This window comes from Francisella sp. SYW-9, assembly GCF_008711465.1.
In the GTDB taxonomy this organism is placed as follows: domain Bacteria; phylum Pseudomonadota; class Gammaproteobacteria; order Francisellales; family Francisellaceae; genus Francisella.
The window spans coordinates 1-57,671 of the sequence record NZ_VXKQ01000012.1 but is presented as its reverse complement, the minus strand read 5'-3'; the positions used below and the strand labels follow the sequence as shown (position 1 = coordinate 57,671).

Genomic DNA, 57,671 nt, shown 5'->3' with positions numbered 1-57,671 from the left:
GCTCTAGATGATATAGATATAGTTGTAAGCTTTACTCCATTTGCAGATAAGTTTACTAAAGATACTGCTGATATTATTATCCCAATAGCTACTCACTATGAAACAAGCGGTAGCTTTGTTGATATGTTTGGTGATACAAAAGAGTTTAAGCAAGTTGTTAAACCGTATGCTGAAAATAAAGAGTTATGGAGAATACTAAGAGTTCTTGGTAATCTTTTAGGCTTAGAAGGATTTGAATATAACGCTATAAGTGAAGTTACTGAAGATACTTATGCAAATAGAGCTAGAGTGTCTATAAATCATGTTACTCAGATATTAAACGCGAGTCTTGATTATCAAAAGAATATAGCATTTTTAGCATCAAATCCTATTTATGGGTCTAGTAGTTTATTAAGAAGAGCTGAGCCTCTTCAACAGACAAAAGATGCTAAGAGATTCTCTGGAGTGAGAGTGTCTCAAGAGTTAGCAGATGATATTGGTCTTGAGGCTAAATCAGGTACTGTTAAGATTTATGATATAGATAATGAGATAAATCCAGAGGTTGTCGTTGATCCAAGCTTACAAGCTAAGAATATTATGATCCCTAGAAGTCTATTTAAAGACTTTATGCAAGGCGATAGCGTTAATATTAAGCTAGTAGAAGGGGAGAAATAATATGATAGAGTATATTTTATGGACAGTTCTGTATTCGTTGCTAATAATAATCCCTCTAATACTAGTAGTAGCTTATTATACATATGCAGAGAGAAAAGTAATTGGATATATGCAGGATAGACTTGGCCCAAATAGGGTTGGTGCATTTGGTTTATTACAACCGATCTTTGATGCGCTAAAGCTTTTCTTAAAAGAGATAATTGTTCCAAATAAATCAAATAGATACTTGTTCTTTATAGCTCCGATATTAGCATTTGCACCAGCTTATGCGGCTTGGGCTGTTATACCTTTCTCAAGAGGAGTTGTGTTATCGGATATGAACTTGGGTTTGTTGTATATATTTGCAATGACTTCATTTTCAATATACGGAGTTCTTATAGCTGGTTGGGCATCGAATAACAAGTATTCACTATTTGGAGCTTTAAGAGCAGGCGCACAAGTTATATCCTATGAGTTAGCTATGAGCTTTTCTATAGTGGGTGTTGTAATTGCAGCAGGTTCAATGGGGATTACAGGAATTATAGATGCTCAAGCTGGTGGTATCTGGCACTGGTATTTTATACCTCTATTCCCGCTGTTTATTGTGTATTTTATCAGTGGCATTGGTGAGACAAACAGAGCTCCTTTTGATGTTGTCGAAGGTGAGTCTGAGATTGTTGCTGGTATCCATATTGAGTATACAGGCTCGAGGTTTGCTTTATTTTTCTTAGCTGAATATGCAAATATGATTTTGATCAGTATATTAACAGCAATTATGTTTTTAGGTGGTTGGAATTCACCGTTCCAAGCGACTCCTTTAGAGCATGTGTTTAGTTTTGTACCTGGTGTTATTTGGTTGTTTGGTAAAACTGGTATCTTTATGTTTATGTTTTTATGGGTAAGAGCTACATTACCTAGATATAGATATGACCAGATTATGCGTTTAGGATGGAAGATATTTATACCTTTAACATTTGTATGGGTAGTAGTTGTTGCTTGTATGGTTAGATTTGGTCTAGGACCTTGGTGGTAAAGGGATAGTGATATGAGAAATATAACGAATTTTTTAAAAACCTTTTTACTGTGGGAACTTCTAAAAGGTCTTAAAGTAACAGGAAAACATTTTTTTACTCGCAAGGTTACAGTGCAGTATCCAGATGAGAAAACTCCAATATCTAACAGATTTAGAGGGTTGCATGCTCTTAGACGCTATGAAAATGGTGAAGAAAGATGTATTGCATGTAAACTATGTGAAGTAGTTTGTCCTGCTTTAGCTATTACTATTAACTCAACAGAAAGAGAGGATGGTTCACGTAGAACTTCAAGTTATGAAATAGACTTATTTAAGTGTATTTTCTGTGGCTACTGTGAAGAGTCTTGTCCAGTTGATTCAATTGTTGAGACAAATATTTTAGAATACCACTTTGAAGAACGTGGCGAGAATATTATGACAAAAGCTAAACTTCTTGCTGTAGGTGATAAATATGAGTCGCAAATAGCTGCTGATAGGCTGCAAGATAAGGATTTTAGGTAAAAAGATGATTGTAGATATTTTATTTTATATTTTTGCATCGCTAGCTATTATTTCAGCTTTAGTATTGGTGTTGGGAAATAATCCAGTTAACTCAGTAATCGCGATGATATTTACATTTGTGTTTACAGCAATAGTTTGGATTATTTTACAACAAGTATATTTGGCATTATTACTTATAGTTGTCTATGTCGGTGCTGTGCTAGTGATGTTCTTGTTTGTAGTCTTTATGCTAGATTTACATGTTGAAAAAGAAGGAAGAGTTGGCCGATTCTTTTATGCTTTAGCTGCTGTAATCGTTTGTGCTATATTTGCAACGATTATTAGTTATGCAGTTACTCATGTGTTTGCAGGTGCAAGTATGCAAGGTGGAGTTGGTGGATTAAAAACAATAGGTTCAACTATGTTTAATAATAACAACTTGTATGTGTTTGAGCTTATTGACTTTATATTATTAGCAGCAATGACTGCCGCAGTAACGCTTACATTAAGACCTAAGCGTAAAGATAATAAGTCAGTTAACCCGACTAAGCAGGTTAAAGTTAGGGCGAAAGATCGTCTGACTATGGTGAAGATGCCAAGTAATAAAGAGGGTGCGAAAGATGGGCAGTAGTATCTCAGTTTCAGTCACAAGTGGACTAATTTTTAGTACAATTTTATTTGTTATTAGTGTTGCTGGAATCATTATTAATAGAAGAAGTATCTTGATACTTTTAATGTCTATAGAGCTAATGCTTTTAGCGGTTAATACAAATTTTTTGATATTTGCTAATATGCATCATCAAGCAATGGGTGGAGTTTTTGTATTCTTTATAATGGCAGTAGCAGCTGCTGAAACAGCAATTGGTTTAGCTATTGTTGTTGCGATATCGAGAAAACGTAAAACTATTGATTTAAGTAAACTTAATACACTGAGAGGTTAATCAAGCTATGATAATAAGTAATCAAGTAGCAGCTGTATTAATCGCAGTTATAGTTTTAGCACCTTTACTTGGAGCAATAATTGCTGGTTTTGGTGGTAAATCTGTTAAAAATGCAGGTGTTAATTTTTTCACAATTTCACTATGTGGACTTTCCTTTGTCCTTAGTGTGATTTTAGCTTGCGGTGTATTTGGAGGTTCTGAAGTTTATAGTGTTAGCTATTATCAATGGGCTCCAGTTTCAAAGCTATTTTCTTTTGATGTTGGTTTTACTGTAAATAGAATCACAGTATATATGATGCTAATTGTGACATTTGTATCAACATTAGTACATATTTACTCTATTGGATATATGAAAGGTGAAGAAGGCTATGCAAGATTCTTCTCATATATTTCAGGTTTTACATTTGCGATGCTATGCCTAGTTATGGGTAATAATTTCCTACTTTTATTCTTTGGTTGGGAAGGCGTTGGTTTATTCTCATACTTACTAATTGGTTTTTATTTTAATAGAGATAATGCTAACGTAGCAAGCTTAAGAGCTTTCATTGTAAATAGAATCGGAGATTTAGGTTTCTTACTAGGTATCGGAGCTGTTATCTTATATACAGGATCCGTTGATTATACAACTGTATTTGCAGCTTTACCAAATATTGATAATACTCAAGTTGTACACTTCTTAGGTATGAGCTTTAGCCCTGTTACTTTAATGTGTGTACTTTTATTTATTGGTGCAATGGGTAAATCAGCTCAGTTCCCGCTACATTCTTGGTTAGAAGGCTCAATGGAAGGTCCTACGCCAATTTCAGCCTTGATACACGCTGCAACAATGGTTACAGCTGGTGTATTTATGGTAGCTAGACTTTCTCCAATGTTTGTAATGTCTGAAGCAGCCTTAAGCTTTGTACTAATTATAGGTGCGATTACTTGTTTATTTATGGGTTTGATTGCTATTATACAGACAGATATTAAAAGAGTTATTGCTTATTGTACGCTATCACAGCTTGGTTATATGATGGTTGCACAAGGCGCAGGAGCATTCTCAATAGGTATGTTCCATCTTATGACACACGCAATGTTTAAAGCATTACTATTTTTAGCAGCAGGTTCTGTTATTGTAGCTATGCATCACGAGCAAGATATTCGTAGAATGGGTGGCTTAAGAAAATATATGCCAGTTACATATCTATGTATGTTTATTGGTGCATGGGCGCTTGCAGCACTTCCACCGTTCTCTGGCTTCTTCTCTAAAGATTTGATTATTGAGGCTGCCCACACAACTACAGTATTTGGACATCAGTTTGCATACTATATGGTATTAGCATGTGCTTTTGTGACATCTTTTTATATATTTAGAATGTTCTTCTTGGTTTTTCATGGCAAAGAAAGAATGTCTGAAGAAGAAAAATCACATCTTAAAGAGTCACCTTTAAGTATATTGATACCGCTAATATTATTAGCAATACCTTCTGCTTTTATAGGTGAGTACTTCTTTACAAGTATACTATCGCAAAGTCACGGATTATTTGGAAATACTATAAGCTCATATGTTCAAGCAGGGCTGCATGGTATGTCTGTAACAGCTGATTTGGCTAGTGAGCCTGATACATTTAATTCATTTGCCTTTATCAAGCACTCAGTTTCAACAGTACCTTTCTGGTTAGCAAGTAGTGCTTTAGTACTATCATATGTACTATATATATGGCTACCAAGCATTCCTAAGGCTTTAGCGAGTACAAAATCTGGTGTAGGAATTGTTTATCATGTTTTAGTTAAAAAATACTTCATCGATGCATTGTATGATGTAGTTTTTGTTGCAATTTTCTTAGCTATTAGTAACTTCTTGTGGAAAGTTATAGACATATTTATCATAGATAAGGCGGTTGTCCAAGGTACATCTAACTTGATTTATCATACTGGTGATAGTTTTAGAAAAATCCAACGCGGATATCTGTTTGACTATGCATTTGTATTGATGATAGGTGTATTGTTATTTATGATTTTGCTGATTTTAGTTTAGGCAGGTTAGGGGTAAATTTGTATTATGAATTTAGGTAATTATTTATTAAGTCTGATAATTTGGCTACCAATAATTGGTGGCTTTGTTGTCTTAGCAACAAAAACTGAAGAGTTACATGGTGATGCTGCTCGTTGGGTCGCATTAGTATTTAGTGGTTTGACTCTAGCGCTATGTGTGCCATTAGTAGCATCTTTTGATTATAGTAGCTCAGCCATGCAATTCCAAGAGTCATTTACATGGTTCAAAGTTTTTGGTATGTACAATGTTTACTATAACCTTGGAGTTGATGGCTTTTCAGTACTATTTATTGTCTTGACATGTTTTGCAACTTTAGTAATTGTATTAGCAGCTTGGACATCAATTAAGACTAAAGTTAGACAATATATGGCGATCTTTTTGATCACATGTGGTTTAACAAATGGTGTTTTCTGTGCGACAGACTCTATATTGTTCTATATTTTCTGGGAAGCATTGCTTATTCCAACATGTTTAGGTATAGGTATTTGGGGTGGTAAAAATAAAGCATATGCTGCTGTTAAGTACTTTATGTATACATTCTTTGGTTCGGTATTTTTATTAGCTGCTATCTTATATATACAGACAAAAGTAGCTGCATCTCCTTCAGATGTTTTAGTAAGTGCTGATACTTATTCTATTCAAAACTTTATTGCTTGGGCAGCACATTCTCAAGCATTAGCAAATGGAGTTAACTTCACTCTTACTGCTCAATGGTTAGTTTTTGGAGCATTTTTCTTAGCATTTGCCGTTAAGATTCCAATGTGGCCATTCCACTCTTGGTTACCCGATGCTCACTCAGAGGCTCCTGCTGGTGGTTCTGTTATATTAGCAGCGTTAATGCTTAAGTTAGGGGCGTATGGTTTCTTAAGATTTGCTATTCCAATGTTACCTGAAGTAACAGCATCTCTAGAATATGTACTAATAATTATGTCGCTAATAGCAATTGTTTATGTTGGTATAGTGGCTGTAGCACAGACTGATGTTAAAAGACTAATCGCATATTCATCTATCTCACATATGGGCCTTGTTACTCTTGGTTTGTTTTCGATCTTTATTTTAAAAGATGGTACAGCTTTAGGAAATACTCATGCTCAGCTTGCTATCCAAGGCGCAGTGTTCCAAATGATAGCTCACGCGTTTTCATCTGGTGGTATGTTTATTGGTGTTGGTTATTTGTATTTAAGAATGCATACAAGACAAATCTCTGATTTTTCTGGTGTAGCTAAAACTATGCCGATATTTGCAACATTCTTCTTACTTTTCTGTATGGCTAATGTAGGTTTACCTGGCACAAGTGGTTTTGTGGGTGAGTTTATGATTTTATTAGCAGTATTCCAGTACTCTCCATTAATAGCTTTGATAGCTGGTCTAACTTTGATAATTGCTCCTATATATACACTATGGATGTATAAGAGAGTTTTCTTTGGCGAGGTTGTATCTACTCAAGTTGCTAATCTTAAAGATTTGGGTAAGATGGAATTCTTTGTATTTATATTGTTAGCGGTGCCGACTTTATTGTTTGGTTTTTATCCAGAGCCGATATTGCATCTTTCAGCTGCAGCATCGGCAAATATTGTTGGTTTATCTCTATAAGGTGGTGTTTTGATTATGAGTTTATCAATACTTTACATATTACCGGAAATATTACTAGCCGTTGGTATTATAGTTGTAATGTTTTCAGGATTATTCCTACATGGAAAAATAAGAAATATAAATTATATATTTTTCCAAGTGTTTGCGGCACTAGCTCTTATAGCAACATTTGCTAAAGACTACCTACTTCAGTCAAGTGGTTCAGTTTTTGAGGGACAGGTTGTATTTAGTGGCTTTGCTTATACTTTACAGATCACGATATTAATTTTATCCCTATTTGTTGCTTTATACTCAAGAGAATATGTGAGAGATAGAAAAATATCTGATGGTGATTTCTATACTCTTTTAATGCTATGTGTGCTAGGCGCGATGGTTCTAACAGCAGCTCATAGTTTGATTACTATATATGTAGGTTTAGAGCTTTTATCATTACCTATGTATGCTTTGATTGCTATCTACAGAAATTCAGGTGAAGGCTTAGAGGCTGCTATTAAATATTTTGTATTAGGTGCAATTGCTTCTGCTCTTTTACTATTTGGGATGTCTTTTGTCTATGGTATGACTGGTCAGCTAGATATTTCTGGCATTGCTCATGCTTTAGCACATAATAACTTTACAGGCTTAGAGCAGAAATTCTTATTAGCTTGTCTAGTGATGATGATTGCAACATTCTTGTTTAAGCTTGGGGCATTTCCATTCCATATGTGGTTGCCAGATGTTTATCAAGGTGCCCCAAATGCGGTAGCTAATATTGTTGCAACTATCCCTAAAGTCGCTGCTTTTGCGATGCTTGTGAATATCCTTTTTGTAGGCTTCCCGTCACTTAAAGATTCTTGGGTGTACTTATTCAAAGTAATTGGTATCTTATCAATATTTTTTGGTAGTTTAGTTGCACTATCTCAGACTAATATAAAAAGACTACTTGGTTACTCTACAGTTTCTCAAATAGGTTTTGTACTTTTAGCTACAACATTAAATCCTCAAGGTTATGCGCTAACTGCGGCGAGTTTTTATGTAATTGTTTATGTATTTACAGCTTTAGCGGCTTTTGGAGTTCTAACTGCTATTAGTGTGGGTGGTTATGAAGTTCAGACTTTGAAAGATTTAAAAGGATTTAACACAAAGAACTCATGGTTGTCATTTATCTTACTTATAGTTTTATTCTCAATGGCAGGTATTCCTCCATTTGGTGGATTTATAGCTAAGCTATTTGTTGTGATGGGTCTAATCAACGATGGGAACTATGTGCTAGCATGTTTTGTATTAATGATGGCTGTAATCGCTTCGTTCTACTATGTACGAGTTATTAAAACTATGTACTTTGATGATCCAGAAAATGATCATAAAGTTAAGGCTCCATTATCTACTCTTGTTGCTTTAAGTGTAAATGGTCTGGTGCTACTGTTCTTAGGTATCATGCCGATGCTTCTTTTAGGTGTACTTACACAAGTAACAAACGTTATATAAAATCTAATCTTTATTGCCTATTTATTCTGTAACTTTTATACTTCTAGTTAAAAATAATTAAAACTGTACTATTATGAAAGAAATTTTAGGCCCAATAAATGACGTTATAAAAAACTCTAAAGAGAATATTGTCAACAAAAGTCTTAAGAGGCTTGATGTTGTTAGTAGAGAAGAGTTTGAGACTCAAAAGAAAATACTACTTAAAACTAGACAAAAACTTGATCAGATAGAAGCAAAGTTAGATAAACTTCTTAATGAGAAAGGATAAAATGTCGTTAGCGATATTAAAAAGTAGAGCTCAACTTGGTATCGAGGCACCTTCAGTATCTATAGAAGTGCATTTATCTAATGGTTTACCTGGACTTTCAATTGTAGGTTTACCTGAGGCTGCAGTTAAAGAGAGTAAGGATCGTGTTCGTAGTGCAATAATAAATTCAGGGTTTAATTTTCCAAATAAGAGAATAACTATAAATTTAGCTCCAGCAGACTTGCCTAAAAGTAGTGGGCGTTTTGACTTACCAATTGCTTTAGGGATACTATATGCTTCTGGGCAAATTAATCCAGCTATAAATATAGATAAATATGAATTTGCAGGAGAGTTATCTCTAAGTGGTGAGCTTAGAAAAATATCTAGTGCTATTTCAATGGTAATAAAATGTGTTCACGATGGGAAGAAGCTAATTATTCCGACTCAAAATCAAAAAGAAATAGCTTTAGTAGAGGATGTGCAAGCTTATGCATTGTCTAATTTAAAAGAGACCGTTGATTTTTTGGCTGGAGATGTTGATAAACAAGAGATCAAGTTTGAAACAGATATTGATTTTGACGGTTTGTATAGGGATCTAGAGGATGTTAAGGGTCAATATCAGGCTAAGCGAGCTCTTGAGATAGCAGCAGCAGGCGGTCACAATATCCTTTTAGTAGGCCCTCCAGGTACTGGTAAAACAATGTTGGCAAGTAGATTAAATTCAATTTTGCCACCACTGGATAAAAAAGAAGCTTTATCATCTGCGATGATTGCTTCTATTAAAGGTGAGTCTGGTATTGCAGAAAGCTTCTACAAAAGACCATTTAGGCATCCTCATCATACTTCATCAGGAGTGTCGCTAGTTGGTGGAGGTAGCAATCCAATGCCGGGTGAAATTTCTTTAGCACATAATGGTGTTTTGTTTTTAGATGAGTTACCAGAATTTGATCGTAAAGTTTTAGAGGTTTTACGTGAGCCTTTAGAAACAGGTGTTGTAAATATCTCTCGAGCAAGATGTCAGGTTGAATACCCTGCTAATTTTCAATTAATAGCAGCGATGAATCCATGTCCTTGTGGTTATTTAGGGTCGCAGTTTAAAGAATGCACAGACTCTATACAAGCGATTCGTCGTTATCAGAGTAAGCTTTCAGGACCTCTTTTAGATAGGATAGACTTACATGTTGAAGTTTTAGAGCTTTCTAAGGATGATTTGACAAATCAAGACCTGCGTGGTGAAAAGAGCAGTGATGTAAGACAAAGAGTTGAAAAAGCTCGGCAGATACAAATCACAAGACAAGGTAAGATCAATGCTATGTTAAGTAGTAAAGAATTAGACCAAGTTTGTAGTTTAAACGATGAAAATAAAGAAATGCTATCACAAGCAATAGAAAAGCTTGGATTATCAGCTAGAGGATATTATAAAATATTAAAAGTAGCTAGAACTATAGCAGATATTAATAGTAGTAAAGATGTTGATAAGATTGCTATACAAGAAGCAATAAGTTATAGGAAAATGGATAAATTTATTAAGTGACTTTAAGAGGGATTTAAACTATAAGATAACTAAAGTACTCTAAACTAAAAATCACCCTATGTTTAGCCCATTTAATTTTCTATAATAATCATCAGAAATATAATTAAGCGTAAGTAAGAGTCTTTAAGACTAAAGAGGTATTGTTTTATGAGAAAACTTTTTTTGGATGCATTTAATCACGAGAAATTAGAGAAGCCTCCTGTATGGATAATGCGTCAAGCAGGTAGGTATTTACCTGAGTACAGGGCTGTTAGATCAAAGTTTGAGAACTTTATGGATATGTGTCGTAATGCAGAAGCTTGTTGTGAGGTAGCTTTGCATCCGTTAGATCGTTATGATCTTGATGCGGCGATTGTTTTTTCAGATATTCTGACAATTCCTGAAGCTATGGGCATGGATCTTAAATTCATCAAAGGTGTTGGACCAGTATTTTCAGATCCTATAGCGTCAGAAAAAGACTTGGCTAGGTTAAAATCTGTAGAGGATAGCGTTGGAGATTTAGGATATGTCTACAATGCTGTTAAAACTACGAAATCAGCAATAAATGTACCGTTGATAGGTTTTACAGGTAGTCCATGGACACTAGCTGCTTATATGATCGAGGGTTCTGGATCAAAGCAGTTTAATAAATTGCGAAAAATGATGTATTCAAATCCTCAGCTAATGCATGCTTTATTACAAAGGCTAGCAGATATTACAGTTATATATTTGCTTGAGCAAGTTAAGTCAGGGGCTAACTCTTTAATGATATTTGATACATGGGGAGGAATTTTACCATTAGAACAGTACAAAGAGTTTTCTTTAAAATATATGGAATATATCGCTAGTAATGTTAAGAAGAAAGTGAATGTTTCAGTAGTGTTTTTCACTAAAGGAGGAGCTAATTTCTTTGACGAATTTAAAGATAAGTCATGTGATGGTGTTGGAGTTGATTGGAGTGTTACTATAAAACAGGCTCGTCATAGAGTTGGTGTTGGTAAAGTCCTTCAAGGTAACTTTGATCCAGCATTTTTATATGGTACAGCTGATAGTATTAGGCGGACTGTTAAAAAACATATGGAGTTTATTCAGTCAGATAAGCTAAATAATTATATTGTAAATTTAGGTCATGGTATTTACCCGGATATAGACCCTAATAATGTTAAGGTAATGATAGATGCAATTAGAGAATTTAGTGTTTAATTGGCTTAATTGCGATAAGATTCATTAAAATGCTTGACATAGAAAAAAACACTGCTATTATATAGGGTTATAGACGCGGGGTGGAGCAGCTTGGTAGCTCGTCGGGCTCATAACCCGAAGGTCGTTGGTTCAAATCCAGCCCCCGCTACCAATCAGGAATTCTTTTACAAAGGCCCTTTAAAGGGCCTTTTTGCTATCTGGGGATATGCAAAATCTAAGGGGTAAAAATGTTACTAGATGATTTATATGATATAGTAGAACCCATCACAGCTGATTTAGGCTATATTTTATGGGGAATCGAAGTTGTAGGAAGTGGTAAAGTTACTATACGTATCTTTATTGATCATGAAGAAGGTGTTTCGGTTGATGATTGTCAGACTGTCAGCAGAGAGGTAAGTGCAATATTTGATGTTGAGGATCCTGTATCTGAGAAGTATGTCTTAGAAGTATCTTCACCGGGTATGAATCGCCAGATTTTTAATATAACTCAAGCACAAGCATTGGTTGGCTTCAATGTGAAAGCTGTTACTTTAGCACCTGTTGAGTCACAAACAAAATTCAAGGGATTGCTAAAAGCGGTTGATGGTAATAGTATTATTCTAGAATTAGAGAATAACAAAGAGGTGAGCTTTGATTTCGATGAGCTTAAAAGGCTAAGAGTATCACCAGATTTTAGTTAGATAGAAGGAATTAGATATGAGCAAAGAATTATTGTTAGTATTAGAAACTGTAGCTAATGAAAAAGATATTTCAAAAGATCTTTTATTTGAAGCTATGGAAGAGGCTTTAGCTATTGTAACTAAAAAAGAGCTTGATGAGCAAATGAATATCGAAGTTACTATCGATAGAGTAACAGGAGAGTTTACAGCTGATAGAGTTTGGCATATTGTTTCTGAGAATGAAGATTTAATAGATTATTCAAAAGAGCTATATGAAGATGTTGCTCAAGAAAAAGGCTATGATGTTAAAGCAGGTGATGTAATTCGTGAGCCTGTAGAGGTTGATGGATATGGTCGTATAGCTGCTACTATGGCTAAGCAGATCTTAATGAAAAAGATCAAAAACTTCGAGAAAGAAAAGACAGCAAAGATATACCAAGAGAAGATTGGTGATATTGTTTATGGTGAAGTTAAAAGAGCAACTTATGAAATATTAGTTATTGATCTAGGTAGTAACGCTGAAGGTATATTGCCGAAAAAGGATCTTATCGCTAGAGAAAGATTCCGTGTTGGTGATAAAATCAGAGCATGTGTTGAAAATGTTGAGCAAGATGAGTTTGGTAATCCAAGTACAGTCATGCTAAGTAGAGCTAGTGATACAATGCTTAAAGCATTGTTTAAGCTAGAAGTTCCAGAGGTTGAAGAAGAACTTATCAATGTGGTAAACGTTGTGCGTGAGCCAGGCTTTAGATCAAAAGTAACAGTTAAAAGTAATGACCAAAGAATTGATCCTTGTGGAGCATGTGTAGGTGTGAGAGGGTCAAGGATTCATTCAATTATGAGTGAATTAAATGGTGAAAAAGTTGATGTTATTCTTTGGGATGAAGATACTGTTCAATATGCAATCAACTCTTTATCCCCAGTAGATTCTGAAGATATATTAGAAGTAAATGTTGATGAAGAATCAAGCACAATGGATATCGTTGTTAAGCAAGAAAGCTTATCTAAAGCTATTGGTAAAAATGGTGTTAATGTTCGATTAGCTAGTGCTCTTATTGGGTGGAGAATAAATGTTCTATCTGATACTGAACAAGAAGAAAAGCAAATGTCTATAGTTGAAAAGTTCGTTGAAGTTTTAGATATAGATCATGATTTTGCTTTAGTATTAATAGAAGAAGGTATTGAGACGCTGGAAGATTTAGCTTATCTTGATAAAGAAGAGCTTTTAGAGATCGAAGGCTTTGATGAAGAGGTTGTTAATGAGCTTCAAGAGAGAGCAAAAGCAGCTGTCTTATCAAAAGCTTTAGGTGATAAGGAGCCTGCTGAAGATTTATTAAATATGCAGGGGATGAGTCAAGATTTAGCAAATCAATTAGCTCAGAATAATATAGTCACTATGGAAGATTTAGCGGAATTGTCAGTGGATGAGCTGCTAGATATTGTGACTATGGATGAAGAACAAGCAACAGATTTAATTATGCAGGCAAGAGCTCCTTGGTTTGAATAGGAAAGTACGCGTATAATATAGAGTACAAGGGAGAGGGAAATGGCAGATATTACAGTTGGGCAATTGGCACAACAAACTAACAAAGATGTAGATACACTACTTAAGCAACTTGAGTCTTTTGGTATATCTAAATCTAATGAGAAAGATACACTTACATCTGATGAGATGAAAACACTTTTAGCGAAGATTAACAGTGCAAAAAGTTCATCAGCTAGAAAAAAAGTAACTACTATGAAGCTGGATGGCAAACATAAAATAAATGTTTCAGTTAAGCGTAAAAGACGTGTTGCTAAAAGAACAGAAGATATTGCGCCGAGTACTACACAGAGTAATGCTCAAGTAGAAGAGCAACTTGTTAAAGAGGCTAAGCCTGTAGCAATAGATACTAAAAAAGAGCAAGCTCCAGTAGCTGCTATAGAGGAGGCTTCTGAGAAAAAAGTAGAAGCAGTAGCTACGCAAGAGCCTAAAAAGGCAACAGTGAAAAGCAGCGGTTTCAAAATTACATCAATGCCAGAAGTTGCTCCTGTGACAAACGATCAAAATGAAGACTCTTCAAAAGCAGATACTGCTAATAAGCAACCAAAGAAAAAAACTGTTAAAAAATCTTTTTCTGATTCAAGTGCTAGTAATACTAAATACAAAAGAGAAGAAGAAGAGAAAAAATCTAAAGCTAAGAAAGCAAGCGGTAAAGGGTTTAAAAAAGCTAACCCTAGGCAGTTATCTCAACTTACAGGTGATTTAGAATCATTTGATGAATTTGGCTCTAGAAAGGGTAAAGTAAAACATTCAAAGGTTAAAAGACAAGAGTTTACTAAGCCTGTTGAAAATACAGTAAAAACTGTAGAAATATATGAAGGTGTTACTGTTAGTGACTTAGCTCAAAAGATGGCTGTTAAAGGTGCAGAAGTTGTTAAAATATTATTTAACATGGGTGTGATGGCAACTATCAACCAATCACTAGACCAAGATACTGCAATCTTAATAGTTGAAGAGATGGGTCATAAGTATACATTACATAATGAAAATGCTTTAGAAGAAGCTGTTACTACAGTTGATAGAAGTGGTTACAAGCAAATATCAAGAGCACCTGTGGTTACAATTATGGGTCATGTTGACCATGGTAAAACATCTTTACTTGATTATATTCGTAATGCTAGGGTAGTTGATGGCGAAGCAGGTGGTATAACACAGCACATTGGTGCATACTCTGTTAAGACTAAGAAAGGTGCTTTGACATTCTTAGATACTCCGGGACATGAGGCGTTTACATCTATGCGTGCTAGAGGTGCTAAGAGTACAGATATCGTAATTTTAGTGGTAGCTGCAGATGATGGTGTGATGCCACAAACTGAAGAGGCTATTCAGCATGCAAAAGCTGCTGGAGTACCAATTGTTGTGGCTGTAAACAAGATTGATAAACCTGAAGCTGATCCTGATAAAGTAATTGGCGAGTTAGCTCAAAGAAATGTAATCCCAGAATCTTGGGGTGGTGATGTAATGTTTGCTAATGTTTCTGCAAAAACAGGTGAAGGCGTACCAGAACTACTTGATGCTGTATTGTTACAATCTGAAGTTCTTGAATTAGAAGCTTTTGCTGATGGTAATGCTGAAGGTGTTGTAGTTGAGTCGCGTCTAGAGAAAGGTCGTGGTCCTGTTGCAACAGCTCTAGTTCAAAATGGTGAACTTAAGCAAGGTGATATAATTCTTTGCGGTAAAGAGTATGGTCGTGTAAGAGCGATGTATAATGATCTTGGTAGTCAAATCAAGATAGCAGGTCCTTCTACTCCTGTTGAAATACTTGGTTTATCAGGTGTTCCAGCTGCTGGTGATGAAATGATCGTTGTTGAAAGCGACAAGAAAGCAAAAGAGGTTGCAACTCAAAGAGCACAAAAGCAAAAAGAAGCTAAGATTGCTCAAGAGCAAGCTCTTAAATTATCTAATATGTTCAATAATATGGGCAAAGAAGGCGAGCAGCAAATTCTTAAAATCATTCTTAAAGGAGATGTTCAAGGTTCTGTAGAAGCTATTAGAGAGTCACTAAATAAACTTTCAACTGAAGAAGTTAAAGTTGATATTATTGCTAGTGGTATCGGTGCAATTACATCATCTGATGTTACTTTGGCTGTAGCATCAACAGCTGTTATAGTTGGTTTTAATGTTCGTGCTGATGGTGCCGCTAAGAAACTAGCTGAAACTGATGGTGTTGAGCTTCGTTACTATAATATTATCTATGACTTAATAGATGATGTTAAAAAGGCGATGACAGGTCTATTATCTCCAGAGATGAAAGAGCAAATTATTGGTATTGCTGAGGTTAGAGAAGTCTATAGATCATCTAAGTTTGGTTCAATTGCTGGCTGTATGGTTACTGAAGGAACTGTTAAGAGAACTAACCCTATACGAGTGCTAAGAGATAATGTCGTTATCTACGAAGGAAGTCTTGAGTCACTGAAAAGATTTAAAGATGATGCTGCGGAAGTCAAAAAAGGTATGGAATGTGGTATCGGTGTGAAAAACTATAATGATGTTCGCGCAGGTGATCAAATAGAAGTATTTGAGGTTATCGAAGTAGCTAAGGAGTTATAGTATTATGGCTGCAGAAGGTAGAGTACAAAGAGTGGCAAGTGAATTACAGAAGGTAATATCTTTATTGCTACGTACTAAAATAAAAGATCCTAAACTTGCTACGGCAACTATTACAGAGATAGATCTATCTAGGGATTTATCTTACGCAAAAGTTTACTATACATGTCTTGTAGCAGAAGATGGAGCATATATCGCAAAAGCTTTTGAGAAATCAAAAGGTTTCTTTAGATCATCAATTGCAAAATCTCTAAATCTAAGAATAGTACCAAATCTTAAGTTTATCTATGATAGTTCATTAGATTATGGTATGGAAATGGAAGATAAAATACAAAAAGCTTTAGATGCAGATTCTAAAATAATCAAGCAAGATGATAAATCTCTTGAGGATAATTATAAGGATAGCAATAAAGAAGATAAAGCTGAAAAATTGAGGTAGATTTTCTATGAGCAAGATTACTGCCATTAGAGGGTTTAATGATATATTGCCCGAGCAAAGCCATAAATGGCAATTCCTAGAGTCTAAAATAAAGTCCATTCTTAATCGTTATAACTATGATGAAATTAGATTACCAATCTTAGAAAAGAGTGAGCTATTTCATAGAAGTGTTGGTGAAACATCTGATATTGTTTCAAAAGAGACTTATGATTTTAGTGATAGAAGTGGTGATAGCTTAACCTTACGACCAGAAGGAACAGCTGGTTGTGTGAGGATGGTTATAGAGAATAGTCTAGCTAATAGAGGCCAAACTCAGAAGTTGTGGTATTGCGGACCAATGTTTCGCTATGAGCGTCCACAAAAAGGGCGTTATCGCCAATTTAATCAGCTTGGTGTAGAGGCTTATGGATTTGATTCTATTGCTATTGATTTAGAAATTCTTTCTGTAGCATGGAGTTTATTTAAAGAATTAGGAATTTCAGAGCATGTTACATTGGAGCTAAATAGTTTAGGTTCAAGTGTTAATAGACAAAACTATGTTAAAGCATTGTTAGAATATTTAGAGCCTTATCATAATGAGCTAGATGAAGATTCTATTAAGAGATTAGATAAAAATCCTTTAAGAATATTAGATTCGAAAATAATAAAAACACAAGAAATTCTTGAAAATGCGCCAAAGCTGATAGATTTTACTGATGATGAATTTAAGCAAAGATTACAACAAACTTGTGAATATCTTGATGCTATTGGTGTTAGATATGTTGTTAATCATAATCTCGTAAGAGGACTGGATTACTACAGCGGTTTAGTTTTTGAATGGACAACTGATAAGCTTGGTACTCAAAGTGCTATTTGTGCTGGTGGCAGATATGATAGTTTGATAGAAAATCTTGGTGGACAAAAAACAGGATCTATAGGCTTTGGTATTGGTATGGAGCGTTTGTTACTGCTTATGGAAGACCTTGGTAAATTGTCTAACAAAAATTCTGATTGTGATGTTTTTTTTGTTTTAGAAAAAGATCAGCTACATAAAGCTTTTGCAATAGTTGAGAGTATTAGAGTGGCACTTCCTGATTTGAGAATGGATATGGATCTTAAAGCTGGAGGCTTTAAGTCACAGTTTAAAAAGGCTGATAAGTCAGGAGCAAAGATTGCTGTAATAATTGGTCATGATGAGCTACAAAATAAAGTTGCAAGCATTAAATACCTTCAGCAAGACCGCGCCCAAGAGCAAGTTTCGTTGAGTGAGTTAGCAAACTTTTTAGAAAGATAAAAATATGAAACTACATAATATAAAAGGCTATGCTTGGATTGTTGTAGGTCTAAGCTCTTTCTTATTGATCGATAAATATATAATGAATGTTTCTCCTAGCCTTATTGCTAATGATTTGATGAGTAGCTTTTCGATAAATGCTACTGAGATGAGTGCTATGGTTTCATTATTTTTGTGGTCTGTAGTTTTTTGTCAGTTTTTTGTTGCAGGACCAGTTGTTGATAGGCTAGGTTTTAGAAAAGTTAGTTTTTTCTCTTTGATTTTATCAGCTGTTGGTCTTTTACTATTTGTTTTATCAGCCGATCTACATAGTTTTGCTTTAGGATGTGTTTCAAGACTAATGATAGGAATTGGTGCCTCTTTTGCAACTGTAGGTTATATAAAAGCAGCTGCAGTATGGTTTAGCCCGAGAAAGTTTGCATTTGTATGTAGTTTTCTCATGACAGCTGCAATGACTGGGGCATTGTTAGGACAAGTACCTTTAGCATATTTGATAGAGCTAACAGGGTCTTGGCACTCAGCTTTAGTAAGCTATGCTTGTTTTAGTGTTGTAATGGCTCTACTTTATTTGGCTTTAGTTAGGGATTATAACCCTCATGCATTACATGCTAATGAAAAAACAGCTGATTCAGGAACTCTTGCAGGGATAAAAAAGGTTCTTTTAAATAAAAATAATTGGTATCTTACTTTATATACTGGTCTGACCTTTACAACAATCGATGTTTTTGGTGGGATCTGGGGAAATAATTATTTTAGAGAGTTATATGGTATAACTTCAAAAGATGCATCATTTATTGTATCTATGATGTTTTTAGGTCTTGCGATAGGATCACCAGTTATAGGAAAACTTTCTGAGAAGTTTGATAATAGAATTGGGATAATGGTGGTGTTTCACATTATTGCAACTATTTCATTGGCGGCTGTTTTACAGTTAAAGCTGACTCCAGCATTTTCTGGAGTGTTACTATTTACATTTGGCTTTTGTTTGGGTGTTTATATGCTTGCATTTGCTATAGGTAATAGGATTAATCCTATAGTTGTCGCAGCAACAGTTGCAGCTTTAATTAATACAGGAGAGCCGCTACTTGGAGCTTTATTTGATCCGCTTATCGGGCATATGTTAGATATGACCTGGACAGGTCAGTATATTGATATACATAATAACATCACGACTGTAGTATCAGAAGGTGCTCATAGATATTTTGGTGTTGAGGCTTACCATAATGCTTTTCTAATATTAGTTTTAAGTATGATTGTATCATTCTTCTTATTAGTTTTAGTTAGAGATAAAGAAGTTAAGTGAAAAATGAATCTTAAAGAAATATACTTTGAAAAAGTAAAAAAACTTAATCTAAAGGCAGACTCTTTACAAATAGAGGCTGTAGAGAATTTACAAAAAATAGTTGATCAGCTTCTTTCGAAAAAAGTTTCAAAAGCCAGGTTTTTTTCTAAATCTATCTATCCACCTATAAATGGTCTATATATGTGGGGAGGTGTTGGTAGAGGTAAAACATTTATTATGGATATTTTTTATAATAATCTACCTATAGAGAAGAAACGTCGTCAACATTTTTCACATTTTATGAAAAATATTCATGCTCAATTAAGAAAATATCAGGGTAAAAAAAACCCTATTTCAAAAGTAGCTTATGATATGGCTAAAGAAATGCAGATAATATGTTTTGATGAGTTTTTTGTTGAAGACATCGCTGATGCAATGATTTTAGGAAGTGTTTTTACGGAGTTATTTAAGTTAGGGGTGATTTTGGTTGCAACATCTAATATAGAGCCAGAAAAGTTATATCGTAATGGTTTACAACGGGAGTTGTTTCTACCTGCTATTGATGTTTTACTTAAGCATGTTGATGTTTTGAACTTGGATTCGGGAATAGATTATCGTTTTCGCTTACCAACAGACTATATGAATTATTTATACCCATATAATGAGCAAAATAGGAAAAATTTTTTTGATAGATTTTTTATCAGAAATCATCATTTTGAGAAAGATATTCAGATAAAAGTTTTAGGAAGAGATATCCCAGTAATGTTACTCAGTAGTAGCGATGTCTGCTTTGACTTTAAAGTGATTTGTGGAAATGGTAGAAGTTCACAAGACTATATAGATCTTTGTGAGAGGTTCGATCAAATATTTATATATAATTTGATCGGCTTTGATGAGTATAATGAAGATATGGCAAGGCGTTTTATTGCTATTATAGATGAGCTTTATGATCAGAATAAAAAAGTTGTCATTTTAGCTAATTATGATTTTAAAGAAATGTATAAGGGTGAACGATTGAAGTTTGAGTTTCAAAGAACAGTAAGTCGACTTAATGATATGCAAAATCCAAAATTTGGAGCTTTAGATGAATAAAGTTCAGTTTCTTGAGGTTTCTGAAGATGTTGAAAATCAACGTATAGATAATTTTCTAATAGGGCAATTCTCAAAGCTACCAAAATCTCTAATTTATCGTTGGATTCGTAAGGGTGAGTTACGTGTAAATAAAAAAAGAGTGAAGCAAACTTCACGAGTTACTGCTGGTGATATTGTTCGTATTCCCCCTTTTAGCCTTGAAGATGATCAAAAGCAAATAAAAGTATCACAGTCGCATCTTGATTTTCTTGAGCAAAGAATACTATATGAAAATGATGACTACATTGTTGTGAATAAACCATCAGGAATGGCTGTACATGGAGGTTTTGGAGTCAACTCAGGGCTAGTGGAGCGATTAAGGCAGTTGCGTCCCAAAGCTAGGCGTTTAGATCTAGTGCATAGATTGGATAAAGAAACTTCAGGGTGTGTTCTTTTGGCTAAAAAACATAGCTCGTTAGTGTATTTTTTTGATCTATTTAAGCAGAGAAATGTTAATAAAATATATTATGCTATAGTACATGGCAAGTGGGATAAAAACATTAAAGAAATAGATTTACCCTTAAAAAGAACTGAAACTAAAGATGGTCAAAGACTAGTTAGGGTTGATAGGAAAGAAGGTAAAAAAGCACTTACTAGAGTTATATCTGTCAAATACTTAGGTGATTATAGCTTGCTTGAGATTAAACTAGAAACTGGTAGAACTCACCAGATCAGGGTGCATACAAAAGCAATGGGTTGTCCTATAGTTGCAGATAAAAAGTATGGTTTTGCGGATAAGGACCTTAAATTAGGTACAGAGGGTGTTGATAAGTTACTACTTCATGCTGGTAAATTAGAGTTTTTTGATGAAAAACAACAACAGAAAATATCAGTAACTGCTAAGTTAGACGATAGGTTTAATAAGTTTCTAGTGTAGTTTAGTCTTTAGTGTCTTTAATCATAAGTAGTACTATTAGTGATGCAATCATACTAACAACAAGTGTTGTGAAGGCAAAGTGATAAGAGCTTAGATCAAAGTATTTAATGTCAGCTGAGCTTGTATGTTGAGAGACTATTTCACCAGCTTTGTTGATATATTTGCCAGTCCAAGATAAATCTAGAAAATACCCTATTAATGGATCGAAAATAGCTCCGAGAATAGGTTCTCCTGTATTAATAAAAGCAGCGACGGTAGCTGTAATTATAATTGGGTTGATACGATTGCCTATAGCGAATGAAAGCATATAGATTCCAAGACATAAGCCGAAAATAAATAGTAAGATTGCTGATATTGTCGCACTAGTTTTTGCTAGTAAAACAAAGCTAATAGCTATAGTGCCTATTATGTGGAAAATTATCATTACACCTTTTCTGCTATTAAGAGCTTCAGATAGTTTACCGATGATTGGTGAGCCTATTGCCATCCCTATAAATATCATTGAAATTATACTGGCAGCCTCTTCTCTAGAAACATGATAAGCCTCGCGAAAATAGGCATTACCCCAAAATCCTGCAAATGCATCCACAGCAGTAAAACTTAAACCAACATAGAATGTTAAAAGCCAGTTATTTTTGTTTTTAACAACTTCCTTTAGTGCGTCGATGGTTTTTAGTTGGTTGCTAGGAGAGCTAGCTTCAGGCTGTTTAGGATTAAAATCGCGGACTACAATATAGTAAACAACGCCCATTAATAAACTAGCTACTGAGAAAAGTAGCATAGCCATTTTCCAGTCACCGCATAGGCTAATTAAATATGCTAGTGGGGCTTGAGCACATAGTGCGCCAATCATTGCTGCTGTAGCTAGAAAACTAGCTGCAAAGGCAAATTTGCGTGGTTCAAACCATACGGAAACGGCTTTTAAGTAAGAAATTGTTGCAAACGATACTCCTAGTCCTGTTATTATTCTCGCAATATATGCCATACTAAGACTGCCTAGGTTGGCAGCCACAACAAATAAGATAACACCTATTGCGGAAATAGTTATAGAAATAGGGCTAATAAGTCTAAAGCCAAACTTATCAATAATTGGTCCAGCTAAAAAAAGCTGACATATAATTATTGACCAGAAAAAAGCAGATCCTAAAGCACCTGTTTCTGTAGCATTTGTACCAAAGCTTGACATCATGTCATCTGTTATTAGGCTCGGGAAAACTTGCATAATATACTTATCAAAGAGTAAGAATGAGCTAAGTATTATTATTATCCAAGCATATCCGCGGATATTGTATATTTTTTGAGTCATAGGTTCGTTGTTTTATTACAAGCTATAATATGAACCTTAATTTTAAGCATGAAAGAACACTAATTCAAGATAAAAGCTTTTTCTTTGCTAATATAATATTTTTTGTTATGATAAGGCATATTTTTATTAAGTGAAGTGTGTAGTATGTTAGCAAACATAAGGATTGATGCTAAAAAATTTGTATTAATACAGGTAGTTTTGATCTTGCTTGGTTATATGGTTACTTTGTTGTCTTTTAATTATATTTATGCAAATTCATTTCTTATGGGAGCTATAGCAATGTTTGTGGCGAATTTTGTGTTTTTTGCAAGACTTTTTGTCCATAAACAGTTTTCTCCAGGTGTTGAAATTGTCGTTTTTTACTTAAGTGAGCTGCTCAAGTTAGGTATAGTAGCAATCATAACAATAATGTTAGCGATTTATGTAAAACCGAAATTATTTTCTTACATTTCTGGATTAGTTTTGTTACAATTAGTGGTATGTTTTGTGCCTATCTTGTTTAAAAAGACTAGATAGGTTTATTTTTATAGTTTGAAATAAAAATATAATAATTTAAAAGTAATATTAAATTTTAATATTGGTGGAAAGTTTAATGGCAAATACAGAGACAGGCTCTCAGGTAGCTACTGAATATGTACAGCATCATTTGCATCACTGGCAAATAAGCCTAGGCAAAGGTGCATTTTGGCAGCTTAATATTGACTCAATTTTAGTAAGTGGTATTTTAGGGATAGCTTTTATTCTTGCTATGTTTTTAGTAGCAAGAAGAGTTCATTCTGGAGTTCCTGGTAAGTTTCAGAATATGGTTGAGGCAATATGGGAATGGATGGATGGTTTGGTAGCTGAAAACTATCATCATAAGAGAGATTTTGTAACTCCGTTAGCTCTTACTATTTTTGTGTGGGTTGTGTTGATGAACCTTATGGATCTTTTGCCTGTTGATCTTTTTGGCTGGATTCTTAGCTTTTTTGCTGGTGGACATGAACCGTACTTTAGAATTGTTCCAACTGCAGATCCAAACGTGACTTTTGCTATGTCTATAGCAGTTTTCTTCCTAGTTATTTTTTATAACCTTAAAGCAAAAGGTTTTGGTTTGACTAAAGAGATTTTAAGTGCACCTTTTGGAATTTGGCTATTTCCTTTAAATATATTTTTTAGATTAGTTGATGAGGTTGTAAAGCCAGTCTCTTTGTCGCTACGATTATTTGGTAATATTTTTGCCGGTGAACTTATCTTTATTCTAATAGCGTTGTTACCTTGGTGGTTCCAGTGGGTATTAGGAGGAGTATGGGCTATATTCCATATATTGATAGTTTTAATCCAGGCGTTTGTATTCATGATGTTGACTGTTGTCTATTTGAATATGGCACAGGAAGCTCATTAATTTTTAGTTAACTTAAAAGATAAATCTATAAAAACAGGAGAAATAAAAAATGAATATGTCTTTACAAGTATTAGGAAATTTAAATGGTTTAACTGCTATTGCAGTTGCTCTACTGATTTCTTTACCAGCATTAGGAACAGCTGTTGGTTTTGGTGTTCTTGGTGGTAAGTATCTTGAAGGTGTAGCTCGCCAACCTGAACTTGGTGGAATGCTACTTGGTCGTATGTTTATTGTTGCTGCTTTCGTAGATGCATTCGCTGCAATCTCAATAGCTATTGGTTTCTTAGTTCTTTATGCAAACCCTCTAGCTATCCCTGGTTTAGCAGAAGCAGCTCAAAAAGTAGTTGGTGCATAAGTAAACATAAAATCATAAATTTCATTATCTAAAGGATAAGTAGATGGATATTAATATAACCCTAATCGGCCAGATGATAACATTTGCAATCTTCGTTGGTTTTACAATGAAGTTTGTATGGCCACCACTACGCAAAGCTTTAGACGAGCGTAGAGAGAAAATAGCTGAAGGATTAGCTTCTGCTGATAGGGCATCTAGAGAATTAGAAGTTGCTAAAAGAAAATCAGCTGAAGTTTTACGTGAAGCTAAAGCAAAGGCTACTGAAATAGTTGAGAATGCTTATGTTAGAGCGCATAAGGTTGATGAACAAGCAAAAGAGGAAGCTATTGCAGCAGCTGATAAAATTAAGAGTATGGCAATGGCTGAGATTGAGCAAGAAAAGATAAAGGCTAGAGAAGAGCTTAAGCAAGAGATTGTTACTTTAGCTATGGCTGGTGCTAGTAAGATTATATCAGCAAAAGTTGATCAAAAAGCTAGTCATAAGATTTTAGAAGACTTTGTAGAAAAGGTATAATTTTAATAAGGTAGGCACATGGTAAATCTAAGTGTGATCGCGAAGCCATATGCAAAAGCTGCATTTGAGTTTGCAAATGAAAATAATCTACTACAAGAGTGGTCTAAGTTACTCAAAATATTTGCTGAGTTAGTTAAGGATAAGTCTATCTCAGAGATTATATCCAGTCCTGTTTTTTCGCAAATAGAAATAGTAAACGAATTAAAAGATCAATTGGATGAAAGCTTTTTTAATTTTCTTGTTTTGGCTGCAGAGAATAAAAAACTATTAGTTTTGCCAGAAATAGCTGAGCAGTATGAAGCTTTCAAGAATGCTTATAACAACACTAAAACAGCAAACGTCACTTTAGCATTTGTTGCTGATGAAGACTTGTTGGTTAGTTTGAAAAAAAGTCTTGAAAAGAGGTTTGGCTGTTCTATAAATGTTGAAGTAGATGTTGATCCTGCGATAGTTGGTGGAGCAATAGTTAAGGTTGGCGATACGGTTATTGATAATTCTGTATCTGGTCGTTTAGAGAATTTAAAAAGTATTTTGTTGTCATAAATTATAGGAAGTGAGCTTATGCAATTAAGTCCATCAGAAATAAGTGGTTTAATAAAACAAAGAATTGAAAAGTTCGATAATGCTATCGAACTTAAGTCAGAAGGAACAATCGTTAGTGTGGCTGACGGTATTGTTACTATATATGGTTTAAATGATGTAACTGCTGGTGAAATGATTAAATTACCAGGAGATGTGTTTGGTCTAGCACTTAACTTAAACACTGACTCAGTCGGTGCGGTTGTATTAGGTGAGTATGATCATATTAAAGAAGGTGATAAGGCATTCTGTACAGGTAGAATCCTAGAAGTTCCTGTTGGAGAAGCGTTACTTGGAAGAGTTGTAGATGCTTTAGGTAACCCTATTGATGGTAAAGGTGAAATAGAGACTGATCACTCATCTCCAATTGAGAAAATTGCACCAGGTGTAATTTGGAGAAAATCAGTAGATCAGGCTTTACAAACTGGTATTAAATCAATCGACTCTATGGTTCCAATTGGAAGAGGCCAAAGAGAGCTAATTATTGGCGATAGACAAATTGGTAAAACTGCAATTGCTGTAGATACTATTATTAACCAGAAAGGAAGTGGTGTTAAGTGTATTTATGTTGCTATTGGTCAGAAAGCTTCATCTATTGCTAACATAGTTAGACAGTTAGAAGAGCATGGAGCTATGGAGCATACTATTATTGTTGCTGCGACTGCTTCAGATTCTGCTGCATTACAGTATATTGCTCCATATGCTGGTTGTTCTATGGGTGAATATTTCAGAGATCGTGGTGAAGATGCTCTTATAATATATGATGATTTAACTAAACAAGCTTGGGCATATAGACAGATTTCATTACTATTAAGAAGACCTCCAGGACGTGAAGCATATCCAGGTGATGTTTTCTATCTTCACTCAAGACTTTTAGAAAGAGCTGCTAGAGTAAATGAAGAATATGTTGAGAAGTTTACTGAAGGTAAAGTTAAGGGAAAAACTGGTTCTTTAACTGCATTACCAATTATTGAGACTCAAGCTGGTGATATATCAGCATTTGTACCTACAAACGTAATTTCTATTACTGATGGACAGATATTTTTAGAAACAGACCTATTTAACTCTGGTTTAAGACCAGCGATAAACCCAGGTAACTCTGTATCTCGTGTAGGTGGTGCAGCACAGACTAAAATCATCAAAAAACTAGGTGGTGGTATACGTTTGGCTCTAGCTCAGTTTAGAGAATTAGAAGCATTTTCACAGTTTGCTTCTGATTTGGATGAGGCTACAAGAGCTCAGTTAAGCAGAGGTCAGAGAGTAACTGAACTTCTAAAACAGAAGCAGTTTTCAACACTATCTATCGCTTTAATGGCATTATCATTATATGCTGTTGATAATGGTTATTTAGATAGTTTAGAGGTTTCAGAGGTTATACCTTTTGAAGCAGCTTTACATGCTTTAGCTGAAGATAAATATGCAGATGTAATAGCAGATATTAACCAAACTGGTAAATATGATGCAGAAACTGCAGATAAATTAAAAACTATTGTAGAAGATTGCAAAGCAAATCAAGCTTGGTAGGGGTATAGACTATGTCTAATGCTAGAGAAATAAAATCCAAAGTAGCCAGTGTTAAAAATACCCAAAAAATCACAGGTGCTATGGAACTAGTAGCTGCAAGTAAGATGAGAGGTGCTATTGTTAAGATGAATAACGTGCGCCCTTATGTTGAAAGTGCAAATACTATTATAAAAAATGTCACTGCTGCTAGTATTGATTATCCTAATCCTTATCTATTTGATAGAGAAGCAAAAAGAGTAGGTTATATCATTGCATCAACAGATAGAGGTCTATGTGGCGGCTTAAATATTAATCTTTTCAAACATGTTTTAAAAGATATTAAAAAACATCTTGATAATAGAGTTGAAGTTGATGTTTGTGTTGTTGGCTCAAAAGCTGAGACTTTCTTTACAAAATTAAAAGATGTAAATATTGTAGCAACAGCACATTATAATGATAAAGATCTTGATGGTAGTGTAAGAGCTATAGGTGGCGCTGTTAAGGTGATGCTAGATAAGTTTACAAATGGTGAGATTGATAGACTTTATATGAGTAGTAACGAGTTTGTAAGTACTATTAAGCAGAAGCCAAGATTACAGACATTGCTACCAATTCAAGATATCTTCTCAGAAGAAGAGATGAAAGCTAACAAAGAGCAAGCATCTAAAGGCCACTGGGACTATATCTATGAAAGAGATATAGAAGAAGTTCTAAATGCTCTTTGTATTAGATATATTGAAGCCCAGGTTCGAGGAGCTATATTAGAGAATGCGGCATGTGAGCAAGCTGCTCGTATGATGGCAATGAAAAATGCAACTGACAATGCTAGTGATATTATTGATCAGTTGAAACTAGATTATAATAAAGTAAGACAAGCTATGATTACACAAGAGCTTGCAGAAATTTGTTCAGGTGCGGCAGCAGTTTAGGAGAGGTAAATGAGTACAGGTAAAATTATTCAGGTAATTGGTGCTGTTATCGATGTGGAATTTTCTCGAGATAACACTCCAAAAGTATATGATGCTTTAAATGTAGAAGAGACTGGTCTAGTACTAGAAGTACAACAACAGATTGGTGATGGTGTAGTTCGTACTATTGCTATGGGATCAAGTGATGGTCTTAGACGTGGTATGGAAGTTAAAAATACTAATGCTCCTATTTCTGTTCCAGTTGGACAAGGTACTTTAGGACGTATTATGAATGTTTTGGGTGAGCCTATAGATGAGGCAGGGCCTATTGAATATACTGAGACAAGATCTATACATCAAGCCCCTCCAGCATATGATGAGCTAGCACTGAGCACAGAAATCTTAGAAACAGGTATCAAAGTAGTTGATCTTATTTGTCCATTTGCGAAAGGTGGTAAAGTAGGTCTGTTTGGTGGTGCCGGTGTTGGTAAGACTGTAACAATGATGGAGCTTATCAATAACATTGCTAAAGAGCATAGTGGTTATTCAGTATTTGCTGGTGTTGGTGAAAGAACACGTGAAGGTAATGACTTTTATTATGAGATGAAAGATTCTAACGTATTAGATAAAGTATCTCTAGTATATGGCCAGATGAACGAGCCACCAGGAAACAGATTAAGAGTAGCTCTTAGTGGTTTAACAATTGCTGAAGGTTTCCGTGATGAGAAGCGTGATGTATTGATGTTTATCGATAACATATATCGTTATACTCTAGCAGGTACAGAGGTTTCTGCTCTTTTAGGCCGTATGCCTTCTGCGGTAGGTTATCAGCCGACGCTAGCTGCTGAAATGGGTGCGCTACAGGAGAGAATCACATCTACTAAGACTGGTTCAATTACTTCAGTTCAGGCTGTATACGTTCCAGCAGATGACTTAACAGATCCATCTCCAGCAACTACGTTCTCTCACTTAGATGCGACGATTGTATTATCACGTCAAATTGCTGAGTTAGGTATCTATCCTGCGGTTGATCCATTAGATTCTACATCTAGACAGTTAGATCCATTAGTTGTTGGTCAAGAGCATTATGAAACAGCTCGTGCAGTACAAAAAGTACTACAAAGATATAAAGAACTAAAAGATATTATTGCGATTCTAGGTATGGATGAATTATCTGATGAAGATAAGAAAACTGTAGATAGAGCACGTAAGATCCAAAGATTCTTATCTCAACCTTTTCATGTTGCTGAAGTATTTACTGGAAATCCAGGTAAGTTTGTATCATTGAAAGATACTGTTGCTAGCTTTAAAGCTATCGTTAATGGTGAGTATGATCATTTACCAGAGCAAGCTTTCTATATGGTTGGTTCTATACAAGAAGCGATTGAGAAAGGAAAAACTCTATAAATAGGGTGAAAATATGACAAAAAATTATCTAAAAGTTGATGTTGTAAGTCCTTTGGGATCAGTATTTAAAGGTGAGGCTGATATCGTAAGCTTGCGGGGAACTGCTGGTGAAATGGGTATTGCTTATGGACATACTGAACTATTGTCAACTATGCCTGCAGGTGTTGTTAACATCAGAAAGGATGACCATACAGATGTATTATATGTATCTGGTGGGATTTTAGAAGTTACTCCAACTCGTGTAACTATAATGGTTGATGATATGGAAAGAGCGGAAAATCTTAATCAAGCAGAAGCTGAAAAGGCTAAAACAAGAGCTGAAAAAGCACTTAAAAATCCAGATGCATCTAAACTAGATATAGAAGATGCAAATAAAAGATTAAAAGAGGCTGATGCGCGTCTTAAGGCTCTTAATTCTTCTAAAGGTCTATACTATTCTAAAGATAATTAATAATCATCTTGTGTATTTTTCTATCTGACTCTAAAGTTGTATAAAAATTTTTATAAAGTTATAATGAACTTTTAGGTTTCATAGTTTTTTTAGTATGCAGCTTAGTATAAAAACCTCTCTAATAACAATACTCATATTGATATTTTTTAATAATATTTTTGCTGAAGATTTAAGTAAATCTATAGCAGCTCAAAATACTATTAATAATCAGCAAAATGATAAACTCTCAAGTTTACTTTTGTCAAATAAGAAGCAAGGTATTCGTAATCCAAGCTCAGTTGAAAGTGTTAGTGCTAAAACGACTATTGCAAAGCAATCTTTGACAGGTCAATCTATTAAATTGATATTTCCTCAGTTGGACAAATTAATATTTGAGCCAATATTTGTGGGAGTATCAGAAATTTTTGCTAAGAAGTTAAATGATTGTGTTTATAAAAATAAATGTACCTTGCAACAAGATAAGATAGGGGGTCCTGTAATTGCAGGATTTTTACCAATATGGGGTAAGAGTAGCTCCTATAATATTTTTGGCCATCAGATAACAACAGAGCCTATTGATATATCAATATCGAAGGACCAAGATTATTGTGATAAGTATCCAGAGATATGCAAATATAATGTAATAATCGCCGCATACTTAACTTATAGTAATAGTGGTGGTTTTAAATTGGCTTTTGGTCAAGGAAATAGAGCCTCAACACAGGTTTATACACCAGAGCAGTTAAAGGCATTTATTAGATATATGAAATCAAAAGGTAAGCGTGTGATAGTTTCATATGGAGGGGCTAGATCACATATTGATTGGGGAGCTATAAACTTTGATGCTCTTAAACCTTTAATGAACGATTATGGATTTGATGGGGTTGATTTTGATCTTGTTGGGACAGAGATACCTAATAGTGATAGGGTGTCAAAATTAGCAGCAAATAAGATAAAGAAATTTGTCAGTTCTATGAGGCAGGTAAATTCAAGCTTTTGGTTAACATTCTCACCGAAGTGGGACTATTTAATTGCACCTGTAGCAAAAAATGGCAAAGATAATATTTATACTAATGATAATTATATTAGCTTATTAGAATATATAGGCATTAAAAATATAAATTATATATTTTTAAATACTTATTCTGATAAGGCTTCCGATCAGATATTTAGTTTCTATAAGGATACTAATGGTAAATATTTAAGAATTATGCCATTGGATGGTTATGATGAGTTTTTAGCTTCGCTTGCATGGGCTATGACTACTAAAGAAGGCAGACAAGCTAATATGGCAAAATATAGCAAAATAGGTCCAGTTAGAATACCTGCTGATAAGCTAGTATTTATTATTCCTGCAATGAAAGGCGCTGTACATAGTGGTATGGTTTATGTGCTAAATAAACAAAATATTGATACAGCTATTTCACTAATGAAGGAGCATCAAGCTTCATTTGCTGGATTTGCGCTTTGGAGTATCGACTTTGATGCTATGTCAATTAAAAAAGGTATTCTTGGTAAAAATTATACTCATAAAGCTTGGAGTATGACAAATTCTATATCACAAATAAAACTTCCAAGTGTTGATATCAAGTTACTTCAGAGCAAGAAAGCTAATACTAATGATAAAAATAATAAGGTAAGAGCTAGATTAAACGAAGCTACTAGGTTTGTTATTAAGTATCCTAGTCAAATTGGTCTTTATACAGCAGATACCGTTGTTAGTTATCATAATAAAAAATATAGATGTATTTCTGGTCTAGATTTGAAACTATGTAATGATAAAAGATATATTCCCGATAGTGTTATGGGTCAGTTAGTTTGGCATAAATTAAACACTTTAAAAAATACACAATTGGTGAAGAAAGAGCCTGAGGTTGCTAAAAACAATACTATAGTGTATCCAGCTAAGATTGGTGGCTATAAGTCTGGACAAGTTGTTCAGGCTGGAGGTAGACAATTTAGATGCTTAGCAAAGAAAGAGAAACAGTGTAATAACGCTCTATACTCTCCAGTTGGTAAAAAAGGCTATATAGCTTGGGCTAGCACTTTTGATAATAATACTTTTCCAGAAAGTGATAAGCATGAGCGTGTATATCCTGAAGGAATTAAAAATTATAAAGGTGGTGAAGTTGTAATTGCAGGAGATAAGTATTATCGATGTAAAGTTGGGCCTGAAGCAAGTCTATGCCAAGAGACTGTATATAGCCCTTTGGGTAAGTATGGAAGTGATGCGTGGGTAAAAGTCGCAGATAATTAGCTAACCATTTTATAAGATCAGCGAATATTAAAGTAATAACATAGAGTTATTTGAGTTGAGGTGCTAAATTGAATCTATTAATTCTTGAAGCTCGCCTGAATCTTTCATTTCCATAATTATATCACATCCACCAACTAGTTCACCCTTAACCCAAAGTTGAGGGAATGTTGGCCAATCGGCATATTTTGGTAATATAGCTCTTATATCTGGATTCTCTAAGATGTTTACAAAAGCAAATGGCTTTCCACATGATCTTACAGCTGTTGCAGCATGAGCTGAGAATCCACACTGAGGTAAATTAGGAGAGCCTTTCATATATAAGATAATATCATTTTCTTTTATTTGCTTTTCGATTCGATCTACAACTTTTTGCTCTTCTGGTGTATACATTGCAAAGTTTCCTTTTATTTATTAGCTAAGTAAGTTTAGAAATTTAGTTTAAAAGATGATAGCATATTATATTAAATTGGTATAGTATCAAAACGTTACAAATATTTTAAAAATAAGTAAAAGGAGTATACAAATGAAATTTGAATTACCAAAATTACCTTATGCTAAAGATGCACTAGAGCCTGTAATTTCTCAAGAAACTATAGAGTATCACTATGGTAAGCATCACCAGACATATGTTACTAATTTAAATAACTTAGTAGAAGGTACTGAACATGATGGTAAAAAATTAGAGGAAATAATTAAAACATCTTCTGGTGGCATATTTAATAATGCAGCTCAAATTTATAACCATACTTTCTACTGGAACTGCTTTTCTCCAAGTAAAACTGAGCCGTCGAGCCAGTTAAAAGCTGCTATTGTAGAGACTTTTGGCTCTTTTGATAAGTTTAAGGAAGAATTTTCTAAAACTGCAGTGACTACTTTTGGTTCTGGTTGGGCTTGGTTAGTAAAAAATTCATCTGGTAAGTTAGAGATACTTAGCACAAGTAATGCTGGTTGTCCTTTAACTGACAATAAGCGTCCATTATTGACTTTTGATGTTTGGGAACATGCTTATTATATTGATTATCGTAATGCTAGACCTAAGCATATTGAAGCTTTATGGAATATTGTTAATTGGGAATTTGTATCTGAACAGTTTGCAAAATAAATATTTATGTTCAAAGGTAAATTATCTCTAATTTCTTTTATTATTGGAGTGTTACTAATATTCTTAGCAATGCTAGTAGTAGTATTTTTTCCAAGTCTTAAAATTACTAAAACTACAATGAATATAGTTTTGTTAGTTCTTCTAGTTCCTTGGGCTATTTTTATCGTATTGATATTATTTGGTAATAAAAAATAAGTCTTTATTTATCTAAGGTCAGCCATTAGTTTAATTTTCTTTTTAAATAAATAAATAACTATTGAGACTATTATCCCTACGATAAAGCTAAATATAAATAATCCTTCCCAACGATAGATACTTTGGATGTATCCAGCAAGAGGTCCTACAAGAACTCTTCCTAGTGAATCAATAGAGCTTAAAATAGCAAATTGGGTAGCTGAAAATTTTACATTAACAAGACTCATTATCATAGCTACAAGTATGGCCGTTCCCATAGCTCCACAGAAGTATTCTACAGCTACTGAAGAAACCATTAGATAATAGTTTTTACCAACAATAGCTAGTAATGCATAAGTTAGATTAGCGCATGCCATAATAATACTAAAATATAAAAAACTCTTATATATGCCTATTTTTTTTGCGATTAAGCCTCCTATAATTAAACCAGCTAAAGATGGTAGTAATGCGAATGCTTTGTATGCTACTGCGATCGTAGTTTTATCAAATCCAAGGTCGACAAAAAATAGAGAGTTTAATGAGAAGGCGATAGCATCAGCAAGCTTATATGTAATAATAATTGCAAGAATTATAATAGCTGTATAAAAACCTTGCCTAGTAAAGAACTCTATAAAAGGTAGTGTATAAGCTTCTTTAAAATTTCTTGGAGCCATCTTTTGGTATTGGCTTTCTTTTAATATAAGTGTATAAAGAGGACATATTATAAAGAAGGGTATTATCATCAGCCATGCTAGATTCCAGTTATTGTTTAGCTTCTCTACAATTATTAAAATAATTGATCCTGTTACTAACATACCTATGCGATAACCCATTACAGCTATAGCATTACCTAAAGCTTTTTCTGATTCTGTTAGAACTTCTGTTTGGTATGCATTTATTGCAATATCTTGAGTGGCTGATGTAAAGCATATTAAAAAACCAATAAAAGCTATTATAAAAGGAGAGTTTGCAGGAGAAAATCTGCTCATAGCTGCTATTAACAAGATTAGTGTAACTTGTGTTAGAAGTATCCAACCTTTTCGACGTCCAAATTTTGGTATCTTTATTCTATCAAGGAAAGGTGCCCATAGATATTTGAATGTATATGGTACGGCAATAAGGGTTAAAAACCCAATGTCCTTAGTCTCTATTCCATTATCCTTATACCAAAGAAATAAAGATGACGCTGTAAGCATTAAAGGAAATCCAGAGGCGTAACCTAAGATAAGCATACTAAACATTTTAGCTTGCTTAAAAGGAGCTGTTAACTTTTGTATTAAAGTTGGTTTATCAGTCATTTAAATTCATACTAGCTTATAGGTAAACTAATAGAAGACTAATTTAAATTAAAGAAAAAGTAAATAGATTGATTAATAGAAATTATTATAGGTCTCTACTAGTTTCGCCAGTATATAATTGTCTAGGGCGACCAATTTTCTGTGCTGGATCATTAACCATTTCAATCCATTGAGATATCCACCCAGAAGTTCTAGCAAGAGCAAATATTGCTGTGAACATATCTTCTGGAATTCCCATAGCTTTTAAGATAATGCCCGAGTAGAAGTCAACATTAGGAAAAAGTTTTCTTTGGATAAAGAATTCATCTTGTAATGCGATCTCTTCTAATTTCTTAGCAACTGTTAATAAAGGATTGTCGCTATTGCCAAGCTTAGCTAAGATCTCTTCACAGTTTTTCTTCATTGCTGTAGCTCTTGGGTCTGTATTTTTATATACTCTGTGACCAAAGCCCATTAATCTAAATGGATCATCTTTATCTTTAGCTTTAGCAATATAAGTATCGATATTATCAATGCTACCAATTTTAGATAGCATCTTAAGAACTGCTTCATTAGCACCACCGTGAGCTGGGCCCCATAGAGCTGTAATACCTGCAATAATAGCAGCATATGGAGATGTTCCAGTTGAGCCTGATAATCTTACAGTAGAAGTAGAAGCATTTTGTTCATGATCAGCATGAAGCATGAAGATTGTATCCATTGCTTTTACATGTAGCTCATCTGGCTTGTAGTTTTCATCATCAGCAAACATCATATAAATGAAGTTCTCTGCATAACCATACTCAGGTTTAGGGTCAAATAGTTTTTTACCTTGATTGTGTCTGTAAGACATTGCTGCGATTGTTGCGATTTTTGCTACAATATTTTTGGCAACCTCTTCTTGAGACTCTTTCTGACCATTTTTAACATGCTCAGCAGCTAAAACGTTAACACCAGCAATTAAGCCAGACATAGGGTGAGTACCTTTTGGCATTGATGATATTGCAGCTTTAATATGCTCACATACAGCCATTTTAGAAATGATTTCATTTCTAAAGTTTTCTTTTTGTTCATCAGATGGTAGCTTACCATATATTAGTGCGTAACAAAGGCTACGATAGTTTGATTTTTCAGTCCATTCTTCGATAGGGTAACCTCTATGAAGAAGCACGCCCTTGCCTCCATCAATATATGTTATTTTTGATTCACAAGCAGCAGTTGACATAAAACCAGGATCGTATGTAAAAATACCGTGCTTTACAAGAGATGATACATCTATACAGTCATTACCTAGGCTAGGAGAGTATACCGGTAATTCTATATCAATATTTTTTTCCGCATATTTAAGCGTTGCGTATTTGCTCATTAAAATTGGCCTCCACGTAAAAAGAGAGTTAATGAAAAATCATAATTTAAATGTGGTTTCGCAATATAGAGATTGCAATAAAAAGACACCAGCTGTTAAGTGAATAATACTAATTCGGTATCGCCACAGGGGAATAATAAGCTAAAGATTAACCATTTGCAAATATCTTTTGCAAATAAAAGTTATTGTTAATGGAATTTTAACAGTTTGTTAGTATAATTATACTATTTGCTAAAACTTTGTGTTGAATAGTTTTTTTATTTTTGCTAGTGGTAAAAATAAGGTCAAAACTTTACTTAAAAGTTTGAATTTGATTCTACAAAAATATATTATTAGATTGTTGTATAACATTGGTCTAAGTCTAATCTATTTTTATATTATAAAATTGCTTCGGAGGGACATCGAGCGTGAAAAAAATTACCAATATTGACTTAATGTCGATAAAGTCGTACAAATTCCCTGTTACTGCAATAAGTTCTATATTGCATCGTGTATCAGGGGTGATTCTACTTATTGCTATACCTTTAGCGGTTGTTGGAATGAATTATTCTCTTGCAGGGCCTACAGGATATGAAGATACAGTTGCTGTATTAACTAAGAGTTGGGTTAGTATATTTTTTTGGTTGTTCTTATCTGCAATAACTTATCATGTATATGCTGGCATTAGACATATGATCATGGATATGGGTTTTGGTGAAAGTATGACAGTTGCTAAGATCACATCTTTAATTGTAATTGTTCTAGGTGTTTTATCAGCTATTTTTTGGGGGTGCTACTTATGGCTGTAATTTCTTTAACTTCTTCAGGTATTAAGGACTTTTTCGTCCAACGAGTTACTGCTGTAATAATAGCTGTTTATTTTGCGTATCTCTTAATCGAAGCATTATGCTTATCTCATTCAGGCAATCTAAACTATGATTCTTGGAGAGGTCTATTTACCGATGGGATATTTTTTAGAATTGCTACGCTTATTGCTTATCTGGCAATGTTTTTCCATGCTTGGGTAGGTATATGGATTATTTGTGGTGACTACATTAAGTGTGCATGGGCTTCAGCTCTTGTTATGCTGAGTTTTGTTTTGGTTTATGTATTCTGCTTTTTTTGGTTATTTACAATTTTATTTTTCTATTAAGAGGTTGTTTTTATGAGTATAGCTACACAAGAATTTGATGCTATTGTTATTGGCGCTGGTGGAGCAGGCCTAAGGGCAGCGTTTCAATTATCCCAGTCTGGGTTTAAAACTGCTGTTGTTTCTAAAGTTTTTCCTACAAGATCACATACTGTTGCAGCTCAAGGTGGTATTGCGGCGGCATTAGGAAATATTAAATTTGATGATGACCTTCCTTCTGATGATTGGAAGTGGCACATGTACGATACAGTGAAAGGCTCTGATTATATTGGGGATCAGGATGCTATTGAGTATATGTGTGAACATGCGCCACAATCTATTATTGAGTTAGAGCATATGGGCATGCCTTTTTCACGTTTAGAAGATGGCAAGATATATCAACGTGCTTTTGGTGGTATGTCAAGAAACTTTGATCCTGGTAATCAGGCAAAAAGAACGTGCGCTGCTTCTGATAGAACTGGACATGCGTTATTACATACGCTTTATCAAGGTAACTTAGCACATAAAACTAACTTTTATACAGAGTGGTTTGCTGTTGATTTAGTTAAAGCAGATGATGGCAGTGTATCAGGTGTTATTGCATTATGTATAGAAACTGGTGAAACAGTGTTCTTAAAGTCAAAACTAACTATACTAGCAACTGGTGGTGCTGGACGTATATATGAGTCTAGTACAAATGCTTATATCAATACTGGTGATGGTATGGGCCTAGCTTTAAGGGCTGATATTCCTCTTCAAGATATGGAGTTTTGGCAGTTCCACCCGACAGGTATTGCTGGTGCGGGTGTTTTAGTTACGGAAGGTTGCCGTGGTGAAGGTGGTATCCTACGTAATAAAGATGGCGAAAGATTTATGGAGCGTTATGCTCCTAATGCCAAAGATCTTGCTTGTCGTGATGTTGTATCAAGAGCTTCTCAGCAAGAAATTATGGAAGGTCGTGGCGATACATTTAGTGGTTCAAACTGCGTATGGTTAGATTTAACACATCTTGGTGAAGATGTAATTGATGAAAGATTACCTACTGTTAGAGAGCTTGCTAGAACATTTGCTGGCGTTGATCCTGTTGAAAAACCAATTCCAGTTGTGCCAACATGTCACTATCAAATGGGTGGTATTCCTACTAATAAGCATGGTCAAGTTATCACTCAAGAGAATGGTAAAGATAAAGTTATTGGTGGGTTGTATGCAGTTGGTGAATGTGCTTCAGTATCTGTTCATGGTGCTAATAGATTAGGAAGTAACTCTTTACTTGATTTGGTCGTGTTTGGTAGAGCAGCTGGTATGCATGCTGAGCAAAGCTTAAAAGAAGGTATGTCACTAAAAGAAACTTCTCAAGAAAATGTTGAAAAAGCAACAGCTAGAATTAAGAAATGGGATTCTTCTGAAGAAAGAGGTTGTAAAGAAAAAATCTCTGAACTTAGAAAAGAGCTTCAGCAAGTAATGCAACAATACTTCTCGGTATTTAGACAAGAAAGTACAATGAAAGAAGGTTTGGATAAGCTATACGCTCTAAGAGATAGATTAGAAAATGCTGTCTTAGAGGATAACTCAAGAGTATTTAACATGATGAGAATCGAAGCTCTAGAGCTTGATAATCTAATGTTAACAGCAGTGGCTACAGCAAAACTTGCTCTGGAAAGAACAGAGTCAAGAGGAGCGCACTCAAGAGTGGACTTCCCTGATAGAGATGATGAGAATTGGATGAAGCATACATTATACTTCTTGGATGATGATAAAACATCTTCGCGTGGTGTGAATATGTCTCCAACTAAAGTTAAAGCTTTCCAACCAGCAGAACGTAAGTACTAATTTACAAGGATTTAATATAATGGACGTAAGATTTAAAATTTATAGATATAATCCAGAAGTTGACAAAAAACCTTATTACGATGAGTATACTGTTTCAGTAGAAAATGAAGGTGTTAAAGTTTTAACAGCTCTTGAGCTAATCAAAGAGCAGGATCCTACTTTAGCAATGAGAAGATCTTGCCGTGAAGGTGTTTGTGGTTCTGATGGTATGAACATCAACGGTAAAAACCGTTTAGCGTGTATTACTTCTATTGGTGAGTTAAGACAGCCTATCAAAGTAAATCCTCTACCTGGTCTACCAGTTGTTAGAGACTTGATCGTTGATATGAAGCAATTTTATAAGAACTATGAAAAAGTTAAACCTTATCTAATAAATGATGATGAGCCACCTGTTAAGGAAAGGCTACAATCCCCTGAAGATAGAGCTAAATTAGATGGCTTATATGAGTGTATTTTATGTGCTTGTTGTACTACATCTTGTCCATCTTTCTGGTGGAACCCAGATAAGTTCATAGGTCCATCTGGATTATTGCAGGCTTATAGATTTATAGCAGACTCTCGAGATACAGCTACTGAAGAAAGACTTGATGATTTAAAAGATCCGTTTAGTCTATTTAGATGTAGAACTATTATGAATTGTGTTTCAGTTTGTCCAAAAGGTTTAAACCCAACAGAAGCTATTGGTAAAATAAGATCTGCATTATTAAAAAAGAATGTGTAAAAAATTAAAACCTGTATTTAGGTATTTATATGGAAAAAAAACAATCAGAATTTAGTCAATGGCTAGATACCACACAGTTCTTTGGTGGTAATCTAGAATATCTTGAATCAATATATGATGATTATATTTCGGGCAACTATGATGGGATAGATCCTAAGTGGTTGTCCTTTTTTGATTCTGTAGCTACAGCAACAGATACTGTTCATAGAGATTTAGTTGATGAGTTTAAAAATTTAGCTAAGCATAAGACGGGCAGTACTATTGTTGTGGGTGAAAATGATGTGACTTTAAAAGCAAAATCTTTAGTTAAGTCATATCGTTCACATGGTTATAAATCAGCTAATATTGACCCATTAGGTCTTACAAAGTTTGATAGAGATTCGGGACTTGAATTATCTGCTCATGATTTATCTGATAGTGATTTGTCAGAACAAGTAAATCTGGGAGACTTTACTAACAATAAGTCAATGCCTTTAAAACAGATCATTGAGAAAGCAAAAGCTATTTATGAGTCAAATGTTGGTTACGAATACAGATATATTGGTAATAAAGAAGAAAAGCTTTGGTTACAAAATAAAATAGAGAACTCAGCTCCAGCTAATAACGATGAGAAAAAATGGATCTTACAGCAGCTAGTTGCAGCAGAGGGATTAGAAAAATATCTTGCTCTTAGGTATGTTGGACAAAAAAGATTTGGCTTAGAAGGTGGAGAATCTCTTATCCCATCATTACAGCATATTATAGAAAAATCAGTTGCTAAGCATGAAACACGTTTTGTGCAATTAGGTATGGCTCATAGAGGTCGTCTAAATGTGCTTGTAAATATTTTGGGTAAAAACCCTAAAGAGCTATTTGAAGAATTTGAAGGTAAGCAAAGCGAGAAAACTCTATCTGGTGATGTAAAATATCATATGGGATATTCTAACTACAGAAGTATAGATGGTAAAGAGGCAAAGATCGCTTTAGCATTTAATCCGTCTCACCTTGAGGTTGTTGATCCTGTTGTAGAAGGTGCTGCTAAAGCTATCCAAGATAAGCTTGAAGGAAATGTACATAATAAAGTTCTACCTATATTGATTCATGGTGATTCTGCTTTTTGTGGCCAAGGTATTGTAATGGAAACATTTGGTTTCTCATTAACTGAGGCCTATGGGACAGGTGGTACCGTACATCTTGTTGTTAATAACCAAGTAGGTTTCACGACAAGTAGTAAGTTTGGTATTAATAGAAGTAGTAACTACTCTACAGATATTGCTAAAATGGTAGATGCACCTATTTTCCACGTTAATGGTGATGATCCAGAAGCTGTTGTTAGAGTTGCTGATATTGCACTAGAATATCGTATGAAGTTCAATAAAGATGTTGTTATTGATCTAATTTGTTACCGTAGAAACGGTCATAATGAAACTGATGAGCCTTCAGGGACTCAGCCAGCAATGTATGAAGTTATTAAAAAGCTTCCAACGACTTTGAAACAGTATAGCGAAAAGCTTGTTAAAGAGGGTTCTGTAGATAGTGATTTTATTGCTAGACTAACTTCAGGATATCGTAGCAAATTAGATGAAGGTAGAGTTACTGTTGATATTCTTGATAGAAGTGCTATCAAAGATAAGTTAAAAGTTTGTGATTGGTTACCTTATGTAGGTAAACAAGAGACTGAATATAATTATAAACCTATAGCTAAACAAACTCTCAAAGAACTTGCACTTAAAATGAGTAATATTCCTGAGGAAGTCAAAGCTCAAATGCAAGTTAAAAAGGCCATTGCAGATAGAGTTAAAATGGCAAATGAAGAGCTTCCTTTGAATTGGGGCTTTGCAGAATCTTTAGCTTATGCAACAATTCTTGATCAGGGATATCCTGTGAGGATTTCTGGTGAAGATAGTGGTAGAGGAACTTTCTCACATCGTCATGCTGTAGTTAAGAATATGGATACTAAATCAGCATTAAAAGAATATGTTCCTTTGGAGCATATTAATGAAAAAGCTAGGTTTGATATAATAGATTCGACACTTTCTGAATATGGCGTTTTAGGTTTTGAATATGGTTATAGCTGTTATAGTCCAGATTCTTTAGTGATTTGGGAAGCGCAATTTGGTGACTTCGTAAATACCGCTCAGGTTGTAATAGATCAATTCCTTGTTGCAGCAGAAGAAAAATGGGGAATCTTGTCAGGATTAACATTATTCTTACCTCATGGGCAAGAAGGTGCAGGAGCGGAGCATTCATCTGCAAGACTAGAGAGGTTTTTAAGCTCTTGTGCGAATAAAAATATGCAAGTTTGTACACCAACAACTCCCGCACAGATTTATCATTTATTAAGACGTCAAGTTATCAGACCTCTTAGAAAGCCTTTGATAGTAATGACTCCTAAGAGTTTATTAAGAAACCCTATGGCAGTTTCATCTTTAGATGAGCTTTCTAGTGGTAAATTTGAGCCAATAATCGATGATGTAAACGCTAAAGAAGATAAGGTTAAGAAACTAATATTATGTAATGGTAAAGTCTATTATGATCTTATGGCTAAAAAACAAGATAAGTATGAAGATATTGCAGTTGTAAGAATAGAAGAGCTTTATCCTATTGCACATGAGGAGCTTGCACAAATTTTCAATAAATATAGCAAAGCCAAAGATATAATATGGTTACAGGAAGAACCACAAAATAAAGGTGCTTGGTATCATATAAGACATTTTGTAGAGAAATTAGTTCATGATGACCAAAGGTTAAGATGTGTTGCAAGACATAGATCTTCAGCGCCTGCAGTTGGTTATCATGCTCTTTACGTTAAACAACAAGAAGAGATTATAAATAGAGCTTTAGAAATATAAAATAAATTATTACTAGGAGTAAGAAATGATTGAATTAAAAGTACCTATGTTTCCTGAGTCAGTAGCAGATGGCACATTAGCTCAGTGGAATAAGAAGGAAGGTGACTTTGTAGAAGAAGGTGATATTTTAGCAGAAATAGAAACAGACAAAGTTGTATTAGAAGTTCCTGCAACTGCTAGTGGTGTGTTAAAAGGTATTAAGAAAAACGAGGGTGATATCGTTCTTTCTGAAGAAGCTTTGGCTAGTATTGATACAGATGCTTCTTCATCACAAGAAAGCTCTAAAGAAAGTGCTCCTCAAACAGAAGCACCACAACAAGCTGCAACAGGTACTGAGCTAGATGTTAAAGCTCCAGTTTTCCCTGAATCAGTAGCGGATGGCACAATTTCTGAATGGCATAAAAATGAAGGTGATGCTGTTTCAGAAGGCGATATCATAGCAGAAATAGAAACGGATAAAGTTGTATTAGAAGTTCCAGCCACATCAAATGGAACTTTAGTTAAAATATTAAAGCCAGCAGGAGAAACTGTTCTTTCAGCAGAGTTGATTGCGAAGATCGCTGAAGGTGCTGTAGCAGCACCATCTAAAGTAGCTGAGTCTAGTGAACAGCAAGCAGCAGCTTCAGGTGATAATGATCCACATTTAGTACCTTCTGCACGCAAAGCATTTAATGCTAGTGGTCTAGACTCTGCTGCAGATATACAAGGTACAGGTAAGAAAGGTCGTATTACATCTGAGGATGTTAAGAAAGCCACAACAGCTTCAAGTAATAGTGGACAACCAGCTCCGGTTGCACAGCAAGGTCCTAGATTTGAAAAACGAGTTAAGATGACTCGTTTACGTCAAACTATCGCAAATAGATTGGTACAAGTACAACATACAAATGCTATCTTAACTACTTTTAATGAAGTAGATATGACAGCAGTTATGGAGCTTAGAAAGAAATATAAAGATATGTTCATCAAAGAGCATGATACTAAGCTTGGTTTTATGTCTTTCTTCATCAAAGCTGCAACAGAGGCTCTCAAGAAGTTCCCAGATGTTAACGCTTCTATTGACGGTGATGAAATTGTTTATCATAACTATTTTGATATTGGTATTGCTGTTGGTACAGATAGAGGATTAGTAGTTCCTGTTTTAAGAGATACAGATAATAAATCTTTAGCAGAGCTAGAAAATGACGTACTTGATAAAGCAATCAAAGGTCGCGATGGTAAGTTAGGCTTAGAAGATATGCAAGGTGGTACGTTTACTATTACAAATGGTGGTACATATGGTTCTATGTTATCTACTCCTATTATAAACTCACCGCAAAGTGCTATTTTAGGTATGCATAATATTGTTGAGCGCCCAATGGTTGTAAATGGCGAAATCAAGATTCGTCCAATCATGTACCTAGCATTATCTTATGATCATAGAATTATTGATGGAGGCACTTCTGTAAGATTCTTGAAAATGATCAAAGAATTGTTAGAAGATCCAAATAGAATTCTTCTTCAAGTTTAATTTTTCATTTTTTTAATTTTTTTCTAAAAGGTATTTTTCCATGAGTTTAGATTTTATAAGAGATAAGATTGTTGCTGTGCCTGATTTTCCTAAGCCAGGTATTATATTTAGAGATATTACTCCTTTACTAGCAGACCCTAATGGTTTGAAAACTACTGCTCAAGCTATGGCTGAAGAGTTGAAAAAAAATGACATTAAGCCAACAGCTATAGCAGGAACGGAAAGTAGAGGGTTTATTTTTGGAGTAGCACTAGCTGAAGTTTTAGGCTTGGGATTTGTTCCCGTAAGAAAACCTGGTAAGCTTCCTAGAGAAACTTATAAAATAAGTTATGATTTAGAGTATGGCAGTGATAGTCTAGAAGTGCATAAAGATGCATTTGCAGCTGGAGATAAAGTTCTAGTTGTTGATGATTTATTAGCTACTGGGGGCACAGCAAAAGCGACAACTAAACTTATAGAAAAAACACAAGCTGAAGTTGTATCTCTTATTTTTGTCATGGAACTTGATGGTTTAGGTGGCAGAGAGGCTCTAGAAGGTTATAATGTATCTGCATTATTAAAATTTTAAGAGGTAAGCTATATGGCAAAGTATTTTGGTACAGATGGAATTAGAGGTGAGGTTGGTAACTCAACCATCACAGCTGAATTTATGCAAAAACTAGGTAATGCTGTTGGCTCTTTAATTAATGATAAAGACTATCCTAAATTTGTAGTTATAGGTCAAGATACGCGTAGCTCTGGTAGACTTCTTAAATTTGCTTTGGTTTCAGGTCTAAATGCTGCTGGGATTGATGTGATAGATTTAGGAATTGTGCCAACACCGGTTGTAGCATTTATAACTGTCAAGCATAAGGCTTCTGCTGGGTTTGTAATTACAGCATCACATAATAAATTTACTGATAATGGTGTTAAGTTATTTTCATCGGATGGCTTTAAGCTTGACGATGCCTTAGAAGAGGAAGTTGAAGCTAAAATAGATAGTAACTTTATTTATCAACCTGAATATAAGTTTGGTAACTATAAGGTTTTAGAAAGCTCTATTGATGAATATATATCTGAGATGCATCAGCGTTTTGGAAATTTAGTAAACTATAAGGGTAAAGTTGTTATTGATTGTGCCCATGGTGCAGCATCACATAAATTTGAAGCATTACTTGATAAATTTGGCGTTGATTATGTTTCAATCGCATCTAACCCAGATGGTGTAAATATCAACGTTGATTGTGGCGCTACTTGTATAGATAATATCAAGAAGGCTGTAAAAGAGCACAATGCTGATTTAGGTATTTCTTTAGATGGAGATGCAGATAGAATAATTATAGTTGATGAAGATGCACAAGAGATTGACGGTGATGGGATTTTAAATATCCTTGCGCAATATAGTGATATCTGTGGAGGAACAGCTGGAATCGTTGGTACACAGATGACAAATATGGGTTACGAAAATCATTATAAAGCTAACAACATCCCATTTATACGTTCTAAAGTTGGTGATAGATATGTCCTTGAGGATCTAAAAAAGTATGGTTATAAGATCGGTGGTGAATCATCAGGTCATGTGATTAACCTAAATTTTGGTACAACAGGTGATGGGCTATTTACGGCTATACAGTTGTTAGCAATTTTCTCTCAAGCAGATAAGCCTGTTTCTAAGTTTAAGTTACAAGGTGAGCTGATGCAACAAACCTTGATTAATGTACCTTTAACAAGAAAGGTTTCTTCACAAGATTTAGAGAAAATAGTTAAAGATGTTATAGAGGTAGAGCAAAGATTAGCCAGTCGAGGTAGAGTCTTGTTGAGACCTTCTGGAACTGAGCCAGTATTAAGAGTTATGGTTGAAGCTGATGATCAGGCTTTAGCTTTAAAAGAAGCAGAATATTTAGTAGAACAAGTAAAACAAAAGTTGGTGTAGATATGCAAAAATTAATTATGGGAAACTGGAAAATGAATGGTAACTCTGCAAGCATAAAAGAACTTTGCAGTGGTATCTCTCAAGCAAACTATGATAGCTCAAAAGTTAATGTAGCTGTCTTTCCATCAAGTGTATATGTTAAGGAAGTAATTTCTCAACTACCGCAAAACGTGGGCGTAGGTTTACAGAATATTACTTTTTATGATGATGGTGCTTATACAGGAGAGCTTTCAGCAGATATGTTACATGATATTGGCTGTGACTATTTGTTAATAGGTCACTCTGAAAGAAGGTCTTTATTTAGTGAAACAGATCAAGATGTTTTCAAGAAGCTAGAAAAAGTTATAGATACAGCTGTCGTGCCTGTTGTATGTATAGGTGAGTCTTTAGATGATAGAGAAGGTGGTAGATTAGAGAAAGTTTTAGCTACTCAGCTAGATCTAGTATTAAGCAAGCTTTCTACTGAACAGTTAGCAAGAGTTGTTATTGCTTATGAACCTGTTTGGGCTATAGGAACAGGTGTTGTAGCATCTTTAGAACAAGTTCAAGAAACACACCAGTTTATTCGTTCATTAGTAGCTAAAGTAGATGAAAATCTTGCTAAAAATATGAAAATAGTGTATGGTGGTAGCCTAAAAGCTGGAAATGCTAAAGATATATTAAGTTTACCTGATGTGGATGGTGGTTTAATCGGTGGAGCATCTCTTAAAGCTTCTGAGTTTAACGAAATAATAAATCAAGCAAATAAAATATGTACGGAATAATTTTAACTATAGATATTATCGCAGCTATTGCAATTGTTGTATTAGTTTTATTACAACAAGGTAAAGGTGCTAATATGGGCGTATCTTTTGGTGGAGGAGCTTCAAATACAGTCTTTGGAAGTAAGGGCGCAGCTTCTTTCTTATTTAAAATGACAGTGTTTTTTACAGCATTATTTTTTGTATGTTGCCTTAGTTTAGGATACTTAGGCAAAAGTTCTAATTCACCAGTTGCTGCTAGTGGTAGTGCTACTAGCTCTGAAAAGTCTATAGCTAGTCAATACGATCAGTATCAGCAAGAAGTTTCTAAAGCATCAGGAACTAAGCAGGAAACTACTTCAAAAAAATAATTCCAGAAATTGATCTTTTGCACTGGTGGTGGAATTGGTAGACACGCCATCTTGAGGGGGTGGTGTCCATAGGACGTGTGGGTTCAAGTCCCACTCAGTGCACCAAATATGATTTCTAACAGGTTTCAATATATCTATAGTAGTCTTATACAAGCTTTATAATGGCAGAATTATCTTATTTAGATAAGTTGGATAATATAGTTTAAATAGTTTTGACAAAGTATTAGTTATAAGATGAGAAAAGGCTAGAGTTCATAGTCTTCTAGACTTGTATCGAACTAAAAGTGTTATTGCTTCATCAAATAGATTAATAATATGTTGAAATATTGTGATTGAATAACCTTAATTTTAGACTTTAAAATAGCAAAGCTTATAAAAATTATTTGTTTCTATCAATGATAGAAGTATTTGCTATAAATTTATATTTTAATGGGCGATAGTTGATTATATTAATTATAGTGCACTTAAGTACAAGTACTTGTAGCAACAAGTGCTTATGATTTTAGATTAAGGATATATTTAATATGCATAGACAGCATTTATTAAAGAATGTTCTATTAGATAAAAAAGGAGTATGTGGTATCAAGGATGAGTTAATTTGTGGTGCTAGGATCTTACATAGGAAGTTAAAAGAGTTAGGCATCTCGCATGAATATCAAGAGTTTGATGATGATCATTTTGGAATTGATTATCAAAACTATGCTAGTCTTCCTTATTTATATAAATCGTTTTTTCCTGATTTCTAAGTACTTTAATTTTGTATACAAGAAAGGCAACCTGAATAGTTTAGATGGTTATTCTAGTATTTGTTTTATATATATACCGACATATCAAGAGTAAATGTGTTCATATGCTTACTGTTATATAGTTTTTGATATGCATACTCAGGACCAAACAAAACATTGTTATCAAAATAAGATCTTTGTGCTGAAATTATCCATTGCTCTTTTATTCCTGATGGAGAATCATCTCCAACTACAGGAGATGCTGCGATACTCATCGGAATGGCTGCGGCATTATATGATTGCCCATATGTCATGTTAAAGTTAGTATTTCTACCCCCTAGAACTAAAGAGTAGTTAGAGCCAACATACCACGCGCCTGCCATAACATTTCCATTTCCAACACCATTAAACTCCTCTGCGTCAGTTGTTGTAGCCCATCCACTACTTACTTGAAGAAAACCTCCAAATAGTCCGTATGTTAAGTTGGCATCGATATTAACAGCACCAACATCATCAAGCTGCTGACCAGAATTCTTAAGAGCGGTTGCAATATGTGAGTTATCTGCACCAGCAATATTATAAACATAGCCAAGGTTAAATGCACCGATAAGGTTGTCTGTCCAACTGTCAGTATAAAATAAGCCAGCAGAAAAATCTGCTCTATTATCTGAAGCACCAAAAGCAGCAATATTGGCGTTCCATGATTCATTTTTATAGTTTACAGAAACATTAGTAACTGTTCCTGGAGCTAAGAAAGCTCCTGTAATACCTCCAGTTAGAGGACCGCCACCACCATAAGAACCTACAGAAAGTTTATTTCTACCTGCTGTTACAAAGAAAGGAGATGTATCTAAGTTTCCAAAAATTACAAATGCATTTCCTAAGCTAAAAGATCCAGATTGATCTGTATCAAAATCAAATTGTGCGGTTACATAGTGGCCAAGGTTAGATAAGAAATATAGTTTTGCATTTTTTAGATAAATGTTTTGTCCATTATGATCTATATTTGGAGAGATATTACTACTACCGAACCATGATTGAGCATCAGCCTCTAAAAAGCCACCAAAGAAAACAGAGTAGTCACTAAACTTGTCTCTTTGACCTAATAGCGTTGATGCAAAAAGGTTTGATGAGATCTGTCCAATAGGGATGCTGTTGTTACCAGAGTATGAACCTAGATAAGTAACCTGACCTTGAGTAGTAATTGCTGGAGCTCCACCAACGTCAATAGCACCATTTTCGTTAAACACCCCTCCTAACGATTTACTTTCAAGGTTAACGATAGAGTTACTTGCATTTACATTTTCCATAATATCTGAAGCGCTTTGTCCAGAAATTAAAGTTGGGTTTAAATTATTTTCATTTGTTGAAGAAGCTATATTATTAGAGTCATTGTTGTTACCAACTTTTGAGCTGTATGTGGTAAATTGAGAGTCGCCTCCTGACACGTTTTGAGCCTGATTTTCTTGGTTTTGTTGTGCTTTTACTTCTTTTAATTGTCCTTGTAAGAGTTGAACTTCTTTCTGTAATTTTAATAAGAGTTCTTTTTCATTCGCTTTTCCATTACTTTGTGGCGTAGAGTTAGTATTCTTTGCGTCATTAGGCGTTGATTTATTATTAAGGCTTTGAGCTCCAATGCTTGTTGCGCCTAAGGGACCTCCTTGAGAGATAACGCTCTGAGAATTTGAATATCCTGATCCATAACACAATAATATAGCACCAAAAATAATACTTTTTTTAAATTTTTGTATCACAATAATGTTTCATTAAAAGAAGAAAATAAACCAAAAGATTGGAGACTTAAAGGTCTGTTTATTTTACTAATTAAAATTTATAAATCAATATAAAAATATCCAGGAGTATTAAATGTTTACATATGTAGGTCTTAATTAATGTTATTAAAACCTTATGGAATTGAAGATTTTCTCAAGAGTTTTAAATTAAAAATAATATTTATTAGATATTATTCTGTTAATATTGAAATTAATCTGGACAATTTATTGATACTATATGAAAGATATTGTTAGAGAAGTTGTTGATAGGAATATTATAGAGGGAACTAGATATTTTATATCGTTAGTTGAGCTTGGATCATATACTGCAGTTAAAAATTTTTATTCTGTAGAGATAAATACTGTTAGAAGTAAGCTTGAGATATTAGAGTCTTTTCTGGGTGTCAAGCTAACACAAGCAAGTAGTAACAAAATAGATATAACAATGGATGGAATGAAGTATTATTCATCATGTCATCGGCTTTATACAGATTTAGAAAGTAGTATTCTAAGTGCTAAACATAGAGGTGTTGATAAATTAAGCTATATAAGAGTTTTTGGTACTAGAGTTTTTATAAATTATTTATTACAAAATTTGCATGAAATTGATAAAAACAAAACCTATACTTTTACTTTTGATAGTTATTTACTATATCAGTCAAATACTTATTTTTATCACCTAAATAATTATGATATTGCGATTATAAATTCTAGAGATTTAGATAAGATTGATCAAGATCGTTGGATAATTTGTGCAAATATTGACTCTGCTAGTTTACCATCAAGAGTTTATGCTAGTGAAGAGCTAATTGAACACTATGATTTAGATAACAAACCAAAAAATATACTAAAAACTCCTTTTGCTTTTAGAAGAGATACTATAAATGATCAAGGTTTGAATTTTAAGTTTGATGATAATGATTCTAATTTCCTAGTTAAAAATATTAGATATATCGTTGAAGATGATAGTCAAAAAATAAAGCTAATACAGAATAATTTAGCAGCAGGAGTTTTAGTTGAGAATTATGATGAAATCTCAGAATCATCTTCTATGAGACAGATAAAAGGTATTTCTGTTAAGACCTTTCATGATAGGCAAACAATTATCGTTTCAAAATATCTCAAAGATAGGACAAAAATAGTAAGATTTTTGAAAGACCAAATTGATAAGTATGTAAATATGGTTTTAAAGAATGGCATGTAATAAAGTAGTTTATTATTTCTTAGTCTAAGAAATTGATTTTTAAAATTTGAGATGTTAGGCTCGAGAGTGAATTAAGACAAAATAAGAGGTTTGTATATGAAGAAAATAGTTTTAAATATATCGGGAGTTATTTTATCTGTAGCTATATTATCATCTGTTGCTTTTGCTGATGATGTTCCTCCTTCAAATGCTGTATCTTTAAGTAAAATTGTTGCCAATATATATTCTCAAGGATATGATGGAATTTTTAAAATAAAATATGATGACGGTGTTTATAAGGCTAAAGTCATTAATAAAGATGGCCAAGAGCAGAATTTATATATAGATCCAACAACAGGAGCTGTACCAGCTCAGAAATCTAAAGTAAAAGAAATAAATATGAGCCAAGCAATAAAAGCTGTACCTAAAGATAGATGTAAAACAATTACAGAAGTTAAAAATTCTAGAGGAGTTTTTAAAGTAGAGTGTTTAGACTCTAATAATCAAGAAGTTAATGTAGTTATTGATGCTATAAGCGGCAAAGTTTCTCAAGTTAGATATGATGATTAAATAAAAAGATTAATACAATCGTTTAAAAATAAATATCCTTTCTGTGTTGGTTTGACGTGATTACCTGTAGTTTCAAGTAAGCCTTTATTTATACCAACTTCTAAATGCTCTTTAATAGTCTCTCTAGGTAAAAATGTTTGCTTTTCAAATGTATCTAAAGAGAAGCCATTTTTTAGTCTGAGTGTATTTAGCATAAATTCATAAATTAAATCATGCCTTGTAACGATAGTAGAATCTTTTACAAAGGTTTTTGCCTGTGTGTATATCTTTGGATGTTTATGCTTCCAAGATCTTTTTATCTCTTGTGTTTTAAGGTTCGTAATTTTGCTATGAGCCCCTGCACCAATACCAATATAGTCACCAAACATCCAATAGTTGGAGTTATGTTTTGATTGCAGATTATTTTTTGCGTACGCAGAAATTTCATATTGTTTATATCCTGCGTCATCAAGAAGCTTTTTACCTGTTATTTCAATGTTCTCTAAAGTTTCTTCATTAGGCAATTTTGGAGGTCTTGCTGCAAATAGAGTGTTTGGCTCAATAGTAAGTTGATACCATGAGATATGAGTAGGTTGCATAGTAATGGCTTTTGAAATGTCAAAGATTCCATCATCAAAGCTTTGATTTGGTAGACCATGCATAATATCTATATTAAAATTTGAGATTTTAGATTTTTTTATTTCATCAATAGTATTATAGACATTTTCTGTGTTATGAATCCTGCCTAGAATCTTAAGTTTTTCATCCTGGAAACTTTGAACGCCTAGAGATATTCTATTTATGCCAATATCTTGGTAGCTTGAGATAGAACCTCTTTCTACTGTTCCAGGATTCATCTCTAAAGTTATTTCACAGTTACTACTAAGTTGGGAGTTTTTGTTGATATGCTCTAGAACTTTATTGAGATATTCAGGTTTAAATAAAGATGGTGTCCCACCACCTACAAAAATACTAACTATTTCTCGATCTTGTAGGTCGTTCAGGTGGTTATCAAAATCTCCAATAAGCTGCTTATAGTATTGCTCTGATAAATATAAATCATCTTTTATAGCATGTGAATTAAAGTCGCAATATGGACATTTACGCACGCACCAAGGAAAATGTATGTATATAGCTATTTGTTTATTTATTTCAAACATTCAACTATGCCTTAAAGATCAGAAACTTACTTACTACAAATGTATAAACAGCAACTAGCCCCATAGTTATAAATAGAGCTAATAAATATTGTATTTTTAGTAGATGAAGCAATACATAGTAGATAAATTCATTTAAGCATAATCCAATCATAACATTTATGAAGAACTGCGAGGCTGCTTTTTTGTGAGACTGTGTAGTCGTTGAGAATGTCAGAAATCTATGGCCAAAATAACTAACATTAAATGCAATTAAAAAAGCAAAAAAATTTGCTACTAGAGGTCTGAAAATATTTAATTCGACAAGTATCCATACAATTATAAAGTTTGTGATAGACGCTAGAATGCCGACAATAAGAAATAAGGAAAGTTGTTTTTTTATCATTGTTTGTGGAGTTTTATGTTTATTGTTTATATTATAACTATTAGTAATAATTTTATAAGAGAAAGTTGGAATGCAAATAATAAAATATCAATTAGGAATTGTAGAGAGTTTACCTTCATCGGCTAAATATATGATGTTTAGTCTTAAAAAAGATGTGGATATAAGTTTTGGCTTAAGAGTTTTGCAAAGGTTCGTTGATGGTAAGCGTGTTGTAGCGGGACTTGGCAATGAACTTTTAAAGATGTTTGATATACCTACGGATAAAGATTATCAAAGAGCTAGATTTAATAGTGAAATAATGTCAGATAATGATGGCTATGACTTAGTATTGTGGCTACGCAATGATGATAGAGGAGAACTATTTCATAATGCTATAGATATCAGAAAAGCTCTTAGTGATTACTTTGATCTTGAGAAAGTTGTTTCAAGTTATACATATCATGATAAATATGATCTTTCGGGCTTTGAAGATGGTATAGAAAATCCAAAAGGTGAAGAGGAAGTGCCAGCGGCTATAGCAACTAATGATAATTTAGAAGGATCAAGCTTTTGGGTACTTCAGCAATGGTTGCATGATTTTGATTGGTTAAATAGTGTTAGTCAAACACAGAAAGAAGAGTGTATAGGTAGATCACTAGATGATTCACACCAATTTAAGGATTTAAAAGACTTTGCTCATGTAAAAAGATCAGCAAAAGAGAATTTTGAGCCAGAAGCATTACTCTTAAGAAAATCGATGCCTTGGTCAGATGATAGTTTAAATGGTGGATTTATGTTCGCAGCATTTGCTCCTTCATTCAGATCTTTTAACCTACAGATGAGAAACATGCTTGGTGGTAGTGATGGTGTAGTTGACGGAGTATTTAAGTTCTCTAAAATTATTGAAACTAGCTATCTGTGGTGTCCACCTTTTAAAAAAGGTAGGTTAGATTTATCTTTATTCAAAGGCTAAGGAAAGGTATGCAAAATAAAATATTAAAATGTTTGTTAGTGATGGTCGTAGCAATTGGTTTAGTAGCCTGTAGTGGGGGTAATAAAGAGTCGAGTAGGAGTGTTACTTTCACGGGTGATTATGCAAAGGCGGGATTTAAACTAGGAGAGTATGGATCATCAGAGCTGGGAGCTTTGAACCTGTCTGCTTCACAAGTAAAAATAACTTGTCCAGAGGGGTATGTTATACCATCTACTATTGGTAGTCCAAGTTTTGGTGATAAACTACCTCAAGCGACATGTGATAAAAAGGATGGATGTCAAGCAGTTATGGTTTTACTTGTAAATTCTAAAACATTCTCAGTTAAAAAAATGTCTGTTTCAGCCGATAAGCTTACAGATATGCAAGCGAATAATAATATAGCTCTAGGTGCTATGTGTGTTAAAAAAGATCAAGTGAAAAACTGGGTTTAAGCTAAATAAATAGGATAATCTTAAAGAGGCTCATATTTCTTGTATTTAATGTGCTAATAGCTTTTTAGTATTGTTATCAAAACTATATCTTCTACATTAGAATTTTTGCGAAAATTTAAAAGATTCAGCTACATATTGAGAGTTGATAATAATCAAGATTTTTAAAGAGTAATTTAATAATTATGTAAGGATTAACTCAAAAGCGGTGTTCTAGCGGGCGTTATTTTATATACAAATAGGCTTTAAAAGGTTAAAATATACCCGTATGCGAAAAAAATATGGTATCTACGGAGGTTAATAGCATGTCTGATATTAAAAATATCACTAAGCTTAATATAGAAGATAAAGGAAATAAATATTCTCTATATAGCTTAAAAAAACTTTCTCAAGAACTTGGTAAAGATGTAAATCGTCTACCATATTCAATAAGAGTATTACTTGAAAACCAATTAAGAAATATCGATGGTTACAAGGTAAAAGAAGAAGATATGAATAAGGTACTAGATTGGGATGCGAAAGCTAGCTCTAGGCCTGAAATTCCACATATGCCTGCAAGAGTTGTAATGCAAGACTTTACAGGTGTTCCAGCAGTAGTTGATTTAGCAGCAATGAGAAAAGCTATCAAAGATGCTGGCGGAGATGCTGATAAAATTAATCCTCTTGTAGATACAGCTATGGTTATCGACCATTCTGTACAAGTAGACTATTATGGTACAAAAACAGCATTAGCACAAAACGTAGCTAAAGAATTCGAAAGAAACGGTGAAAGATATAGCTTACTTAAGTGGGCGCAAAAAGCATTTGATGACTTTACAGTTGTACCGCCTGGAATGGGTATTATCCACCAAGTGAACTTAGAGTATCTTGCAAAAGGAGCACTAGTTAAAAATATTGATGGTGAAAATGTAATTTATCCAGATACTTTAGTTGGTACAGATTCTCATACTACTATGATCAACGGTGTTGGTGTAGTAGGTTGGGGTGTTGGTGGTATTGAGGCTGAAGCTGTAATGCTTGGCCAACCATACTATATGGTACTTCCAGATGTTGTAGGTGTAAAACTTACAGGTAAATTAAAAACTGGTGTAACAGCAACTGACTTAGTTCTAAAAATTACTGAAGCACTTAGAAAGCATGGTGTGGTAGGTAAGTTTGTAGAGTATTATGGTGAAGGTTTAGAGAGTTTATCTCTTCCTGATAGAGCAACAATTGCTAATATGGCTCCAGAATATGGTGCTACTATTGGTTTCTTCCCAGTTGATGAAGTGACTCTAGACTTCTTTAATAATACTAACCGTAGTGAACTTGTTGATGCTGCGCGTGAAATGTATAAAGAACAGCTATTATTTAGAGAAAATCCAGCTGAAGAACCAGAGTATTCTAGTATTGTAGAAATTGACCTTGATGAAGTTGAGTCTAACTTAGCAGGTCCTAAACGACCTCAAGATCGAGTAGCTTTCCATGATATGAAAAAAGCTTTTGCAGAAGCATTAGTTCATGAGCAAGGTTTACACGGCTTTGGTTTAACACAAGAGCAGCTCCAAAAATCTGCTGAAGTTGAAGGTCTTGGTGAATCTATTACTCATGGTTCACTTGCTATTGCTGCAATCACATCATGTACAAATACATCTAACCCATCACTACTTTTAGGTGCCGGTTTACTTGCTAAAAAAGCAAATGAAAAAGGTTTGAAAGTTAAACCTTTTGTTAAGACTTCTTTAGCACCGGGATCACAAGTTGTTACTCAGTATCTTGAGAAAGCAAACTTGCTTCCTGAACTTGAGAATTTAGGATTTAACCTTGTAGGTTATGGTTGTACTACATGTATTGGTAACTCAGGACCTCTTGATGAACCTGTTGTTAATGCAATTAATGAAGCAGATCTAGTTGTAGCTTCTGTAAGTTCAGGTAACCGTAACTTTGAAGGACGTATTAACCCTCATGTTAAAGCTAACTACTTAGCCTCTCCAATTCATGTTGTAGCTTATGCTTTGGCTGGCACTGTTGATTTTGATCCTGTTGAAGACTCTATTGGTGTTGATGCTGAAGGTAACGATGTTTATCTTGCTGATGTATGGCCAACTACTGAAGAAATCGCAGCTATCCAGTCAGATGTGATTAACTCTGCAATGTTTGAAAAAGCTTATGCAACAGTACTTGATGGTACAGAAGATTGGCAGAAACTTGATGCTCCTGAAGGCAAACTATATGAGTTTGATAAGTCTTCTACATATATTCAGTGTCCTAGCTTCTTTGAGAAGTTCGCTGAAGGTAATGATAATTTAGATATTAAAGGTGCAAGAACTCTTTTAATGTTAGGTGACTCTGTAACTACAGACCATATTTCACCAGCTGGTGCGATACCTGAAGAGTACCCTGCAGGGCAATATTTAAAATCACATGGTGTTGAGAAAAAAGACTTCAACTCTTATGGTTCTCGTCGTGGTAACCATGAAGTTATGATGAGAGGTACTTTTGCAAATATTCGTATTCGTAATCTACTTTTAGATAACGTTGAAGGTGGCTTTACTAAGTATCATTTCGATGGTTCTCAACAGTATGTATTTGATGCGGCTATGAAGTATAAAGAAAAAGATGTTCCTCTTGTTATCTTAGCTGGTAAAGAGTACGGTACAGGTTCATCTCGTGATTGGGCTGCTAAAGGTACTTTCTTATTAGGAGTTAAAGCAGTTATTGCTGAGAGCTATGAGAGAATTCATAGGTCGAACTTGGTAGGTATGGGAGTGTTACCTCTTGAGTATGTCGATGGTCAAAGTGCTAAGACTCTTGGGTTAGATGGTTCTGAAATGTTTAATATTAAGAACTTAAACAATATCCAACCTCGTCAAAGAGTTGTTGTTGAAGCTGTACATCCAAAGACTGCTCATACAACAACATTTGAAGCTTTAGCACGTTTAGATGCAGATGTTGATGTTGATTATCTAAAAAATGGTGGTATTTTACAGACTGTTTTAAAAGATATGATGGATCAAAAAAAAGAGCCTAGTTCTGTAGAACAGGAAGTTAGTTCTAAAGGATCTAAAGATTCTCAAGAAACATCCGAACCTTCAGATTCATCTTGCCCATTCTCAAAAACGGCTAGTTTCTTTAAAAAAATCTTTAAGTAAATCTAAAAAAAATATCTCCAACTGATTAAAGATTCAAATTTTTAATTAGTTGATAGCTTATTTGAGTTTATTTTCCAAGGAATAACACTAAAATCATTTGGGCTAACTTCAACCCTATTTGTTGTATTTGGATGTTTCATAAAAAATACTACAGATATAGCCATTTGATTGGTACGGTTTTGAACTTGATGAAGTTCTGAGCCCTTTAATTCGATTGTATCTCCTGGGTAAAAAGTTTTTTGCTCAATACTTTTAGGCTGATATTTATAAGGGTAAGGCTTAGATATCGTTCCACATAAGTTCTGTATTTCTATTCCATCTATTGTTATAGATGATGACCACGTATCATGATTATGAATAGGTGTTATGTAACCAGCTCCCCATCCTTGTATACTTAAACAATATTCATTATTTTTATTTAGGTAAAGCCTTAGAGTATTAAATGAGTTATCTTGGATATTTTTTTTAAAAAAGGATCTATCAAACCATTTTTTCTTACTTTTATATATTTCAGTTAGCATTTTCCTTACAGTTTCTTTTTTTATCTCTAAATCTTGAGTATTTTCTATTTTCTCTATAAAAGGGTTTGTTATAAAATGTAATTCCTTTAGCATTATAAATCTTCCTTATAATTTGTTTTATATAGAAACTATAAACTTAGTTTAAAATAGGTTCCATGAACAAAATTTTTGCATAAAGATGTTAAGTGTATTTAAATAGTTTTGCGAAACAAATAACACACTTAACATATATGGAATATTATATATCAGAATCAAATTGGTCAACAATTTTAAGTTTTCTTACAAATCAAAAAGGCTTACATACAAAAGACACAGCTAAGCTTAGAAAATTTATAGAAGCAGTTTTTTATATTCTAAAAACTGGTGCCC

The 57,671-nt window shown here is 34.1% G+C and carries 55 protein-coding genes, 2 tRNA genes and 1 pseudogene (1 of these 58 running past the window's edge); 50 read left to right on the top strand and 8 right to left on the bottom strand.

Annotation, left to right across the window (positions count from 1 at the left end; translation table 11 throughout):
* The 20 genes from nuoG to F3D62_RS06935 all read left to right on the top strand — a co-directional run.
* Nucleotides 1-654, top strand: partial view of an NADH-quinone oxidoreductase subunit NuoG gene (nuoG, locus tag F3D62_RS07030; protein WP_150467544.1) — the 3' end only. Its footprint begins 1,713 nt before the window's first position; only the last 654 of its 2,367 coding nucleotides appear in the window; its start codon lies beyond the left edge, outside the window; the stop codon is at nucleotides 652-654.
* A gap of 1 nt (nucleotide 655) precedes the next feature.
* Nucleotides 656-1,666: an NADH-quinone oxidoreductase subunit NuoH gene (nuoH, locus tag F3D62_RS07025; RefSeq protein ID WP_150467543.1), complete on the top strand. Its 1,011-nt coding sequence runs from the start codon at nucleotides 656-658 to the stop codon at nucleotides 1,664-1,666.
* A gap of 12 nt (nucleotides 1,667-1,678) precedes the next feature.
* On the top strand, nucleotides 1,679-2,167 hold the full coding sequence (nuoI, locus tag F3D62_RS07020; RefSeq protein ID WP_150467542.1) for an NADH-quinone oxidoreductase subunit NuoI: 489 nt from the start codon (nucleotides 1,679-1,681) through the stop codon (nucleotides 2,165-2,167).
* A gap of 4 nt (nucleotides 2,168-2,171) precedes the next feature.
* Complete coding sequence (locus tag F3D62_RS07015; protein ID WP_150467541.1) at nucleotides 2,172-2,777, top strand: NADH-quinone oxidoreductase subunit J; 606 nt, start codon at nucleotides 2,172-2,174, stop codon at nucleotides 2,775-2,777.
* Entirely contained in the window at nucleotides 2,767-3,087 is a 321-nt protein-coding gene (gene nuoK, locus F3D62_RS07010; protein WP_150467540.1) for an NADH-quinone oxidoreductase subunit NuoK, read from the top strand. The genes F3D62_RS07015 and nuoK overlap by 11 nt, the downstream gene beginning before the upstream one ends.
* A 7-nt stretch (nucleotides 3,088-3,094) precedes the next feature.
* Nucleotides 3,095-5,104 (top strand): NADH-quinone oxidoreductase subunit L, encoded by a 2,010-nt coding sequence (gene nuoL, locus F3D62_RS07005; protein ID WP_150467539.1) that lies wholly within the window; start codon nucleotides 3,095-3,097, stop codon nucleotides 5,102-5,104.
* A 24-nt stretch (nucleotides 5,105-5,128) separates the two neighbouring features.
* Nucleotides 5,129-6,715: a NuoM family protein gene (locus F3D62_RS07000; RefSeq protein WP_150467538.1), complete on the top strand. Its 1,587-nt coding sequence runs from the start codon at nucleotides 5,129-5,131 to the stop codon at nucleotides 6,713-6,715.
* 15 nt (nucleotides 6,716-6,730) lie between these two features.
* Nucleotides 6,731-8,182, top strand: a complete 1,452-nt coding sequence (locus F3D62_RS06995) for an NADH-quinone oxidoreductase subunit N (RefSeq protein ID WP_150467537.1) — start codon at nucleotides 6,731-6,733, stop codon at nucleotides 8,180-8,182.
* A 73-nt stretch (nucleotides 8,183-8,255) separates the two neighbouring features.
* Nucleotides 8,256-8,450, top strand: a complete 195-nt coding sequence (locus F3D62_RS06990; RefSeq protein ID WP_150467536.1) for an accessory factor UbiK family protein — start codon at nucleotides 8,256-8,258, stop codon at nucleotides 8,448-8,450.
* Nucleotide 8,451: 1 nt separating this feature from the next.
* Nucleotides 8,452-9,963, top strand: a complete 1,512-nt coding sequence (locus tag F3D62_RS06985; protein WP_150467535.1) for a YifB family Mg chelatase-like AAA ATPase — start codon at nucleotides 8,452-8,454, stop codon at nucleotides 9,961-9,963.
* A 147-nt stretch (nucleotides 9,964-10,110) separates the two neighbouring features.
* Nucleotides 10,111-11,145 carry a uroporphyrinogen decarboxylase gene (hemE, locus tag F3D62_RS06980; RefSeq protein ID WP_150467534.1) on the top strand — a complete coding sequence of 345 codons (1,035 nt, stop codon included), beginning with the start codon at nucleotides 10,111-10,113 and terminating at the stop codon, nucleotides 11,143-11,145.
* Between the two features lie 74 nt (nucleotides 11,146-11,219).
* Nucleotides 11,220-11,296, top strand: a tRNA-Met gene (locus F3D62_RS06975).
* 76 nt (nucleotides 11,297-11,372) lie between these two features.
* A complete protein-coding gene (gene rimP / locus F3D62_RS06970; protein ID WP_150467533.1) occupies nucleotides 11,373-11,825 on the top strand; it encodes a ribosome maturation factor RimP in 453 nt (150 codons plus the stop codon).
* A gap of 16 nt (nucleotides 11,826-11,841) precedes the next feature.
* On the top strand, nucleotides 11,842-13,311 hold the full coding sequence (nusA, locus tag F3D62_RS06965; RefSeq protein WP_150467532.1) for a transcription termination factor NusA: 1,470 nt from the start codon (nucleotides 11,842-11,844) through the stop codon (nucleotides 13,309-13,311).
* 39 nt (nucleotides 13,312-13,350) lie between these two features.
* Nucleotides 13,351-15,897: a translation initiation factor IF-2 gene (gene infB, locus F3D62_RS06960; RefSeq protein ID WP_150467531.1), complete on the top strand. Its 2,547-nt coding sequence runs from the start codon at nucleotides 13,351-13,353 to the stop codon at nucleotides 15,895-15,897.
* Nucleotides 15,898-15,901: 4 nt separating this feature from the next.
* Complete coding sequence (gene rbfA, locus F3D62_RS06955) at nucleotides 15,902-16,333, top strand: 30S ribosome-binding factor RbfA (protein WP_150467530.1); 432 nt, start codon at nucleotides 15,902-15,904, stop codon at nucleotides 16,331-16,333.
* Nucleotides 16,334-16,340: 7 nt separating this feature from the next.
* A complete protein-coding gene (gene hisS / locus F3D62_RS06950; protein WP_150467529.1) occupies nucleotides 16,341-17,606 on the top strand; it encodes a histidine--tRNA ligase in 1,266 nt (421 codons plus the stop codon).
* Between the two features lie 4 nt (nucleotides 17,607-17,610).
* Entirely contained in the window at nucleotides 17,611-18,909 is a 1,299-nt protein-coding gene (locus F3D62_RS06945) for an MFS transporter (RefSeq protein WP_150467528.1), read from the top strand.
* Nucleotides 18,910-18,912: 3 nt separating this feature from the next.
* On the top strand, nucleotides 18,913-19,980 hold the full coding sequence (gene zapE, locus F3D62_RS06940) for a cell division protein ZapE (protein WP_150467527.1): 1,068 nt from the start codon (nucleotides 18,913-18,915) through the stop codon (nucleotides 19,978-19,980).
* Nucleotides 19,973-20,896 carry an RluA family pseudouridine synthase gene (locus F3D62_RS06935; RefSeq protein WP_150467526.1) on the top strand — a complete coding sequence of 308 codons (924 nt, stop codon included), beginning with the start codon at nucleotides 19,973-19,975 and terminating at the stop codon, nucleotides 20,894-20,896. The genes zapE and F3D62_RS06935 overlap by 8 nt, the downstream gene beginning before the upstream one ends.
* Before the next feature lies 1 nt (nucleotide 20,897).
* Here the strand turns inward: F3D62_RS06935 and F3D62_RS06930 are convergent, their stop codons facing one another.
* A complete protein-coding gene (locus F3D62_RS06930) occupies nucleotides 20,898-22,202 on the bottom strand; it encodes an MFS transporter (protein WP_150467525.1) in 1,305 nt (434 codons plus the stop codon).
* Nucleotides 22,203-22,346: 144 nt separating this feature from the next.
* On the opposite strand from F3D62_RS06930, the gene F3D62_RS06925 reads away from it, so the two are divergent.
* The 10 genes from F3D62_RS06925 to F3D62_RS06880 all read left to right on the top strand — a co-directional run bounded on the left by F3D62_RS06925 (nucleotide 22,347) and on the right by F3D62_RS06880 (nucleotide 31,539).
* Nucleotides 22,347-22,718, top strand: coding sequence for an ATP synthase subunit I (locus F3D62_RS06925; RefSeq protein WP_150467524.1), 372 nt, complete (start codon nucleotides 22,347-22,349; stop codon nucleotides 22,716-22,718).
* A 76-nt stretch (nucleotides 22,719-22,794) separates the two neighbouring features.
* Nucleotides 22,795-23,586 (top strand): F0F1 ATP synthase subunit A, encoded by a 792-nt coding sequence (gene atpB, locus F3D62_RS06920; protein WP_150467523.1) that lies wholly within the window; start codon nucleotides 22,795-22,797, stop codon nucleotides 23,584-23,586.
* A gap of 49 nt (nucleotides 23,587-23,635) precedes the next feature.
* Nucleotides 23,636-23,941 (top strand): F0F1 ATP synthase subunit B, encoded by a 306-nt coding sequence (locus tag F3D62_RS06915; RefSeq protein WP_150467522.1) that lies wholly within the window; start codon nucleotides 23,636-23,638, stop codon nucleotides 23,939-23,941.
* A 43-nt stretch (nucleotides 23,942-23,984) separates the two neighbouring features.
* Nucleotides 23,985-24,455: a F0F1 ATP synthase subunit B gene (locus F3D62_RS06910; RefSeq protein WP_150467521.1), complete on the top strand. Its 471-nt coding sequence runs from the start codon at nucleotides 23,985-23,987 to the stop codon at nucleotides 24,453-24,455.
* An 18-nt stretch (nucleotides 24,456-24,473) separates the two neighbouring features.
* On the top strand, nucleotides 24,474-24,998 hold the full coding sequence (locus tag F3D62_RS06905; RefSeq protein WP_150467520.1) for a F0F1 ATP synthase subunit delta: 525 nt from the start codon (nucleotides 24,474-24,476) through the stop codon (nucleotides 24,996-24,998).
* Between the two features lie 18 nt (nucleotides 24,999-25,016).
* Nucleotides 25,017-26,558 carry a F0F1 ATP synthase subunit alpha gene (atpA, locus tag F3D62_RS06900; RefSeq protein WP_150467519.1) on the top strand — a complete coding sequence of 514 codons (1,542 nt, stop codon included), beginning with the start codon at nucleotides 25,017-25,019 and terminating at the stop codon, nucleotides 26,556-26,558.
* A gap of 11 nt (nucleotides 26,559-26,569) precedes the next feature.
* Nucleotides 26,570-27,466 carry a F0F1 ATP synthase subunit gamma gene (locus tag F3D62_RS06895; RefSeq protein ID WP_072713341.1) on the top strand — a complete coding sequence of 299 codons (897 nt, stop codon included), beginning with the start codon at nucleotides 26,570-26,572 and terminating at the stop codon, nucleotides 27,464-27,466.
* 9 nt (nucleotides 27,467-27,475) lie between these two features.
* Nucleotides 27,476-28,852: a F0F1 ATP synthase subunit beta gene (gene atpD, locus F3D62_RS06890; protein WP_150467518.1), complete on the top strand. Its 1,377-nt coding sequence runs from the start codon at nucleotides 27,476-27,478 to the stop codon at nucleotides 28,850-28,852.
* 13 nt (nucleotides 28,853-28,865) lie between these two features.
* Complete coding sequence (locus tag F3D62_RS06885; protein WP_150467517.1) at nucleotides 28,866-29,303, top strand: F0F1 ATP synthase subunit epsilon; 438 nt, start codon at nucleotides 28,866-28,868, stop codon at nucleotides 29,301-29,303.
* 94 nt (nucleotides 29,304-29,397) lie between these two features.
* Nucleotides 29,398-31,539, top strand: a complete 2,142-nt coding sequence (locus F3D62_RS06880; RefSeq protein WP_150467516.1) for a chitinase — start codon at nucleotides 29,398-29,400, stop codon at nucleotides 31,537-31,539.
* A gap of 63 nt (nucleotides 31,540-31,602) precedes the next feature.
* Here F3D62_RS06880 and grxD read toward each other — a convergent pair whose 3' ends face one another.
* On the bottom strand, nucleotides 31,603-31,929 hold the full coding sequence (grxD, locus tag F3D62_RS06875) for a Grx4 family monothiol glutaredoxin (RefSeq protein ID WP_150467515.1): 327 nt from the start codon (nucleotides 31,927-31,929) through the stop codon (nucleotides 31,603-31,605).
* Between the two features lie 133 nt (nucleotides 31,930-32,062).
* Between grxD and F3D62_RS06870 the strand changes: the two genes are divergently transcribed.
* Nucleotides 32,063-32,641, top strand: a complete 579-nt coding sequence (locus tag F3D62_RS06870) for a superoxide dismutase (protein ID WP_150467514.1) — start codon at nucleotides 32,063-32,065, stop codon at nucleotides 32,639-32,641.
* A gap of 6 nt (nucleotides 32,642-32,647) precedes the next feature.
* The gene (locus tag F3D62_RS06865; RefSeq protein WP_150467513.1) at nucleotides 32,648-32,836 is read left to right on the top strand and encodes a hypothetical protein; all 189 of its coding nucleotides are present in this window, start codon (nucleotides 32,648-32,650) and stop codon (nucleotides 32,834-32,836) included.
* A gap of 8 nt (nucleotides 32,837-32,844) precedes the next feature.
* Here F3D62_RS06865 and F3D62_RS06860 read toward each other — a convergent pair whose 3' ends face one another.
* Complete coding sequence (locus F3D62_RS06860) at nucleotides 32,845-34,113, bottom strand: AmpG family muropeptide MFS transporter (RefSeq protein ID WP_150467512.1); 1,269 nt, start codon at nucleotides 34,111-34,113, stop codon at nucleotides 32,845-32,847.
* A gap of 85 nt (nucleotides 34,114-34,198) precedes the next feature.
* Nucleotides 34,199-35,458 (bottom strand): citrate synthase, encoded by a 1,260-nt coding sequence (locus F3D62_RS06855; RefSeq protein WP_150467511.1) that lies wholly within the window; start codon nucleotides 35,456-35,458, stop codon nucleotides 34,199-34,201.
* Between the two features lie 407 nt (nucleotides 35,459-35,865).
* Between F3D62_RS06855 and sdhC the strand changes: the two genes are divergently transcribed.
* The 12 genes from sdhC to F3D62_RS06795 all read left to right on the top strand — a co-directional run bounded on the left by sdhC (nucleotide 35,866) and on the right by F3D62_RS06795 (nucleotide 47,224).
* A complete protein-coding gene (sdhC, locus tag F3D62_RS06850) occupies nucleotides 35,866-36,246 on the top strand; it encodes a succinate dehydrogenase, cytochrome b556 subunit (protein ID WP_150467510.1) in 381 nt (126 codons plus the stop codon).
* A complete protein-coding gene (gene sdhD / locus F3D62_RS06845; RefSeq protein ID WP_150467509.1) occupies nucleotides 36,222-36,590 on the top strand; it encodes a succinate dehydrogenase, hydrophobic membrane anchor protein in 369 nt (122 codons plus the stop codon). Before sdhC ends, sdhD begins: the two co-directional genes overlap by 25 nt.
* Before the next feature lie 12 nt (nucleotides 36,591-36,602).
* Nucleotides 36,603-38,396, top strand: a complete 1,794-nt coding sequence (gene sdhA / locus F3D62_RS06840) for a succinate dehydrogenase flavoprotein subunit (RefSeq protein ID WP_150467508.1) — start codon at nucleotides 36,603-36,605, stop codon at nucleotides 38,394-38,396.
* A 19-nt stretch (nucleotides 38,397-38,415) separates the two neighbouring features.
* Entirely contained in the window at nucleotides 38,416-39,117 is a 702-nt protein-coding gene (locus tag F3D62_RS06835) for a succinate dehydrogenase iron-sulfur subunit (protein ID WP_072713328.1), read from the top strand.
* A gap of 29 nt (nucleotides 39,118-39,146) precedes the next feature.
* A complete protein-coding gene (locus F3D62_RS06830) occupies nucleotides 39,147-41,948 on the top strand; it encodes a 2-oxoglutarate dehydrogenase E1 component (protein WP_150467507.1) in 2,802 nt (933 codons plus the stop codon).
* A 25-nt stretch (nucleotides 41,949-41,973) separates the two neighbouring features.
* Nucleotides 41,974-43,455 carry a 2-oxoglutarate dehydrogenase complex dihydrolipoyllysine-residue succinyltransferase gene (gene odhB / locus F3D62_RS06825; RefSeq protein ID WP_150467506.1) on the top strand — a complete coding sequence of 494 codons (1,482 nt, stop codon included), beginning with the start codon at nucleotides 41,974-41,976 and terminating at the stop codon, nucleotides 43,453-43,455.
* Between the two features lie 40 nt (nucleotides 43,456-43,495).
* On the top strand, nucleotides 43,496-44,023 hold the full coding sequence (locus F3D62_RS06820) for an adenine phosphoribosyltransferase (protein ID WP_150467505.1): 528 nt from the start codon (nucleotides 43,496-43,498) through the stop codon (nucleotides 44,021-44,023).
* A gap of 12 nt (nucleotides 44,024-44,035) precedes the next feature.
* Entirely contained in the window at nucleotides 44,036-45,367 is a 1,332-nt protein-coding gene (gene glmM / locus F3D62_RS06815; protein WP_150467504.1) for a phosphoglucosamine mutase, read from the top strand.
* 2 nt (nucleotides 45,368-45,369) lie between these two features.
* Nucleotides 45,370-46,131, top strand: a complete 762-nt coding sequence (tpiA, locus tag F3D62_RS06810; protein WP_150467503.1) for a triose-phosphate isomerase — start codon at nucleotides 45,370-45,372, stop codon at nucleotides 46,129-46,131.
* The gene (gene secG, locus F3D62_RS06805; protein WP_150467502.1) at nucleotides 46,119-46,478 is read left to right on the top strand and encodes a preprotein translocase subunit SecG; all 360 of its coding nucleotides are present in this window, start codon (nucleotides 46,119-46,121) and stop codon (nucleotides 46,476-46,478) included. Before tpiA ends, secG begins: the two co-directional genes overlap by 13 nt.
* 19 nt (nucleotides 46,479-46,497) lie before the next feature.
* A tRNA-Leu gene (locus F3D62_RS06800) sits at nucleotides 46,498-46,583 on the top strand.
* A 419-nt stretch (nucleotides 46,584-47,002) separates the two neighbouring features.
* Complete coding sequence (locus F3D62_RS06795) at nucleotides 47,003-47,224, top strand: hypothetical protein (RefSeq protein ID WP_150467501.1); 222 nt, start codon at nucleotides 47,003-47,005, stop codon at nucleotides 47,222-47,224.
* Nucleotides 47,225-47,289: 65 nt separating this feature from the next.
* Here the strand turns inward: F3D62_RS06795 and F3D62_RS06790 are convergent, their stop codons facing one another.
* Complete coding sequence (locus tag F3D62_RS06790) at nucleotides 47,290-48,957, bottom strand: DUF3573 domain-containing protein (RefSeq protein WP_150467500.1); 1,668 nt, start codon at nucleotides 48,955-48,957, stop codon at nucleotides 47,290-47,292.
* A 256-nt stretch (nucleotides 48,958-49,213) separates the two neighbouring features.
* Between F3D62_RS06790 and F3D62_RS06785 the strand changes: the two genes are divergently transcribed.
* Nucleotides 49,214-50,179, top strand: a complete 966-nt coding sequence (locus F3D62_RS06785) for a LysR family transcriptional regulator (RefSeq protein ID WP_150467499.1) — start codon at nucleotides 49,214-49,216, stop codon at nucleotides 50,177-50,179.
* A gap of 96 nt (nucleotides 50,180-50,275) precedes the next feature.
* Nucleotides 50,276-50,728 carry a PepSY domain-containing protein gene (locus F3D62_RS06780; protein WP_150467498.1) on the top strand — a complete coding sequence of 151 codons (453 nt, stop codon included), beginning with the start codon at nucleotides 50,276-50,278 and terminating at the stop codon, nucleotides 50,726-50,728.
* Here F3D62_RS06780 and hemW read toward each other — a convergent pair.
* Together hemW and F3D62_RS06770 are read right to left on the bottom strand one after the other, a co-directional pair.
* Nucleotides 50,725-51,867 carry a radical SAM family heme chaperone HemW gene (hemW, locus tag F3D62_RS06775; protein WP_150467497.1) on the bottom strand — a complete coding sequence of 381 codons (1,143 nt, stop codon included), beginning with the start codon at nucleotides 51,865-51,867 and terminating at the stop codon, nucleotides 50,725-50,727. The two genes, F3D62_RS06780 and hemW, sit on opposite strands and share 4 nt — an antisense overlap.
* 4 nt (nucleotides 51,868-51,871) lie before the next feature.
* Entirely contained in the window at nucleotides 51,872-52,249 is a 378-nt protein-coding gene (locus F3D62_RS06770) for a GtrA family protein (RefSeq protein ID WP_150467496.1), read from the bottom strand.
* A 70-nt stretch (nucleotides 52,250-52,319) separates the two neighbouring features.
* Here F3D62_RS06770 and F3D62_RS06765 point away from each other — a divergent pair, with 70 nt between their 5' ends.
* From F3D62_RS06765 to acnA, 3 genes are all read left to right on the top strand, one after another.
* Nucleotides 52,320-53,201 carry a Dyp-type peroxidase gene (locus tag F3D62_RS06765; RefSeq protein ID WP_150467495.1) on the top strand — a complete coding sequence of 294 codons (882 nt, stop codon included), beginning with the start codon at nucleotides 52,320-52,322 and terminating at the stop codon, nucleotides 53,199-53,201.
* 8 nt (nucleotides 53,202-53,209) lie between these two features.
* Nucleotides 53,210-53,653, top strand: a complete 444-nt coding sequence (locus F3D62_RS06760) for a hypothetical protein (protein ID WP_150467494.1) — start codon at nucleotides 53,210-53,212, stop codon at nucleotides 53,651-53,653.
* A 302-nt stretch (nucleotides 53,654-53,955) separates the two neighbouring features.
* Nucleotides 53,956-56,781 carry an aconitate hydratase AcnA gene (gene acnA, locus F3D62_RS06755; RefSeq protein ID WP_150467493.1) on the top strand — a complete coding sequence of 942 codons (2,826 nt, stop codon included), beginning with the start codon at nucleotides 53,956-53,958 and terminating at the stop codon, nucleotides 56,779-56,781.
* 41 nt (nucleotides 56,782-56,822) lie between these two features.
* Here acnA and F3D62_RS06750 read toward each other — a convergent pair whose 3' ends face one another.
* Entirely contained in the window at nucleotides 56,823-57,395 is a 573-nt protein-coding gene (locus tag F3D62_RS06750) for a hypothetical protein (RefSeq protein ID WP_150467492.1), read from the bottom strand.
* 137 nt (nucleotides 57,396-57,532) lie between these two features.
* Between F3D62_RS06750 and F3D62_RS12930 the strand changes: the two are divergent.
* Nucleotides 57,533-57,671: pseudogene (locus F3D62_RS12930) on the top strand (IS5/IS1182 family transposase); the annotation flags it as partial.

Coding starts and splice junctions, on each gene's coding strand:
- rimP (WP_150467533.1), top strand. CDS start 11,373: ATGTTACTAGATGATTTATATGATATAGTAGAACCCATCACAGCTGAT.
- acnA (WP_150467493.1), top strand. CDS start 53,956: ATGTCTGATATTAAAAATATCACTAAGCTTAATATAGAAGATAAAGGA.
- F3D62_RS06780 (WP_150467498.1), top strand. CDS start 50,276: ATGAAGAAAATAGTTTTAAATATATCGGGAGTTATTTTATCTGTAGCT.
- F3D62_RS06995 (WP_150467537.1), top strand. CDS start 6,731: ATGAGTTTATCAATACTTTACATATTACCGGAAATATTACTAGCCGTT.
- F3D62_RS06855 (WP_150467511.1), bottom strand. CDS start 35,458: ATGAGCAAATACGCAACGCTTAAATATGCGGAAAAAAATATTGATATA.
- atpA (WP_150467519.1), top strand. CDS start 25,017: ATGCAATTAAGTCCATCAGAAATAAGTGGTTTAATAAAACAAAGAATT.
- F3D62_RS06795 (WP_150467501.1), top strand. CDS start 47,003: ATGCATAGACAGCATTTATTAAAGAATGTTCTATTAGATAAAAAAGGA.
- F3D62_RS06785 (WP_150467499.1), top strand. CDS start 49,214: ATGAAAGATATTGTTAGAGAAGTTGTTGATAGGAATATTATAGAGGGA.
- F3D62_RS06945 (WP_150467528.1), top strand. CDS start 17,611: ATGAAACTACATAATATAAAAGGCTATGCTTGGATTGTTGTAGGTCTA.
- sdhA (WP_150467508.1), top strand. CDS start 36,603: ATGAGTATAGCTACACAAGAATTTGATGCTATTGTTATTGGCGCTGGT.
- F3D62_RS06760 (WP_150467494.1), top strand. CDS start 53,210: ATGCAAAATAAAATATTAAAATGTTTGTTAGTGATGGTCGTAGCAATT.
- hemW (WP_150467497.1), bottom strand. CDS start 51,867: ATGTTTGAAATAAATAAACAAATAGCTATATACATACATTTTCCTTGG.
- F3D62_RS06930 (WP_150467525.1), bottom strand. CDS start 22,202: ATGACTCAAAAAATATACAATATCCGCGGATATGCTTGGATAATAATA.
- F3D62_RS06770 (WP_150467496.1), bottom strand. CDS start 52,249: ATGATAAAAAAACAACTTTCCTTATTTCTTATTGTCGGCATTCTAGCG.
- nuoI (WP_150467542.1), top strand. CDS start 1,679: ATGAGAAATATAACGAATTTTTTAAAAACCTTTTTACTGTGGGAACTT.
- F3D62_RS06880 (WP_150467516.1), top strand. CDS start 29,398: ATGCAGCTTAGTATAAAAACCTCTCTAATAACAATACTCATATTGATA.
- glmM (WP_150467504.1), top strand. CDS start 44,036: ATGGCAAAGTATTTTGGTACAGATGGAATTAGAGGTGAGGTTGGTAAC.
- F3D62_RS06765 (WP_150467495.1), top strand. CDS start 52,320: ATGCAAATAATAAAATATCAATTAGGAATTGTAGAGAGTTTACCTTCA.
- F3D62_RS07000 (WP_150467538.1), top strand. CDS start 5,129: ATGAATTTAGGTAATTATTTATTAAGTCTGATAATTTGGCTACCAATA.
- F3D62_RS06750 (WP_150467492.1), bottom strand. CDS start 57,395: ATGCTAAAGGAATTACATTTTATAACAAACCCTTTTATAGAGAAAATA.
- F3D62_RS06925 (WP_150467524.1), top strand. CDS start 22,347: ATGTTAGCAAACATAAGGATTGATGCTAAAAAATTTGTATTAATACAG.
- rbfA (WP_150467530.1), top strand. CDS start 15,902: ATGGCTGCAGAAGGTAGAGTACAAAGAGTGGCAAGTGAATTACAGAAG.
- atpB (WP_150467523.1), top strand. CDS start 22,795: ATGGCAAATACAGAGACAGGCTCTCAGGTAGCTACTGAATATGTACAG.
- F3D62_RS06885 (WP_150467517.1), top strand. CDS start 28,866: ATGACAAAAAATTATCTAAAAGTTGATGTTGTAAGTCCTTTGGGATCA.
- F3D62_RS06860 (WP_150467512.1), bottom strand. CDS start 34,113: ATGACTGATAAACCAACTTTAATACAAAAGTTAACAGCTCCTTTTAAG.
- F3D62_RS06870 (WP_150467514.1), top strand. CDS start 32,063: ATGAAATTTGAATTACCAAAATTACCTTATGCTAAAGATGCACTAGAG.
- F3D62_RS06865 (WP_150467513.1), top strand. CDS start 32,648: ATGTTCAAAGGTAAATTATCTCTAATTTCTTTTATTATTGGAGTGTTA.
- hisS (WP_150467529.1), top strand. CDS start 16,341: ATGAGCAAGATTACTGCCATTAGAGGGTTTAATGATATATTGCCCGAG.
- nusA (WP_150467532.1), top strand. CDS start 11,842: ATGAGCAAAGAATTATTGTTAGTATTAGAAACTGTAGCTAATGAAAAA.
- F3D62_RS06935 (WP_150467526.1), top strand. CDS start 19,973: ATGAATAAAGTTCAGTTTCTTGAGGTTTCTGAAGATGTTGAAAATCAA.
- tpiA (WP_150467503.1), top strand. CDS start 45,370: ATGCAAAAATTAATTATGGGAAACTGGAAAATGAATGGTAACTCTGCA.
- infB (WP_150467531.1), top strand. CDS start 13,351: ATGGCAGATATTACAGTTGGGCAATTGGCACAACAAACTAACAAAGAT.
- grxD (WP_150467515.1), bottom strand. CDS start 31,929: ATGTATACACCAGAAGAGCAAAAAGTTGTAGATCGAATCGAAAAGCAA.
- F3D62_RS06910 (WP_150467521.1), top strand. CDS start 23,985: ATGGATATTAATATAACCCTAATCGGCCAGATGATAACATTTGCAATC.
- F3D62_RS06820 (WP_150467505.1), top strand. CDS start 43,496: ATGAGTTTAGATTTTATAAGAGATAAGATTGTTGCTGTGCCTGATTTT.
- F3D62_RS06905 (WP_150467520.1), top strand. CDS start 24,474: ATGGTAAATCTAAGTGTGATCGCGAAGCCATATGCAAAAGCTGCATTT.
- nuoL (WP_150467539.1), top strand. CDS start 3,095: ATGATAATAAGTAATCAAGTAGCAGCTGTATTAATCGCAGTTATAGTT.
- F3D62_RS06915 (WP_150467522.1), top strand. CDS start 23,636: ATGAATATGTCTTTACAAGTATTAGGAAATTTAAATGGTTTAACTGCT.
- F3D62_RS06830 (WP_150467507.1), top strand. CDS start 39,147: ATGGAAAAAAAACAATCAGAATTTAGTCAATGGCTAGATACCACACAG.
- odhB (WP_150467506.1), top strand. CDS start 41,974: ATGATTGAATTAAAAGTACCTATGTTTCCTGAGTCAGTAGCAGATGGC.
- zapE (WP_150467527.1), top strand. CDS start 18,913: ATGAATCTTAAAGAAATATACTTTGAAAAAGTAAAAAAACTTAATCTA.
- F3D62_RS06985 (WP_150467535.1), top strand. CDS start 8,452: ATGTCGTTAGCGATATTAAAAAGTAGAGCTCAACTTGGTATCGAGGCA.
- F3D62_RS07015 (WP_150467541.1), top strand. CDS start 2,172: ATGATTGTAGATATTTTATTTTATATTTTTGCATCGCTAGCTATTATT.
- nuoH (WP_150467543.1), top strand. CDS start 656: ATGATAGAGTATATTTTATGGACAGTTCTGTATTCGTTGCTAATAATA.
- atpD (WP_150467518.1), top strand. CDS start 27,476: ATGAGTACAGGTAAAATTATTCAGGTAATTGGTGCTGTTATCGATGTG.
- F3D62_RS06835 (WP_072713328.1), top strand. CDS start 38,416: ATGGACGTAAGATTTAAAATTTATAGATATAATCCAGAAGTTGACAAA.
- hemE (WP_150467534.1), top strand. CDS start 10,111: ATGAGAAAACTTTTTTTGGATGCATTTAATCACGAGAAATTAGAGAAG.
- secG (WP_150467502.1), top strand. CDS start 46,119: ATGTACGGAATAATTTTAACTATAGATATTATCGCAGCTATTGCAATT.
- nuoK (WP_150467540.1), top strand. CDS start 2,767: ATGGGCAGTAGTATCTCAGTTTCAGTCACAAGTGGACTAATTTTTAGT.
- F3D62_RS06895 (WP_072713341.1), top strand. CDS start 26,570: ATGTCTAATGCTAGAGAAATAAAATCCAAAGTAGCCAGTGTTAAAAAT.
- F3D62_RS06990 (WP_150467536.1), top strand. CDS start 8,256: ATGAAAGAAATTTTAGGCCCAATAAATGACGTTATAAAAAACTCTAAA.